We start from the raw sequence: 57,671 nt of genomic DNA on the forward strand, positions 1-57,671 counted from the left end.
TGGACCAGGTCCAGAATGCGCCGGGTATATTCAAGGAAATTCCAGCCCGCCGGGGACAGGCGCAGCCGGCTTTTCTCTCGGATGAACAGCTCGACGCCCAGGTCCTCTTCCAACTGCTTGATGCGTGTGGTCAGGTTCGAGGGCACCCGATGGATGTGCTGGGCCGCGGCGCTGATACTGCCCTGCTCTGCCACGGCCTTGAAGATTTCCAGTTGCACCAGGTCCACAGTCATTCTCCAAACGTGAATGTTTCGCTCATTATTATTCAGTTTTCATTAAAGCCATAGCCCACTAGTCTGGCCTCACTGATTAACAACAACGAGTGCCCCGCCATGAGCGAGATCAGCAGCCTGACCCACGCCATTTCCGTTGACCCCTTCAGCGGCGAACAGATCGGCAGCTACCCCTATGACACCGATGCTGCACTGGAAGCGGCATTGCAACGCGCCAAGCTTGGCTACCGGCAGTGGCGCCAGGTGTCGCTGGGTCAGCGCAGCGAATACCTGCTCGCCCTGGCCAGCGCCCTGGACGCCAAGGCCGAAGCCTTTGCCCAGATGATCAGCCACGAAATCGGCAAGCCGGTCAGCCAGGCTCGCGGTGAAGTGAGCAAGTGCGTGGGCCTGTGCCGCTGGTACGCTGAGCACGGCCCCGCCATGCTCGCCCCTGAGCCGACCCAGGTGGAAAAAGCCCGTATCGAATACCGCCCGCTGGGCCCGATCCTGGCGGTGATGCCATGGAACTTCCCGATCTGGCAGGTGCTGCGCGGCGCGGTACCGGCGATCCTGGCCGGCAACACCTACGTGCTCAAGCACGCCCCGAACGTGATGGGCAGCGCTTACCTGCTGGGTGAATTGTTCAAGGATGCCGGCGTGCCGGAAGGCGTGTTCGAGGTGCTCAACGTGACCCCTGAAGGGGTTACCCGCGCCATCAATGACCCACGCATCGCCGCGGTGACCCTCACCGGCAGCGTGCGCGCTGGCATGGCCATCGGGGCCCAGGCCGGTGCTGCATTGAAAAAATGCGTGCTCGAGCTGGGCGGTTCCGACCCGTTCATCGTACTGGCTGACGCCGACCTGGATGCCGCGGTCAAGGCCGCAGTGATTGGCCGGTACCAGAACACCGGGCAGGTCTGCGCCGCCGCCAAGCGCCTGATCGTCGAGCAAAGCATCGCCGAGGCGTTCACGCACAAGTTCGTCGAAGCCACGCGTCAGCTGAAAATCGGCAACCCGCTGGAGGACGACACCTACATCGGCCCTATGGCCCGCTACGACCTGCGTGACGAGCTCGATGGTCAGGTCCAGGCGACCCTCGCCGAAGGTGCCACCCTGCTGCTAGGCGGCAACAAGATCGAGGGCGTGGGTAACTTCTACGCACCTACCGTGTTCGCCAACGTGACCCCGCAGATGACCGCGTTCAAGCAGGAGCTGTTCGGGCCGGTGGCCGCGATCATCACCGCCCGGGATGCCGACCACGCCGTGGAACTGGCCAACGACAGCGAGTTTGGCCTGGCGTCGACCATCTACACCGCCGACTATGCCTTGGCCGAGCGCATGACGGCGGCGTTGGATACCGGTGGCGTGTTCATCAACGGCTACTGCGCTTCCGACCCCCGTGTGGCATTTGGTGGAGTGAAGAAGAGCGGTTTCGGCCGCGAGCTGTCGCACTTTGGGGTGCGCGAGTTCACCAACGCCCAGACCGTGTGGCTGGACCGTAACTGATGTACTGAAGGGGCTGCTGCGCTTGCCGGCCATGGGCCGCCCAGCGGCCCCGCTCAGCTCAATCGCGAACCTGGTCCTTGACCCAGTCCAGCATCCCCCCCGGCACGATCAACTCGTGCCGCGCCCGTGAACAGGCGGTATACAACCCCGCCAGCAGGCGCGCCCGCTCATTGCGATTGCCCGCCGCTGCAGGCGCAACCATCAGTTCTGGCGACACCATCACCCGGGCGAACTCCATGTTCTTCACATCGCGCACCCGGCCCAGGAACAGTTTCGGCGCCTTGTCCCAGCGATAGCGGCTCTTGGCCTTGGCGAAGTGCTCCGGGGTATAGCCCTTGCGCAGCATGTTGGCCACCGCCACGAATGCCTTGTCGTCGCCTTTGTCCTGCTCCAATGCCTGCCAGCTGGCGTACCGGAACAGCATAGGGTGGCGCGGCCGGGTTCCATGGCGATACAGCTCGATGCAGTCCTCGACGAACAGCTCGAAGTCCTTACGCGCACTTTTCAGCAACACGAACGGCACCCCCTGGTGAGTCAGGCGCTGGAACCAGCCAAACAAGCCCCACTCGTCATCGACGATCAATGCCGTCGGTTGCTGGGGCACGGTGACCGTGTCGAAGAAGCTGACCCGTGTGTAGTGCTCGGCGCTGCCGCTGAATGCTGCCTGGATGGCTGCGGGGTGGGCCTGGATCAGTGGGTTGAGCACGCTGTCCATGGCTGGCCCGGCGCGCAACGAATGGTCGATGTAGCGCTGGCGGATGAAGCTGCCATGGTGCGGGCTCAGGCCATCGAGGTTCTGCAACTCGTCGCCCAGCGCAATGACCGATTGCGGGCTGCGGTCGAGCACCGCGAGCATCGGTGCGGAGAGCTCGTGCGCCTCGTCGACGATGATATGGGTGTAGCGGTTGTCGATGGCCTCGGCGGTCAGCGACAACAGTTTGACCCGGTGGTAATCGCGTACCGGCAGTTGAACCTCACGCGATGAAGGGCGAATCAGCTCTTGCCAGTACAAGCGCGCCTTTTCCAGCAGCACCTCCTGGTCCAACGGTGAGGTACCGGGGCCGGCCCAGGGCAAATGATGCAGTTGCACCTGGCTGTCGCCGCTGCGACAGAAACTGCGCACGGCCTTGATGCACAGGGCGACCACATCGCGGGCCGCCAAGGGGCCAATGTCAGGAATGGCCAGCCATCGCACCACCTGCGCTTCCTGTGGGCGCCACGAAAGCTTGGTCCGGTACGGGTCACGCAGGCGCCAGCCGTTGCTGGTGAGGTCGCGGTTGAGGATTTCGTCGGCCAACTGGCCGAAGGTCATTGCGGTGTAGGCCGCAGCATCCTTGACCCGCGCCTGCAGCGCCCTGAGCTGGCCTTCGGTGAGGGCCAGCAGCAAGGTGCGATGGGGCTCGAGCAACCGCGCGAACTGGTGGATGAGGAATGTCTTGCCAGTGCCGGCGAAGCCCTGCACCGCCACCGATTCGTCGCCCCCGCAAAGAAACTCGCGCAGCAGGCGGTTCTGCTGGTCGCTGAGCATCAGGTCGCTGGCCAGGGACGGCAGGTAGACCGGGTGCAACGGGGTCACCCGCTGGCGGTAGCTGTCGGCGAACTGGAAGTTCCACTGGCCTTCGGCGTCCAGAAATTCATCCGTCGGGTAATCGACCTCGGCCGATGGCAAGCCCACGCCGTTCTCCCCGAGCATACCCAGCCCCATGGCGAATGCCTCGCGGTCGAAATGCTGCGCCACCTGGCCTTGGAAACGGCCTGGCGCGGCAGCGTCGACTTGGTTGGCGATGCGTACGATCTCGGCAAAGCGGCGCTCCTGCGCGTCAGCCGACACGCTGGCCGGTTGGCGCGGCAGGTTTTGCACGAACAACACGGCGGCGGCTTCGAGCACACTGGCGGTCTGGAAGAAATCAGTGGCCGTGCTCGCCAGGCGGTCGGCCTGGTCGCTGGGCAAAGGCAGGTAGAACATTGGAACCTCGGGTGGAAACTGCTGGGCACGATAGCAATTTTCCGCAGCGAATGCTGGATCCAGTGCTGTCAGTACCCGCGAAGCGGCCGGCCACGCTTGAGGGTCTCGCTCGGCAACTCCCGGAACAGCTGCCGGTAACTTTCAGAAAACCGCCCCAGATGCCAGAACGACCAGCGCATGGCCACTTCGGCGATGGTCACTTCCCCGCCACGCAACAGGTCACGCCGTGCACCATTGAGCCGGCGCAAGCGCAACCATTGCGCCGGCGGCATGCCGGTAAAAGCCTTGAAAGCCTCTTGCAACTGACGCAGGGAAACACCGGCAACCGCCGCCAGTTCCACCAGGTTGAGGGTTTCTTCCGGGCAGTCTGCCGCCCATTCGCTAACCCGCTGCATGATGCCCCGCTCCTCCCCGCGTCGCCCCAGGGCGCCGCCCTGCAGGCGCTGGCAGGCGTTGTCGAGAATGAACAGGCAGTCTTCCAGCAACTGCTCGGCCAACGCCTGCCCCGCCAGCGGGCAATCGGCCTGCCCCAGGCGCGTCAGGGTGGCGCTGAGCCAACTGCCGAACAGCGCGTTCTGCCCACTTCCCAGCGGCACCATGAACAGGCCTTCGAGGCGCTGCGTATCGAGGCCATGGCGGGCCAGAAAGGCCTGGTCGAACACCACCGCCACTTCCTGGTAATTCTCCGGCGTGATCCAGATATTGCGGCTTTGTTCGTTGAGCAGGTAGAGGCTGTTCTCGCTGCGATCGAAACAGAACGTCAATGCGCCGCTCGGCGCGCGGAAAAATTGCTCCACCCGGGTGTTCAGGCGCTCTTCGTAAACCTCGACGCCATCGAGCCCCAGGCAACGCAACTGGCCACTGAAATGGCCCGGCGACATCTGCCGGTACTGTTGCTGCCATCCGGGCGAGGCACGCACCTGCTCGGAGACATCGGTGGTGTGGAAAGCCTGAACCTGCAAGGCATTGGGCGTTGTCACGCTGGATCCTATTGCACTCTTTTGGTGCATTGATTGCCGAAGAAAGTGGATAGATCGCCCCAGGGGGCTGCGCCCAAGATAGTCTCCAGCGCGTCAACTGGGAAGCCACCGGCACCCGACGCGCACATGAAACCCAACCAAGAGGTCTGTATGAACGCCCCTTTCGATCAGCTCTCCGCCTGGCTGAAAGAACACCGGATCACCGAAGTCGAATGCGTGATCAGCGACCTGACCGGCATTGCCCGCGGCAAGATCGCCCCGACCGCCAAGTTCCTCCACGAGCGTGGCATGCGCTTGCCCGAGAGCGTGCTGCTGCAGACTGTCACCGGCGACTACGTCGACGATGACATCTACTACAGCCTGCTCGATGCCGCCGACATCGACATGGTCTGCCGCCCCGACCCCACGGCGGTGTACCAGATTCCCTGGGCCATCGAACCGACCGCCATCGTCATCCACGATACCTTCGACAAGCAGGGCAACCCGATCGAGCTGTCGCCACGCAACGTGCTGAAGAAGGTGCTCAAGCTGTACGCCGACAAAGGCTGGCAGCCAATCGTCGCGCCGGAGATGGAGTTCTACCTGACCCAGCGCTGCGAAGACCCGGACTTGCCGCTGCAAGTGCCGATGGGCCGCTCTGGCCGCGCCGAAAGCGGTCGCCAGTCGTTCTCGATCGACGCCGCCAACGAATTTGACCCGCTGTTCGAGGACGTTTACGACTGGTGCGAGATCCAGGGCCTGGACCTGGACACGCTGATCCATGAAGACGGCCCAGCGCAGATGGAGATCAACTTCCGCCATGGCGACGCGCTGGACCTGGCCGACCAGATCACCGTGTTCAAACGCACCATGCGCGAGGCGGCGCTCAAGCACAATGTGGCCGCCACCTTCATGGCCAAGCCCATCACCGATGAGCCGGGCAGTGCCATGCACCTGCATCAGAGTGTGGTCGACATTGCCACCGGCAAGCCCGTGTTCGCCAACGATGATGGCAGCATGAGCGCGCTGTTCCTGCACCATATCGGCGGCCTGCAGAAGTACATCCCCAAACTGCTGCCGATGTTCGCCCCCAACGTCAACTCGTTCCGCCGCTTCCTGCCGGACACCTCGGCACCGGTAAACGTCGAGTGGGGTGAAGAAAACCGCACCGCCGGCCTGCGCGTGCCGACCTCCAGCCCCGATGCGATGCGCGTGGAAAACCGCCTGCCAGGGGCCGATGCCAACCCTTACCTGGCCATCGCCGCGAGCCTGCTGTGCGGCTACCTGGGCATGGTCGAAAAGATCGAGCCGAGCGCACCGGTACAGGGCCGAGCCTACGAACGACGCAACCTGCGCCTGCCGATCACCATCGAAGACGCCCTGCAGCACATGGAAGACTGCGAAACCGTGCAGCGTTACCTGGGCAAGCAATTCGTTCAGGGGTATGTGGCAGTCAAGCGTGCCGAGCATGAAAACTTCAAGCGTGTGATCAGTTCGTGGGAACGCGAGTTCCTGTTGCTTAGCGTCTGATCGCCAGGGGGCGCCCTGCGCCCCTGTGCACCGAACCGAAAGAACAAGACCAACGAGGTGTCGACATGCGTCATCTGCAAGCCCTGATTCCTGCAGCATTCACCCTGCTGTTCGGTGCGGCCGCCCAGGCCCAGCCTACGGTCAGCGTCTACAACTGGACCGACTACATCGGTGACACGACACTGGCCGACTTCCAGGCCAGCAGTGGGATCAAGGTCATCTATGACGTGTTCGACTCCAACGAAACCCTGGAGGGCAAGCTGCTCGCCGGCCGCACGGGCTACGACGTGGTAGTGCCGTCCAACCACTTCCTTGCCCGCCAGGCCAAGGCCGGGGCGTTTCTACCGCTGGACCGCAGCAAGCTGCCCAACTGGAAGCACCTGGACCCTAAACTGCTCAAGCAGCTCGAGCAGAATGACCCAGGTAACACATATGCCGTGCCGTACCTGTGGGGCACCAACGGCATCGGCTACAACGTCGACAAGGTCAAAGCCGTGCTGGGCATTGACCACATCGATTCCTGGGCGGTCCTGTTCGAGCCTGAGAACCTGAAAAAACTCAAGCAGTGCGGCGTGGCGTTCATGGATTCGCCCGACGAGCTGTTCCCGGCCATGCTCAACTACCTGGGCCTGGACCCGCGCAGCGAAAAGCCGGCCGATTACGCCAAGGCCGAAGCACGCCTGCTGGAGTTGCGCCCTTACATCACTTACTTCCATTCCTCCAAGTACGTGTCGGACCTGGCCAACGGCGACATCTGCGTGGCCTTCGGCTATTCCGGCGACGTGTTCCAGGCCGCCAACCGCGCGGTGGAGGCCAAGAACGGCGTGAAGGTGGCCTACAGCATTCCCAAGGAAGGCAGCAACCTGTGGTTCGACCTGCTGGCCATCCCGAAGGACGCCAACAATCCTGAGCAGGCCCTGGCCTTCATCAACTATCTGCTGGACCCCAAGGTGATTGCCAAGGTCAGTACCACCGTGGGTTACGCCAACGCCAACCCAGACGCCAAGGCGTACATGGATAAAGCACTGGTCGACAACCCAGAGATCTACCCACCCCAGGAGGTGCTGGACAAGCTGTACATTTCCAGCACGCCGAGCCCGGCGATCATGCGCGTCATGACCCGCTCCTGGAGCAAGATCAAGTCCAACCGCTGAGCCGAGACCGCGCCATGCCCTTCGATACCCAACACACCGCATCGTATTACGCTGCCACCGCGCGTCATACGACGCCCTACCCCAGCCTCGACGGCGAACTGACGGCCGATGTCTGTGTGGTCGGTGGCGGCCTGACCGGGGTCAATACTGCGCTTGAGCTGGCTGAGCGCGGCCTGTCGGTGATCCTGCTCGAAGGCCGTCGCATCGGCTGGGGCGCCAGCGGACGTAACGGCGGCCAACTGATCCGCGGCATCGGCCATGACGTCAGCGGCTTTGCCCGCTATGTCGGGCAGGACGGGGTGCGCTACCTCAAGCACGCTGGGATCGATTCGGTGGCACTGGTGGCCAGGCGCATCGAGCAATACGGCATTGCCTGCGACCTGCGCTGGGGGTTTTGCGAGCTGGCCAACACCCCAGCCCAGTTCGCCGCCTTCAAGGATGAACAGCGCGAGTTGGCCGAACTGGGTTACCCACACGAAACACGCCTGGTGGCCCCGGAGCAGTTGCACCAGATCGTTGCCAGCGACCAGTATGCGGGCGGGCTTGTGGACATGGGCTCTGGCCACCTGCACCCGCTCGACCTGGTCCAGGGGGAAGCGCGTGCCTCCCACGGTCTTGGCGTGCGCATCTTCGAGCAGAGCCCGGTGCTGCGCATCGAGCACGGCGCCACAGTGACCCTGCACACCGCACGCGGCAAGGTACGCGCGCAAAGCCTGGTACTGGGCTGCAACGCCCACCTCGATGAACTGGAACCACGGCTGAGCGGCAAGGTGCTGCCCGCAGGCAGCTACGTGGTGGCTACCGAGCCACTGCCCGAGGCTGTCGCCCAGGCACTGATCCCACAGAACATGGCGATGTGCGACCAGAAGGTCGGCCTGGATTACTACCGCCTTACCGCCGATCGCCGCTTGCTGTTCGGCGGTGCTTGTCACTATTCAGGGCGGGACCCCAAGGACATCAGTGCCTACATGCGCCCCAAAGTAGTGAAGGTGTTCCCGCAGCTGGCCGATGTGCGTATCGACTACCAGTGGGGCGGTATGATCGGCATCACCGCCAACCGCTTCCCTCAGGTCGGGCGGTTGAGCCAGCACCCGAACGTCTACTACGCCCAGGGTTATTCCGGGCATGGCCTGAACGTGACGCACTGGACGGCCAAGCTGCTGGCCGAGAGCATTGCGCTGGGCCACAGCCAGGGGCTGGATGTGTTCAGTGCAGTACCTCACCTGACGTTCCCGGGCGGCAAGGCGCTGCGTTCGCCCCTGCTGGCGTTGGGGATGTTGTGGTACCGATTGCGGGAGGTACTGGGCTAAGCCGGCCCACCTTAGGCGAGCCGTCGGCGGGCAACCGTGCGGCGGCAATCTTACTACCAACTTTAAATAACCATTGTAAGCTGTTGATTTATAACATTTATTTAGATGTTTTCTCGAAACAGCATTAAGTTGCCTTTCACTGCCTTCAACCTCTTACTGGCACGCATCTTCAGAAATTTCACGGCATAGCCCCCCAACTGCTGCGCACCTGCTAGCGTTGTTCTGGCCCCCTCCTGATGGATGCCCCTAACATGAAATCACTGCCTCGCATCACCCTGCTGTGCGCTGCATTGCTCGCAGTGGCGGCCTGTTCCAGCAACCGGGTAGACCCGAAAGACTATTCCGGCTTTCTCAAGGACTACAGCCGACTGCAGCCGGCCGAAAGCCCCTCCGGCGCGCCGGTGATGCGCTGGATCGACCCGAAGGTCGACCCCAACCAATACACCCAGATCTTCATCGAGCCCAGCCAGTTCTACCCCAAGCCGCAACCGACGCCGGTCATTTCGGCGCAGACCCTGCAGGAGATCACCCGCTACTTCAATGAAGCCCTGCGCCGCGAGATGGGCAGTGTACTCACCCTGGCCAAGGCCCCTGGCCCGGGCACCATCGTGGTGCGGCCTGCCATCACCGCTGTATCCACCAGCAATGAAGGGCTGAAACCTTACGAGGTGATCCCAATCGCGCTGATTTCGGCAGGCGTGAACACCGCCATGGGCGGGCGCGACCAGGAAGTGGACGTGGGTGTGGAAGCCGCCTTCCTCGATGGCGCCAGCCAGAAAGTGCTGGCGCAGGTCGTGCGCAAGGGCACCGGCAAAGCGCTGGAGAATGACACCCAGAAGCTGACGCTCAACGACGTCAAGCCCGTACTCGACGGCTGGGCCAAGGACATGCGCGCCAGCTTCGTGGCACTGAAGCAGAAAAACCGCTGAGCCTGTTCGGCGGCTGGCAGGTCAGCATTCAACGAATGCGACAGCCAGGCCGCCGCGCGAGGTTTCCTTGTAATTGGCGTGCATGTCGGCGCCGGTATCGCGCATCGTGCGGATCACCCGGTCGAGCGAAATGAAGTGCTCGCCATCCCCCCGCAAGGCCATCTGTACAGCGTTGATCGCCTTGACCGCAGCGATCGCGTTGCGCTCGATGCAGGGCACCTGAACCAAGCCACCCACCGGGTCGCAGGTCAGTCCCAGGTTGTGCTCCAGCGCGATCTCGGCGGCATTTTCCAGCTGTGGCGGTGTGGCACCGAGCACCTGGGCAAGGCCGGCGGCGGCCATGGCGCACGCAGAACCCACCTCCCCCTGGCAACCGACCTCGGCGCCGGAAATGGACGCGTTCTTTTTGCACAGGATGCCGACAGCCGCAGCGGCAAGCAGAAAGTCCACCACATCGTCGTCACAGGGGCTGGGGTTGAACTTCATGTAGTAGTGCAACACCGCCGGAATAATACCCGCCGCGCCGTTGGTCGGTGCGGTGACCATGCGCCCGCCGGCTGCGTTCTCTTCGTTGACGGCCAGGGCGAACAGGTTCACCCACTCCATGGCGCTCAGGGTCGAGCCGATCACGTTAGGTTTGCCCAGCGCCTGTAGGCTGCGGTGCAAACGAGCGGCACGGCGCTTGACGCCAAGCCCGCCGGGCAGCGTGCCCTCATTACGCAGGCCCTGGTCAACGCACTCGCCCATGGCCGTCCAGATGCGCAACAGCCCTTGGCGCACGTCGGCCTCAGGGCGCCAGGCGCACTCGTTGGCCAGCATCAACTGGGCAACGCTTAGCCGGTGGGCCTTGCACAACGCCAGCAGCTCGGCGGCGCTGGAAAATTCGAAAGGCTGGCGTACCTCGTCCGCGGCTGGCCGGGGAGCATCGACCTCGGTCTGCTCGACGATGAAACCGCCTCCGATCGAATAGTACGTCTGGCTGAACAGCAGCCCGCCCTGCCCGTTGTACGCAACGAGGGTCATGGCATTGGGGTGATACGGTAGGCTTTCGTCCAGCAGCAGCAGGTCGCGACCGTACTCGAAGGCCAGCGGCTGGCTGCCATCGAGCATCAGGCATTGCTCCTCCAACACCTGGCGGATGCGCGGCTCGATGGTGGCCGGGTCGATACGGTCTGGCCACTGGCCCATCAAGCCCAGCAGACAGGCGCGGTCGGTGGCATGCCCTACCCCGGTGGCCGACAGCGAGCCGTACAGGCGCACTTCGATGCGGCTTACCTGTGCCAGCAGGCCACGGTCGCGCAACGCCTGGGCGAAGGTCGCCGCCGCGCGCATCGGGCCCACGGTGTGGGAACTGGACGGGCCGATGCCAATTTTGAAAAGGTCGAAAACACTGATAGCCATACTAATGCCTGACCGCACCGGCTTCGTGCGCCGCTGTACGGTTGTCTGGGGAAATTGAGCGATAGTGCGAATTTGCGCGATACTGCCCCGTTCCACGGAGGTTGACCAACGAAACCTCCTAAGCAAGGCTTTAGCGAAACTAAACGATGCGACGACAACTCAACGGCCAGATGTTTTTCTGGCTGCATGTCTTTTCCTGCGCGGCACGGCATTTGTCGTTTACCCGCTGCGCTGAAGAGCTGCACATCACCCCGGGCGCTGTCAGCCAGCAGATGCGCCAACTTGAGGAGCGCCTGGGCTATCGGTTGTTCCTGCGCCGGGCCCGCGGGGTGGAGCTCAGTGCCGAAGGCCAGCGCCTGGCACAGACGGTGAGCGACGCCTATGGCAGCATCGAGGCGGAACTGCTACGCCTGGATGCCGGTGAGATCCGTGGCACCTTGCGCCTGCGTTCGATCCCGTCGTTCCTGGCCAAGTGGCTGACTCCACGGCTGCCCCGCTTTCAGCAACGCTACCCGGACATCGAGCTACGCCTGGTGGCCGAGGACAGCGCACAAGCCTTGCACCCGGGCGACTTTGACCTGGCCATCGACCTGAACGATGGCAGCTACCCCGGCATGCTTTCGACGCCCTTGCTGGACGAACAGATATTTCCGGTCTGCTCTCCTTCGCTGCTGCGCGGCCGCCCGCCGCTACATGGCCCGGCAGACCTGGTGCACTACCCGCTGCTGCACGACATCACCGCCTGGCGGGGCAGTTCGGAATACGCCGAGTGGGAGTTCTACCTCGAAGGCATCGGTGCCGGCGGGCTGGATGTGCGCCGTGGCCATACCTTCAACCGCAACCACCTGACCATCGAGGCGGCGATCGCTGGCATCGGCGTGGCCATTGCGCGGCGCACGCTGCTCAATGACGAACTGGAACGCGGCGCATTGATCGTGCCCTTTGGCAACCCGATCGCCAACCACAAACGGTACATGGTGCATTACCCGCCGGGTGGGCTGAGCCAGCCCGGGGCGCGGGCGGTGCACGACTGGTTGGTGGAAGAAGCACGAGGCTTCAGGGGGTTGCATGCGTTGGGGGCCAGCGATCAATAAGCCTGCTTGCCGGTAAACGCATTGAGTGTGCGCACCAGGATCACGAAATCGAGCCACAGCGACCAGTTGTTGATGTACTCGATGTCCGAGTCGACGCGCTGGATCATCTGTTCGATGTCCTTGGTTTCGCCCCTGAACCCACGCACTTGTGCAAGGCCGGTCATGCCCGGCTTGATGTTGTGGCGGGCGAAGTAGTCGACGATATCCTGCGAGTACAGCGTGTCATGTTGCAGCGCATGGGGGCGCGGCCCCACCAGGGACATCTCACCGGTCAGTACATTGAACAGTTGCGGCAGTTCATCCAGGCTGGTGCGGCGGATGAAAGCGCCCACCCGGGTCAACCGAGGGTCATTCTTCTGTGCCTGTTTGACCACACCGTCATCCGGCTGATGCACATGCATGCTCCTGAACTTCCAGATACGGAAGGATTCACCCGTCCAGCCGGTCCGCTCCTGGCGGAAGAACACCGGCCCCGGGCTGTCGAGCTTGATGGCCAAGGCAATGGCCAGCAACACGGGTGATGCACACAGCACGATAACCGCAGCGAGCACACGGTCCTCGAGGTTCTTGAGGAACAGGCTCATGCCAGTGAGCGGCGTTTCCGACAACGTCAGCACCGGTATCCCGGCAATCTCGCGCACACTGTGGTTGATCAGGCGCAGTGAAAAGATATCAGGCACCCAATTCACTGCAATGCACTTGTCAAGCAACTTCAGGTAGACATCATTAATCACTTCCGAACCGCCCAGCGGGGTAACCAGATAGACCGTCCTGATCGCATGCTGGGCAATAATTTCATCCAACTTTGAAATATGCCCCAATACCGAAAGGCGCTGTTTTATTTCAGCGCTCTCTTTATGTTGCTCAGCAACTTCGTCAATCAGCACACACCCGACAACCCGTTCGCCGAACCACGGGTTATTACTGATCTTTTGATAAAGAAAGTTTGCAAGATCCCCGGCGCCGATAATCAGCGCATTGTCCAGGCGGGCATGGGCAGTGAAACGTTTTTGCACCTCGCGCACGGCATAGTGCAGAAACAGTTGAACGACATAACCAATGACGAACAACTGCCCCACCACCATCCGCGAATAGCTCTCGCTCTGCTTGGTGAGGAACGCCAGCACCACCAGAAAACAAAAGGTTGCCGACCAGGCCTTGAACAGCCTGAACGCTTTGATGGACAGCCCTACGTTAGTTCGGTAGATGGCGTAATGGTCGTAAATGACGGCCAATGCACCAATCAGCAACAGCAGCATGATGACGTAATCGGACGTGATATAACCGATTTGGTCGTAAATCAAATACCACGCCACCCCGGTCACTGCAATACCGTCAAGGCCCGCCTGAATGGCGTTACTCACGCTGCTTCTGCGCTGGAGCAAAGAACGACTGCTTCTGGGTTCGAACACCATTCTCAGACCTCGTGACAGTAAGCGCAGCACGTACATTTCACGTAATCAGAACAATAACAACACCCACTCTTTACATAGACCGAACGGGGCTTTGCCGTTACCTGCGTGAACACAGTTGATATCACTGTAGCAGTACTCTGCCTGCTGCGCGGCCCAATTCACCTGTGCCTTCGGTTTTGGCTGTTTCCCCGCCTTTTATCTTCGCCGCCAGGGGCAGGCCTTGGGCTGAACATCCCTGTACGCAGCAGGAACATCGGGTTACCGACCACATAGCGCATGAACAGCCGCCTCGGCTCCTTCACCAGGCGAAATACCCACTCGCCCCCCAGACGGCGCAACCAACCCGGTGCGCGGGCAACCTTGCCACCGAGAAAATCCAGGATTGCCCCGCCACAGACAATCAGGCACGGCACGCCACTGGCGGCCAACCTGGCAGCGACAGCTTCTTGCTTGGGCATGCCCATGCCCAGCACGATCAGTTCCGGCTGCAGCGCCTGCGCCAGGGCCAGGTAAGTGTCAACCTCGGCAAAACCATCGTGCAGCGACACCGGTTTTACGCCCCACAGCGCCTCGCTGCGCGCAGCCGCGGCGGACAACGCAGGTTCCTGTGTGCCCCAGAAGGCGACGCGCCGACCCTTGTAGCGCGCCAGCAATCTGGGAATAAAGTCTGTACCGTTCATGTTGAGCCCTGGTGCCAAACCGATGCGCCGGTACAAAATTGCCATGCCCGAACCATCGCGCAAGAGGACGTCGGCAGCCGCCAGCGTTCGGCAGAACTCGCCATCGCCTGCCACAAGGTTGAGGGCATGGGCATTGACGAAACCCAGCACGGTTGCACGCTCTGGCGTTGACAAGGCTGCCAGCAACCGCTGTTCATCGGCCGGGTCATTGACCACCTGCACGTTGTCCAGCACGGTGTTCCAGCGTGTTTGCCACAGCTGCTCGCCCATCAGTCATCGTCCCGCTTGGCCCGCACCCATTCGACCTGGCGCTTGATCAGGAACCCCACATACAAGGGGATCTTCTTGGCCGCGTACAGCGGCGCGTAGAGCAATACCGAAAACGGGATAACCTCCCTTGAGAACCGCCCCCATGCCAGCAGTATTGCGCTCCCGAGCAGGGCCAGCGCACAGGTGGCGATCAGCGCCGGCAACAGGATGCCGAACACTGCCCAGGCCAACCACGACAGCGTGAAGATGGCCATCAGGGCCAACGTCAACAAAGCCAGCGGTGGCACCAGCAGGTCCAGGGCCATAGCCAGCAACAGCCCGTTACCCTGACTGACTGAGGTTGCGATCAGTTTCGGCCCTTCGCTCAGTAGCACACCCAGGTGCCCATGCTCCCAACGCGTTCGCTGGCTGCTCAGGCCCTCCTGGCTCAGCGGGAACTGGCTGGTCACCTCGGCAAGCGGGCAAAACAGCGGCGGTTTCCCGTTACGGCAGAAATCCAGGCCCAGCTTGAGGTCCTCGACCAAATGACCGCTGGCCAGGTTGGCGGTGGCCAGCTCCTGCCAACGGAACGCCATGCCGGTACCCATCAGTTGACAAGGCAGGCCTGCACGCGCCCAGCCCCGGGGTCGCACCAGGTTCTTGACCCGCCAGGCGAACTCGGCCACCTGTACCTTGAGCCCGGCGCCGGGCGGTGCACGCATCAGGTCCAGCGCTTGTGCCGGGCGTGCCGTGGCCATGCAGGCCTGTGCCAGGTGCGCCAGGGAGCCGGCGCTCACCTGGCAGTCGGCGTCGATGATGACCACCACGTCAGGCGGGGCATTGGCCAGGTGCCTCACGCCATAATCCAAGGCATAGCCTTTGCCGCGCAGGTGCTCGTGCTGGCGCTCAAGTACCGCTGCCCCCGCGGAGCGTGCCAGCGCCGCCGTGTCATCCGTGCAGTTGTCCGCCACCACCAGCACTTGGTCGCCGTCCGCCAATTGAGCGCCAATGCTTTGCAGCGTCGGGACAATCCCGGCAGCCTCGTTATGCGCGGGCACCAGCACTGCCACGCGTGGCCTGGCAGCCGTGACCGCCGTGCAGGCGCGTGCGGGCAGGCAGGCCAGCAGTACCTGAACGAACAGCACCAGTACCGGCAGCAGGATAAGGACTGCCAGCGTGCCCAATAGCCATGCGATCAGGGTGATCATGCCGGCACCTTGAAATACTGGGCCAGCTTGGCCGCTTCGGTATCGATGTCATGGCGCTCCAGCACCCGCTGGCGCGCCGCCTCGCCCATGCGCTGCAGCACCTCGGCCGGCTGTTCCAGGCACTCGCCCATGGCCGCAGCCAGCTCATCCACTGCGCCGGCAGGGAACAGCCAGCCGTTTTCCCCGGGGCGCACCAGCTCGGGAATGCCCGCTACATAGGTGGTAAGGACCGGCCTGCGCAAGGCCATGGCTTCCATGATCACTACCGGCAGCCCTTCGGCAAAACTGGGCAAAACCAGGGCACGTGCTGCAAGGAGTTCTTCGCGTACCTGGGCGCTGCTGATCCAGCCGGTGATGCGTACCTGCGCCTGCAGCCCATGTTGGGCAATCAGCGCTTCGATCTGGCCGCGCATTTCGCCATCGCCCGCCAGCACCAGTTCGAACGCTACCGCCTGGGCGGCCAATCGGCGGGCCGCTTCGATCAACAGCAACTGGCCTTTCTGTTCGCACAGGCGCCCGACGCAAACCAGCCGCGGCGCCGTGGCCGGGTTATCGATCGCATCCTCATGAAAGCCCCGTTCAAGCCCGCAATGCACCACTTTCACCTTGGGCCAGTGCTCGTGCGCCACCCAGCGATACAGCTGGCTGCGCCCATAGGAGCTGACTGCAGCGACGAAGGCCGCGCGCCGGACCTTCTCTCCCAGGTGCAGGAACTGTGGTTTGTCGAACTCTTCCGGCCCGTGCACGGTGAAGCTATAGGCCGGCCCGCCGAGGGCACTGGCGAGCATCACCACCTCGGTAGAATTGGTGCCGAAATGCGCGTGTACGTGTTCGGCGCCGGATGCCTGTAGCCATTGCAAAACGCGGCAGGCCTCGGCCAGGTAGACCATGTGGTAAGGCAGCGAGCGGTCGGCGCGCCAACCCAGGCGCAAGGCCAGCCCCAGGCCCGCACAAAAACGCCGTGGCTGGGCCCTTAGTACCTGCCACAGGGGTTTCAGCAGCGCCGCCACGCCGCCCTGCAACACATAGTGGGTCTTCTCACGCTCAGCGATGTCTTCGCCGTCCTGCAACGCGCCGTCCCAGCCGCGCAAGGCGATGCGTTGGACCACCAGCCCCTGGCGCTCCAGCGCGAGGATTTCGCGACGGATGAAGCTGTGGCTGACTTTCGGGTACTGATTGATGAAATAGGCAATGTGCATAGAAATCCAAATCAATGCTGGCGAAAGTGAGGGCCACCTGTGCCCAGTGGCTATGTCAGGCTGTTGAGGGCTGACGGTGGCGTGCCGGCCGGCGAACTGAGGCTCAGTACCTCGTCATAGACCCCCAGCAGGTCCAGGGCCTGGTCGCTGCACAAGGTGATGCTGTGCTTGAAGGTGTTGCGATGCTGCCGGTAGCGCTCAGGGTGCTCGAGGATCTCGGCCAACGCGGCGCGCAGGTACTTTTCGTTGGCGCTCAGGGGGATGAGCGTGCCATTCACGCCGTCGACGATGTCCTCCACCGTACCGCCTGCATGGGTGCTGATCACCCAGACATCCCGCACCAGCGCTTCGCGCACGGCCAGGCCAAAGGTTTCCTTGGACTGGGTGGGGAACAGCAGCACATCGATGCCGGAGAAAAACTCATCCATGTTCGCCTGGGTGTAGCCAGGCACGATGCTGACCGGGCCGGGAATCTTGATGCTGTGCCGGTTGAACGAGCGAAAGCCCAGGTGCAGCAGGTTGTCGACGACCTTCAGCTCGTAATCCGAACGCGGCAGCGAAGCGAATGCCCGGGCGATGACGTCGATGCCCTTGATGGTCGCGTTGCCACCGACGAAGCCAAACCGGATGGTCTTGCCTGGGTGCCGCTGGTAGCCAGCCGCAGGCGGCAGGATGCCATTGCGGTTGACGCGGATCCTGGCGGCATCGAAGCCATTGGCGATGTACAGGTTGCGGCAGAACGCACTGGGCGCCAGCAGCAAGTTGGCTTTCTCCAGCGTGCTGGCCAGCAGCTGCTGGCGGTACACGTTCAAGGCCGGGTCGTCCACGCACTGGGCGCAGATCTCGGCATGCACCGTGGTTTGCCCGCAGTAGTGGCCGTGGTTGTTGATCATGAACTGGCGTCCGCAGATCCACCAGGCATCATGCAGCGTCACCACGAACGGTATACCCGCCTGCTGGCAGCGGTCTGCCAACTGCACCCCCAGACCTTGGATCGAATGCAGGTGGACAAGGTCTGGCGCGACGCATGCCAGTACGGCATCGAACACTTCACTGGTGGCTGGGTTGTCGAAGTCTTCCCGGGCCGTGCGCGTATCCGGCAAGCCCATGCCCAGCACCGCCGCTGCGTGCGCCTCATACCTGAACAGGCTGTAGGGTTCGGCGTCGGAGGACGGCAACGAGGTGAAAATGAACTGCTGGAAAGGCGAAGCAGCCACCATCAGCCGCGCCATCTGCTCGGCGACCACCGTGGCGCCGCCGAAGCTTCTGGGGGCAAAGAAGATATTGGCCGACAGTACCCGACGTGTGCGGTCAGCGCTCAGCGCCGGGAAAATCTGGCTGAGCTGCTCGCGCTCCTGGCTTTCCACGCCCGGCGTGCTTTCCACGACGGTGACGTGCCGGGTACCCGCATCGCTCATGGCCATGGCCAGGGTCGGCGTCGAGGCGATGGCGCGGTCACAGCACAGCAACGCCCGCTGGTACAGGGCCACGGCCGCCATCAGGCTGTGAATGACCTCGGCGCTCAATTCGCCCACGTCATTGCGCTGGCAGTATTGCTGCGGGTCGAAGATCTGTTCGTCGCAATCCCAGTAGGAGGTGACCTTGAGACGCTTGGCCTCTTCGATCAACTGCAGCACCGGATCAAAGGCCGGGACCCGGTGGAAGATGACCGCCGCGCAGGTCTGCAAGGCATTCAGGCAGGCGCTGTGGTCGTGCCAGTCCACCGCCTGGCACCTGTAGCCCTGCCCGCGCAGCATGTGCCGCAGGCGGGCCGGCCGGCCCTGCAATGTCAGGCCGGCACCCACCTCGCTGATCAGTACCACTTCCCGCGGGAACAGCTCGCTGGCCGGAACGCTGGGGTCGGCCAGGGGCAGGCTTTTGCGCTTGCTGTCGGCCGGCTTCCAGAGCAGGCTCGGCCCCTGCCTGAGGAACTCCCGGCAGGCCTTTTTCAACGTGGGATAGAGCCCGGCCTTGCGCAGGTAGGCGATAAAGCGCTGGTCCGCCCGTGGTTCACGGGTGAGCTGGCGGATGAATGCACTCGCCCTGGCACGCCAGCCCTTGCTGCTTGAAGGGCCACAGTCCTGCGGCAGCACCAGGGCACTGCCCAGGCGCTGGCGGTGCAGCTTCAACAGCTTGGCCGCGTCGCTGCCGGGTACCGCCGCGTCGACCTGGGCGAACAGGTCATCCAGCAGGGCATGGCGCCGGCGGTACATGGCCCGTTTCTTGGGGGCGATATCCTCGGCCGCACGCCTTGCGGGGGCCAGGGGGATGAGGAAGAAGTCCTCCGTTTGCGACGGTTGCGCCCCATTTTCCAGCCAGATGACGTCGTAGTTGGCCGCCAGGTCCTGAGCCTTGTCGGCGCCAAAGTACGGGTGGCGGTGGTGCCGGTAGGGGTCGGCGACCGCCAACACCTGCGTTGCCCCTACCGTTCTGGCCAGGCACTTGATGGCCTCGATCAGCAGGCTGCGCGGGCGCAGGCCTTCAAAATCCTTGGTCAGGTCCCGGTAGATGTTCAGCGACGTCTCGCTGTCGATGCCTTTGTGTATCCCCTGAACCGCACCGATGAACAGGCTCAGCCCCTCGGCGCTGCGGCACAGGCTGAACGCCAAGGAGGCGACCCGCAGCTCGCCCTGGAACAGGTTCAGCACCAGCTCCCCTTCGCGCTTGAACCAGATCGGCCGGTCCAGCACCAGGGTGCACTGCGGGGAATACGCCGAAAGATCGCCCAGAACCCGCGACTGCTCGCGGCCCAGCAGCAACAACGAAGGAAACTGCTGCGTCACCACCTCGTAGTGCGACGCCACCACGCTCAGGCGCTGCGGTGCCTCCCACTGCTTGCTGACGTAGGGCCATTGCACCACGCCAATGCAGTCGACCCCGAGTGCGGCAAAACCGTCGCGACCCAGCGAACGCTCCATGCGCTGCAGGAAGACCTCCAGCGCCGAGCGGTGCCGGGCCATCAGCAGCAGCAGCTTGAACTTGTTGTTCAACGCTCGCGGCGAGTAGCCGGGTTGCAAAGTGAGCAGACTTTTCACTAACGACCTGAAGATCATCGACATCTCACTTGTATTCGATCAATAGCGTCTTGCTGGCAGTGAACCTGTCCAGCAGAAACTTGACCTGGCCAACCATCTCAGGAAATTTGGCAAGCACGAGGAAAATGCCTTGCACGCAATTCACCCGCCTCGACCTGCCGGCGCGGCGGGCCAGCCTCACGGCCTGCAGCGGGTAGATCAACAGCAACAGCAACCCCCAGGCACCGAACAGTACACACCCAAGCAGGGTGGCCAAGGGAATGCTCAGGCCCCACAACCAGGCACGACGCGACTCGCGCTGCCAATGCCGCTCGGGCGGGGCGCCGTGCAAGTACGCCCCTTCGGCGAAGGCGTACCCGCCCCGTACTGTCCGTCGCCACCACTGGCTGAAACGAGTCATGGCAGCGTCGTGCAAGGTCATCTCGGCATCTAACCGCCAAATCTTCCAGCCCTGGGCACGCAAGCGGACGCACAGCTCGGGCTCTTCTCCGGCAATCAGCCCCGGGCGAAAGCCAGTCACCGCCACGAATGCCTCGACACGCATCAGCGCATCGCCCCCACACGCCTTGGCTTCGCCGACCGGCGTGTCCCATTCCAGGTCGCACAGCAAGTTGTAGACCGACCGTTCGGGGAAGCGCTCGCGCCGCCGACCACACACCACCGCCACCTCCGGGTGGGTATCGAGAAACGCCTGGGCACTGGCCAGCCAGCCAGCCACCACTTCGCAATCGCCATCAACGAACTGCACATGGCGCATGCTGGGCAACAACTGTTGCAAGCGGGTAAAGCCTTCGTTGCGTGCCCGCGCCGCGGTGAAGGGTTGCGTCATGTCCAGCGCCAGCACGTCGACGCCATGGCTCAGCGCACGCGGCACGGAACCGTCGGTAGACCCCGAATCGACGTACACCACCTGGTCAGCCTGCCCCGCCAGCGATGCCAGGCAGCGCTCCAGGCGCAGGCCTTCGTTCCGCCCGATGATCACCACTCCGATACCTGTCACCATGCGCCTCACTCACCCACCCTGAACGCCCTATGCCCACTCCCCGGCCGTGTTGCCCGGGTCATGTGTACTCGGCTGTTTCGCTGTGTTTGCGCACCTTGATGGTGGCCGGCACGCCGACCGCCAGCGAGTTGTCCGGCACATCGATCAGGACCACGGCGTTGGAGCCGATCACCACGTTGTCGCCGATGCGAATGTTGCCCAGCACCTTGGCCCCGGCCCCGATATCGACGTTGTTGCCAATCACTGGCGCCGTGGGTTCGCTGACATTCTTCAACCCCACCACGACCCCGTTGCGGATGCGGCAGTCATCACCGAAGCGGGCATAACCGCTGATGACGATGCCGCCAAAATGGTCGATGACGAAATTGCGCCCCACCTGCACCTCGCAGGGCAACTCGACCCCGGTGATGATCTGCACGAACTTGAACAATACCTTGTAGACCAGCGAGAACAGCTTGCGCAGCAACGCCGGGCGCACGCCATAGCGCCAACGGCCAAAGCGATACACCAGCATCACCCAGAAGCCCTGGGCGCCCCAATCTCCACCGTGTGCACGCAGGTCCGCGCGAATATTCTCGAACATGGCTTTTCCTACCGTGTGGGCTGGCTTGCGAACCGGGTCTTGAACAGCAACGACCAGGTGGCTCGGGTATGCTGCCAGCAGGCCTTGATGGCTGCCCGGCCACGGCCTTTGAGCAACGCCTTGAACGCCAGCAGCAGGTCGCCCAGGCTGACCAGCAGCATGTGCAACGCAAGCCCTCCGGCGCCATGGTGCTTGCGAAAATAGAGCAGCTCGCTTTCGATCTGGTAGGCCGAGATCTGGCGGCTGGCAGCCTCCAGTTCGGCCACCGACTTGGAGCTTTCGCCACCAATGTGCACAACGGTGGTGTAGGGATAGAACACCACCTTCCAGCCGGCCTCCTTGACCCGCTTGCAGTGGTCGACCTCCTCGTAATAAAGGAAGTAACGCGAGTCGAACAACCCCACCTGGTCGAGCACTTCACGGCGAACCAGGTAGAAACACCCCGGCAGCCAGTCGCATTCACGTACTGAACCGTGGTCCCAAGCCATTTCATCGACCATCTGCAAGCCCGGGAACAGGCGGCCCAGCCCGGTCCGCGCAACGAATATGTTCAGCGGCGTCGGGAAATATCGACAGCAGGGCTGCAGGTCGCCATCGCGCCCTTCCAGGCGCACGCCAAGCACGCCGCAGTCAGGGTGGGCGTCCATGTAGGCGATGGTTTTCTCCAGGGTGTCGCTGGCTACGAAAGCGTCGGTATTAAGTAGCAAGGCGTATTTGCCCTGCAGATGGGCCAGCAATTGATTGTTGGCGCGGCCAAAACCGACGTTCTGCTTGTTACTCAACAGCAGTGCTTCGGGGCACACGTTGGCCAGGCATTCCAGCGAGTTGTCGGCAGAGGCATTGTCCACCACCAGGTAGCTCGCCAGCCGCTCGCTGCCAGCCCGACGCAGCGCATCGAACATGGGCTGCAGCAGTGACCCGGTGTTGAAATTGACCACCATCACATCGACCGGCTTTCTATCCATTGTTGCCGTCCCCAAAGAAGTACTGCCGCCTCACCGCCGCCAAGGTAGGTTCCAGCGCCGGGTCGAATGCGCCCTTGCGCTGCTTGACGAGGTCTATCCAGGGGTAACTGTTGCAACGCTCTTCAACCCGCCTGATCAACTCTTCGGTGGTACAGATGACCTTGGCCGGGTTGCCCCCTACCACCATGCCCGGGGGCACGTCCTTGGTGACCACAGCGCCAGCAGCCACCACCGAGTCAGGCCCGATGGTCACCCGCGGCATGACGATCGAGCCGTGGCCAACGAAACAGTTGTCACGTATATCAATGTAGCCCACAGAGTCCAGCTGCTTGCCGTAGCAGACCTCGATCAGAGCCACCACACCGTCATGGCCGATCAGCGTGCAGTCGGACAACCCCACGTTGCTGCCGATGCGTACCAGCGTCGGGTCGGTGACGCAGCACCCACAGTTGATGTGCACGTTGTTCCCGATGGAATGAAACTTGCCCCACCGCGCCAGGTAGGTGCCCCATTGCAGGGGCGTGGGGTTGCACAGTTTCCTGTACAGCGAGCTGCCTCGCCCGGTGGCGTTGACATAGTGGTGCAAGGCGCTCCGTAGCCATCCAAACATGCTGTTTGCCTCGTAAGTAAACCCTTCCTGGACTGTCCCTGAGGCGAACTCGGTCTCGTTCTTCTTGGTGCTGACCGCATCGCACTCAACCCTTGTTTTTTGGCGCCATCACTGCAGGATCAAGCTGTGCACACTCCTTGGCGGCTCATGTGACCGCACCACGGGTTGTCTTCATTTTCTCGTCGAGGTGGTCGGCCAGCCGCAGCGCGAACTGCAGCAGCGGCATTGTCGGGTTGGACGCACCGCTGGTGGCAAAGATGCTGCTGCCCGCCACGTACAGGTTGGTGGTGCCGAACACCTTGCAGTTGGTGTCGACCACGCCAAACTCCGGCGAAGCCGCCATGCGGGTGGTCCCCATATGGTGGGCATGGGGCTGTATTTTCAGGGGCAAGGCGGTGTCGTAAACGAAGTCGTTCAACTTGACGAAGCCAAGCCCCATGTCGGCAAACTGCTTGGCCAACTCGCTGCCGATGCACTTGATGGTGTGGCGGTCGTTGGCACTCAAGGCCCAATTGACGTTGACCTTGCTCACCCCCAGCGCGTCCTTTTCGCCCAGCAGCGAAATATGGCTCTGCACGTTCGGGAACTGCTCGATCATGGTGCTGATGACACCATCGCCGGGGCAACTGAACTTGGCCACGAACTCGATCTTGCTCGCCACGCCCATTTCACAGGCCAGGTTTTCCAGGAAGTGCTTGACCTCGGCGGTTCTGCCGTAGGTCCTGACATCGCTGAGCACGGCGGTGGTGACATTGCCTTTACCGGCGCGGTACTCGGCGACGAACGCATCGGTGGTGTAGTACTGGTGCTGACCGGTGTCCTGCCCGTCCTGCAGGATGAAGTTGCCCATGTCGATGTTCAGGTGCTCCATGAAGCAGCGCCCGGTCAGGCCGTCCGCGCTCACCACGCCTGCTGCCAGTAACGATTTGCTGTTGAGCAACTGCCGAGCATTCTCGATCGCCCCGGTAGCGAGGATGAAATGGGTGGCCTGCAGCGGTTGCCGGTGCAGGTCGTAGTCGGATACCTGCACCGCCGTGAGGCTGCCGGAGGCCTTGTCGAATTCAAGGTCCACGCAGTTGCAGTTGAGAAACACATCGAGCCCTGGCGTCTCGTTGAGCGCGGTTGCGTACTTTTGCGCAAAGCGCGTCGGCGGGCTCAGCAGGAAACGGTCGGCGTCGAAGTCACCGCCCTCCAACGCCGCATTGAGCGCATGAAATTCCGCGCCCTGGGGCAAGTCGACGATGTCCATGGCCGCCGGCAGGTAGCGTTCGATCTCGGCATAGGGGATGGGCCAGCCCGGCAAGTCGCCCGGTGGCGTGACCGCGAAGTCTGAGGCGGTGAAGGGCCGGCAGCGGCCTGCCCAATGGTTGGAGGTACCGCCGAGAAACCGCAAGCGCGTTTCCTCGGCATACAGCTCAAGGCCCGACGAGGTGCACTTGTACAATGCTTGCGAGCGCGGCGAATAGGCCTGGTCGCCGCCTTCGAGCAGCGCGACGCTCCAGCCGGCCGTCGCCAGACGCAAGGCCAGTGTGATACCTGCCGGCCCTGCACCCACGATGCAGAAGTCATAGCGCTCGCGCAGCACTTTCTGCGCCTGGTAGTCCTGGATCATGCCTGCTCGTTCCGGAAGTACTGGGAGGGCAGCACCCAGCCGTTGATCAGCACATGACCGACTGGCTCGGCGGGCTTGCGAGCAACCTCTGGCAGGGCGCCAAACACCGCTCCCCCGACCCCCAGCAAGGCGCAATTACGGAGAAAGCCCCTACGGCCCAAAAGCGGAGTACAAAACTTAAGCTTCCCCATGATCTCAAGACCTGTGCCATTGTTTTCTCAAGAATCCTAGTCACTTATCCGCGATGCGCTACCCTGCCCACCGCTGTGGCACTGCATTTGTGGAGGTGGCTTCAAAGCCAGTGGAAAAACCGCGTCACCAGTTCGCCGCAGATTGCCCCAACAACGACCATTGGGAGTACGACAAGCTCGCGCTTGATGTTCAGAATGCCTAGCTTGCGATTGACATAGACAATCAGTACCAGGGTAGGCAAGGCATGCAGGGCCACCCCCCAGATTGCGTAACGCGGCCCGCCGATGGCCAGCAGCACCGGCAACAGCACCCACAGCGAAACCAGCCGAATGATGTTGTCCATGGCCTGGTATTTGGTGTAGCCCAAGGCGATCCAGATCTGGTGCGTCAGGGTGTAGCGCAAGGTGATAAACGACAGCGAAAGGATCGCCAGCATCGTGCCTGCCTGGGCATAGCGGGCGTCGTACATCCAGCTGATCAGCAGTGGGCTTGCGGTCAGGAACACGCCACAGACGAACAACATGACCAGGTCGACCAGCAGCTTGAAACGGTCGTACAGCGTCTTCAACCGTGCAGGGTCGCCGTCCCGGGTGGCTTCGCTGAACGCTGGCAACGCCACTGCGCCGAACAGCTTCATCAGCCCGGTCTGGATCGAGCCGAGGATCAGCACGGCAATCGAATACACGCCCAGCTCCGCCACCGTCATGCTGGCCCCAAACCAGATACGGTCGCCATACATGGCCAGCACCCCGACGATCGATGACAACAGGATCCATCGGCCGAAATTGACCAGCTCCGTCAGGGCGGTGCGGTCCCACTGCAAACGGTTGCCCGGCCCTTGCAGGGCGGTGTGGCCCAGCACCGTGCCGGCCAGTGCGGCAATCACCCCAGCGGCCACCAGGGACCAGATCGAGCGGGTAAACCAGCCGATGACCAGCATGACCACCAATCCGACGAACTGCGATGCCAACTCCACCAGTACCACGCGTTTCTGTTGGAAAGTACGCACCGCCACATCTATCTTGGTCGACTGGAAACCCCAGATGATTGCCTGCAGCCCGGTGACCGCCAGTACCAGCGGCAGCTCCGGTGCGGCGTAGGTGGAACCAGCCGGCCACAGATTGGCCAGTTGGCTGAACCAAGCGCCCAGGGCCAGCAGCAGCGTCAGCGCGAACAACAGGAAGCCGCGCAGAATCTGTACGGTCCAGGCGGTATTGAGAAACAACGGGTCGTCGCCCCTCGGGCTCTGAATGATGTTCTGCCGCAAACCGACATCGGACAGCAAGTGAAGGAGCACGGAGACGGTGGTGGCAATGACCATCACCCCGAACATTTCGGGTAACAACAAACGCGCCATGATCAGGTTGCCGCCCAGGCGCATCACCTGTGAGGCCAGCAGCGACACCAGGTTCCAAGCCCCGGCGCCCAGCGCACGCCTGCGAAGACTACCGGCTGCTGACACATCAATCGACGGCATGACTTCAATCTCTGACTGAATGGCTAGAAGTCACTATAGTTTCATTTAGCCATGACGCTAGCCGTCGTCCACCGAGGGATAGGTGCCTGAGCCCATGCCAGAACAATTCCGTGCACTGATCGTCATCCTGTTTGTCGCAACCGTCGTGTTCTTTCTTGCACGGCGCCCCGCCACAGACCTTATCCCTGACCGAGACTTCAAGCGGCGCCGCAACCTGTGGTTCCTGATTACCCTGCTGGCGTTCTTCTCGTTCAGCTTCTGGGTCTACACGGCGGCAGCCGTGATCACGCTGTTCCTGGCCAGGCGCCGCGAGCACAACGCCATGGCCCTGTTCTTCATGCTGCTGTTCGCCATCCCCCCCGCCTCGGTGGAGATTCCCGGCTTTGGCGTGATCAATTACCTGATCGAGCTGAACCATATACGCATCCTGACGGTGTGCATTCTGCTGCCCACGGCGCTGGCCTTGAGCAAACAGAGCGAAACCGTACGCTTTGGCCGCACCTTGCCCGACAAACTGCTGGCCGCGAGCCTGGTACTGATGACCCTGCTGTACCTGCGCGACACCACGGTCACCGACACCCTGCGCCAGGCGGTCTCGCTGTATATCGATGTGTTCCTGCCGTATTACGTTGCCAGCCGCGGGCTGAAGACCCTCGACGATTTCAAGGATGCCCTGCTCGCCTTCGTCCTGGCCGCCTTCCTGCTGGCGATCATTGCCGTAGCGGAATTCGCCCGTCACTGGCTGCTGTACAACGGGCTGATCAGCGCCATGGGCGTGAAATGGAGCATGTCCAGCTACCTCAGCCGTGGCGGCTCCTTGCGCGCCAGTGCCACTACCGGCCAGGCCATTGCCCTGGCCTATGTCATCAGCGTGGCCATTGGCATGTTCCTGTTCGTGCAAGGCTACGTGCGCAACCGCCTGCAACGCTACATGGGCGCCTTGCTGCTGGCCGCAGGGCTGGTCGTACCGCTGTCTCGCGGGCCCTGGATTGGCGCCGGCGTGATCGTTGCCGTGTTCATCGCTACCGGCAAAGGCGCAGTCAAGCGCCTGACCCTGCTCGCCTGCGCCGGCCTGCTGGCGTTGCCGCTGCTGGCGGTATTGCCCGGCGGCGAAAAAGTGCTCGACCTGCTGCCATTCGTCGGCAACCTGGAAAAAGAGAACATCACCTATCGCCAACGGCTGCTCGACAACTCGTGGATCACCATCCAGCGCAACCCCTTGTTCGGTTCGTTCGATTTCCGCAGCACCCCGGAAATGCAATCGATGATCCAGGGTGAAGGCATCATCGACATCGTCAACAGCTACATCAGCCTGGCGCTGCGCTTCGGGCTGGTTGGGCTGGCCCTGTTCGTCGCCTTCTTTGCCAGTGTGCTGTGGAGCATCTTCAAGGCCTTGCGCACCTTCCCCGACAAGGAGGACGAACACCGACGGCTGGGACGAACGCTGTTGGCGACGCTGATCGGCATCCTGGTGATCATCTTCACGGTCAGCAGCATCACCGTGATCCCCGTGGTGTACTGGTCGGTAGGCGGGCTAGGCATGGCCTATGTGCAGATGGTGCGCAGGCTCAGGGCCAGCGAGAGCGCAGCACTTGCCACCCCCGGCCTTCTGACCCGGTAATGCCCATGACCTTTTCCCTTTTGCGCCCGCTGCTTCGGGGCTGTGCCTGCATCGGCCTGCTGCTACCGCTGGCCGGCTGGGCTTCGGACTGGACCGTCACGGTCGATGAGCAAAGCGGCTTGCCCACGCTGACCCGCGGCGGCGGTCCTGCCATGGTCGCCAGGTTCGACTTCTGGGGCGCCGACTGGAGCTGGACAGGCTTTGGCACGGCGTTCAAGGTCAACGGCCCGTACAACTACAGCCTTACCGGCAAGAACCCGCAACTGGATTTTGACCTGGCGGCGGACATCAGCAAGCCCCAGGCGCAGACCTTGGCCTGGGACTTCACCTTGAACGCCCACAGCCTGAAAAGCGGCGTGATGGGCGGAGGCATGGTGTTCCGCTTCGACCCTGCGTTGTTTGCAGGTGACATGGGTGAACCGGTACTGCTGCCAGGTAATCGGGGCTGGTCCTGGGGTAAAGCTGAACGGCGCATCGAGCTGCGTTTCGAGCCCGCGCTGGCGAACGTGTATTTCGAACGAGGCGACCCATCCGAGGTACGCGCCTTTTTCTACACCAACCCCATCACGCCTGGTCGACAGCAGATCAAGGCGGTGTTGAACATGACCGGCGACATCGCGCCCGGCCCTACGCCGACCGAACGCTTCGGCCTGGCCGACCCCAACCAGTGGCCAGACGACCAGCTCGACTGGCGCACTGCACCGGTGGACCTGTCGTTTCTCAATGCGCCAGAAAAACCGGCCGGCAAACGCGGTTTCGTCAAGGCTGCAGGCGAGCAGCTGCAGTTCGCCGACAACACGCCAGTGCGTTTCTGGGGTACCAACCTGTCGGCCTACGCGCTGTTCAACACCCCCGACGACGAGATCAAGCGCCAGGCAAGGCGCCTCTCTGAACTGGGCTTCAACCTGGTGCGCCTGCATCACCATGACTCGCCCTGGGTAAGCCCGAACATCTTTGGCGACGTCAAAACCCTGCGCAATACCCAGCAACTGAGTGAAGCCTCGCTGCGCAAGCTCGACTGGTGGATCAAATGCCTCAAGGATGAAGGGGTGTATGTCTGGCTCGACCTGCATGTGGAGCGCATCGTCACCCGCGATGACGGCATCTATGCCTTCGACGAGCTGGCCAAAGGTGAGCAGTATGCCGGTATCAAGGGCTATGCCTATGTGAACACCACCCTGCAGCAGGCGATGAAGCGTTTTGCCGAGCAGTACCTCACCCACGTGAACGCCTACACGGGGCTTGCATACAAGGATGAGCCGGCAATCGCCGCCGTGTTGCTTACCAACGAAAACGACATCACCCAGCACTTTGGCAATGCCCTGCTGCCGGACAAAGGTGTGCCCAAGCACAACCGGCTGTTCATGGACCAGGCCAAAGCCTTCGCAGCGCGCACCGGCCTGCCCGCAGACAAGACCTGGCGCGCCTGGGAGCCAGGCCCGGGCAAGCTGTTCCTCAACGAGCTGGAACACCGTTTCAATGTCGACATGATCGAGCACCTGCGCACCCTGGGGGTTCAAGTCCCGATCGTGACCACCAGCACCTGGGGCGGCAATGGCCTGGCTGCGTTACCCGCGTTGACCGCAGGCAACGTGATCGACGCCCACAGCTATGGCGGCATCGGCCAACTGGAAAAGAATCCGCTGACCAGCGACGGCATGATCAACTGGCTTGGCGCGGCCCAGGTGCTGGGGATGCCGATGACCGTCACCGAGTGGAACGCCGAACCCTTCCCCCTGCCCGACCGCCACTCGCTGCCGCTGTATGTGGCCGGTACCGCTGCCCACCAGGGTTGGGACGCGATCATGCAGTACGCCTATAGCCAGCAGGCCTTCATTGAAGGCTGGCGCAGGGCCGACAACTGGAATGCCTACAACGACCCGGCAATGATGGCCACCCTCCCCGCCGCAGCCTTGCTCTACCGCCGCGAGGATGTGCGCCCGGCGCAGACCCATTATGTGTTTGCGCCTGGCCCTGAAACGTTGTTCAACCGCGCCATCACCCCGGGCAACTCGGTGCTGTTGCGCACGGCAATGGAAAAGGGCCGGTTGCAGATTGCCCTGCCGCAAACACCGGCGTTGCCCTGGTTGCAGCCCGCTGCCCTCCCCGGCGATGCCCAGGTGCTGCACGACCCGGACCAGTCACTGCTGGCGGCTGATGCCACGTCGTCGACCAGCGACACCGGTGAGCTCAGGCGCAACTGGCAGCAAGGCCTGTACACCATCGACACGCCACTGACCCAGGCCGCCACCGGCTGGCTGGGCGGGCAATCGCTGAGCCTTGCCGATATAAACGTACAGCTTAAAACCGCCTACGCCAGCGTCGTGGTGCAAAGCCTCGAGGCCAAGCCGATCAACCAGTCGCGCAGCCTGTTGATTTCACTGGGCAGCCGCGCTGTGCCCAGGCCGGATGACATGACCCCCTTCCACGTCGAGCCCCTCGAAGGGCGCTTGAGCATCAAGGCACCCGCTGGCCTGCACCTGTATGCCCGAAGCGCCGACGGGCAGGCGAAGAAACTGGCATCGACCTACAAGGATGGCCACTACCTCATCACCTTCGACGCACAGCACATGGCCAATTGGCTGTTCTTGAAATAGCCATCTAGAGTCAAAGCCAAGGCACCCATGCTCCACGCCGGCCAAGGCCACTTAAGCCACGGGATTACTGATTTCCAGGCATTCGACGCTGCTTCTGTTCCAGGAGGATTGGATGAAGTACTTGGTTGTCGGCGGTGCAGGTTACATCGGCTCACACATGGTCAAGCACCTGATGGCGGCCGGGCATGACGTGGTAGTGGCCGACACCGTGGCCACGGGGCCGAACATCGAATGGGTCGAACTGGATATTGCCGATGCCCAAGGGCTGGATGCGCTGTTCGCCGACTACACCTTCGATGCGGTCTTTCATTTCGCCTCGTTCATCCAGGTCGGTGAATCGGTCAGCGACCCCGCCAAGTATTACCAGAACAATGTCGCAGCGACCCTGACCCTGCTTGAGGCGATGGTGCGCGCAGGTATCGAGTGCCTGATCTTCTCCTCCAGCGCCGCCGTCTATGGTGACCCGCAATACGTGCCAATCGATGAACAGCACCCCAAGGCGCCCATCAACCCCTATGGGCGCAGCAAGTGGATGGTGGAGCAGATGCTGCAGGACTTCGACCGTGCCTACGGGTTGAGGTCGGTGAGCTTGCGCTACTTCAACGCGGCGGGCGCCGACCCTGAGGGGGCTCTGGGTGAATGCCATGAGCCGGAAACCCACCTGATCCCGCTGATCCTGCAGGCGGCGTCTGGGCGGCGGGAAGCGATCACAGTATTTGGCCATGATTACGATACGCCGGACGGCACCTGCATTCGCGACTATGTGCATGTGGCGGACCTTGCGTCCGCGCACGCCCTGGCCGTGGATTATCTGCTGGCCGGAGGCGTCAGCACCGCGTTCAACCTCGGTAACGGGCTCGGCTTTTCGGTGCAGGAGGTCATCGATACCGCTCGGGTAGTCACAGGGCGGCCCATCGATGTGGTCGACGCACCACGCCGCGAGGGCGACCCCGCACGGTTGGTGGCCGATGCAGAACGGGCCAAGGCTGTGCTGGGCTGGCGGCCTCGGCATGCGTCGCTGGAGCAAATTGTGTTGCACGCCTGGCAATGGGAACGCCAGTACCCTTGGCAATGAGCGCGGCAAAGGCAGGCGTTGCCAGCCTGCCCTTGCACGAAGCCTCAGCGGCTCAATAATAGGTGCGCGGCTGCTCGTCGGCCTTGTTCAACACCGCGCCGATCAGGTTCGCCGTTGCCAGATGGTACAGGCAGTCCTCGATATCCTTCTTGCTGTTCATTCCGTTGGCGACCACCAGCAGCACGCAGTCGAACTTCGGCAGCACGGTGATCGCATCATCGGAGCTCAACAGTGGCGGTAGGTCGAAAATGCAGATGCGCGAGTCATAACGGTCGCGCAGCTCGGTGATCAGGTCGTCGACCTTGGGCGAGGACAGCATTTCAGTGGACATCGGAATCGGCTCACGCGTAGGCAGTACCACAAAACGCGGCAGCGTTGGGTTAACCAGCACTTCCTCGAGCCAGGCCTTGCCACTAAGCAGTTCGTTGAGCGCCTTTTCCATCGGCAGGCCCAGGCTGCTGCCAACCCGTGGCCGGCGCAAGTCGAAGTCCACCAGCAATGCCGTCTTGGTGGTGTGGTGGGCAATGCTCATGGCCAGGTTGACCGCCAGCACCGTCTTCCCCGCTTCGGGGGTCGGCGAGGTGATCGCCAGGGTGCGCCAGCCATTTTCTTCCATGGTCTGCAGCACCTGGGTGCGCAGCAGGTCAATGGCCCCGCTCAAGTTGGAGTTCTTGTTGTACGAGACGATCCGGTTACGCTCCAGGTGCTCCGCACGCAGCGGCACCACCTTGGTCTGCACGTAATCGAACTGCCCCAACGGTTCAGGCTTTTCCGCCACCAGCGGCGCCTTTGGCGTTTCAATGGGCGTGGGGGATACCTGATGAATGTTCTTTCCAATAGCCGGCGTAATTCTGTCCATCGCTGCATTCCCTATTCAAACCGAGCCATAGCTTTAAACAACAGGACGTCCAACGGCATGTAGAACAGATGGACGACCAGCATCAGCATTGCAACCAGCACCAACCCGGCGATGATCAGCAGCAGGCGCCACTTCCTGCGCTTAGCCAGGTCCGCCTGGGTGGGGATGTACGGCACAGCGACCAGCACACGCTTGCCCAGCACGTTCTCCAGGGCGCCAACACCGCGAACGCGCTGGTTGAGCATCTCCAGCAACATCACCAGGCCACCGCCTACGGCGGGAGCGAGCACCAGGCCAAGGGCGACGATCTTCTTGCGGTTGGGTTTGACCGGCTTTTCCGGCATCAGCGGTGGCTCCAAAAGCACGAAGCGCTCGGCCTTGTTCTCCTGTTCCAGGCTTTCGGTAATCTTCGCGCCCATTTCCTTGTTGCGGATTTCTTCGTACTTCTTGCGCGCGTTGTCGTGGTCACGCATCAGGGTGATCAGGCCACGCTCGACCTGCGGGGCTTGCAGGATGTCCGCCTCGTAACTTTCAATTTTTGCCGTCAGCTGACGTTTCTGATCAGCCAGGGAGGCGATGCGTGACTGCGCCGCTGCCATCTTGGTGCGCACCCTGGCGGCATCCAGGTTCAACGTTGCGGCAGCGGCAATACCCTTGTCGCCGGAGGCCTGCAGCAGCTCGATCTTGCGCTTGACTGCCTGCACATCGGGGTGCGCTTCCTTGTACCGGGTCAACAGGCGGGCATACTCGGCCTTGAGGCTGGCCAGGTCCTGCGGTTGGTCCACCGCGGCCGACCGGCTACCGGCCGCCGGGGTGGCCACGCCGGCATTGGCAGCCGACAGTTCCAGCTCGAGGTAACGCAGTTCCTCCTGAGCGGACTTATAGTCGCGGTCCACTTCGCGGAACTCCAGCTCTGCGCGCGACAGCATGCTCATGCGCAACTGCTGGTTCTCCGGCAAGGCATTGGCGTGAGCCTGCTTGAAATCGGCGAGCTGGTTTTCCAGGTCGGCCAGTTCGGCGCCCAGCTTGTTCGCTTCCTGGCTCAGGAATTCGGTGGTCTCGGTAGCCCGCTCGGTGCGCTGCTTGATGTTTTCATTGAGAAACAGCGTGACCAGTTCGTCAGCGACTTCCTTGGCAACCTCCGGGCGCTTGTCCTCATACGACACGGTAAAGGCCACCGTGGCCTCACCCCGCCCCTTGATGAAGGTGCTGAGCGTGGCGACCACGATCGCATTGCGCATCTGGTCGATCTTGTCGGTCTCGCTGAACTGCCTGCCCTTGTCGGCGAACAGGCTGTACTTGTCGATGATGCGCAGCAGGTTCTCGCGGGTCATGACGCGCTGGCGAATGACCTCGATGCGCTCGTCGGCGAAGCTGTTGTTGCCCGCCGACACCAGATCCGGGGATATCTGCTGCGACTCCACCAGGATGGTGCCGGTAGACTGATAGATGGGCGGCACACTGATTGCGACACCCACGGTCGCCGCCAGAATGACTACGATGCTCACCCCCAGCAACAAGGCACGGTCCTTGATGATGGCGATGTAATCTTTGAGGGAAAGCTCGTACTCGGACTTCATAGTGGCCACCCATGCAAGAGTCAGATGTCGGGGTATCTGTACGTCAGCGTCAGTCCAACAATTGTCGCTTCAGCATCTGGCAGGCCATTTTGCTGACGCTCCTTGTACATCAACGAGAAACGCAGGTCCCAGGCCCGCGAAAATTCCTGGCTGGCCCAGACACTGTAGGTCTGTAAGGTGTTGGGCGTTTGCCCTTTACTGTCCTGCCAGGACGCGTCGGCACCTATGCGGCGGGTTTCGGTGAGCAGGTAGCTCCAGGTGCCCCGCACCATGTCCAGTTGGGCAAAGCCGCCTTCGGCGTTGGCTACGGTGCTGCGCTCGGCGCTCAGGCTCGCCTCGTTGCGCGCCCCACGGTAGAACAGCGACAGCCCGCCTTCACCGCGCCGCCCACCGCCAGAGCCAGAGGTTTCGTTGACCCCTACGTGCATGGCCCCTTCCAGTTGTTCCGAGAACTGGTGCCTGATGCCGATGCTGGGGACATAGCTGTTGGTGGCAACCGCGGTGGTCGTATCCTGGGGTACATAACGCCGGGCCTCGAAACCGCTGATGATGTCGGTGCGCTCGTTCCAGGCGTAAGTCCATGACAGGTAGTTGGAATATTCGTCGTAGCCGGTCAGCGTATTGATGTCGTAGCGGGCATGGTTGTACCGGGCTTCGTTGGCCAAGGTACTGCGCTCGGTAACGGCGCTGCTCCAGTTGGCGGTCAGCGACGACATCTTCTGCGTGCCATCGGTGGTGACCACACCGGTATCCAGCACAGCGCCCGAGAGTGTCGAGCTCTCGTTGTACTGCGCCAGCAGGCCAAAACCACCCGTCTCGGTTTCGCGCTGCCAGCCCAGGCTCAGATTAGGGTCCTCACGGTCGTCGACCACCGACCGGTCGGATGACCGCAACAGGTGCATGCCCAGGCCCAGGCGCAGTTGGTCGCGGTCGAACTGGCCGATCAGGTTGTAGTCGGGCGCAATGATGGTACGCGTCACACCTTTCTCCTTGGACGTAAGGAGCAATGGGTTGCTGTCGTACTCGACAGTCGTGGGGACCACGACTGAAGACTGCCAATTGGCGGCGTAAGCCACCCCCGCCAACGGCATCATCATGATCGCCGTTGCAACACGCTTTGGTCGAAAAGTAGGCACTAGTTATTCTTAATTATTAGAAGAGTCATGGGACGACCAGCGTATCGCCAGCCTGGAGTTGGAAGTTGGTGGACATGTCTCGCCCAGAAACCAGATCCTTGTAGCGTACCGGCAGTACCTTTTGCGAAGGGCCGCTCCCGCGGATCACCTTGATGGCGCTTTCGTCAGCGAATTTGTCCATTCCGCCCGACATGCTCAGCGCCTGAAGTACTGCCGTAGGGCCTGCCATTGGCACCGGGCCCGGCTTTATGACTTTGCCCTGGACATACACCAGATTGCCGGCCGTACCCGTCACCACGACGCTGACGTTAGGTTCGGCGAGATAGGGTTGCAGCCCGGCGGTTACCTTTTTTGCCACCGCCGTGACATCGAGGCCTGCCACATCAATGCGGCCAGCCAACGGGAATGTGATACTGCCATCGGGGAGTACGACGGTTTCCTGGCGTAATGTGTCTTCCTGCCAGACGGAAATAAGCACCTTGTCGCCGGGGCTGAGCAGGTAGGTCGAGTTTCTGTCGTCAGCTACGCTGGCGCCGGACCACACGACCAGTACGCAGAAGATGGAAAGCAGCAAACGCGCCATGAGGGATCCCTCCGGCCAGACGGCCCGGGTTAAGAGCACTGATTGAGAACCGCACTAAACCTCTCGCTCCACATCGCAGCCTGTAACCCGCTGCGCTGGCCCCCGAATCCTGGGGGCTATTTACCGTGATGCCGCGCCGCCAGCCATGGCTGGTGTATGTCGTCCAAGCCGATGGCTACTGGAATATAGCAATGGCTGGAGAATTGACAAGCTGCCGCCAGCGGAAAAACCATGAAGCCCATTTACTCGCGTCAACTTCCCGGCATCACGTTAAAACTCAGGAACTTCCAACAACACATTCAGGTGCAGTCAGATTTTCTTTCGGTTGGCCACCGCGACAAAACCGATGACCGCAAACGCAAATAACCAGGCCGCCGTTGCCAGAGGAACAATGTTCGTTTGACTCATATAAGAGTCAGCCGCCCGCGCTGCACCACTCAATAACACCAACAGAAAAATGGATTTGATGAACAGTGTCGAGCGCATGATCCCCTCCTGCAAAGAGGACAAGTTGTTATTGGTTTGGTGTAGAAGACTGTCTCGCTGTTGATTGGAGCTTATGGGCACAATGACATTACGTCAACGATCCGACACCATAATAAATCTCAATGGGCCAACCCTGTATTCGTCAATATACTGCCATACAGAATATGCAGCCGTTTTGGCATGGCTCACAAAAACGTCAAGCCACTGATAACGCTGATAAAAGCCTTGTGCTGTACTGCCACTTGGCGCGCACTGCAACGGCTGCCATGGCAACCGTCAGCGGGGGCCGAGTGTTTCACCAGCGAGAAATAGTGCGAATCATTGCGCTTACCGAACGTGCTTATGACGGAAAAAGATCAAGGGTGCGTTCGACTTCAGCAATATCCACAGTGAAACCATCCCCCTGCGGGCTACCCACGACAAAACCAAAATACTGATGGTCTCGATCGGTCAGGTACTTGTAGTAGCTGACAAAGCGATTGGGGGGCTGCAGTGTGAGCAGCGCACACCCGGGTTGCAAGACGTTCACGCCGTGGACCAGTTGACTGCCTTCCACGCCGATGACCACCCTCGCGCCTGCGCAGGCTGCCACGATGGCAGGTACGTCCAGCTTCATCGGGTTTATGACACGGAAACCGCGGTGCTTGCGCAGGTGTTCGGCAATCTCCAGTTCATTGCGCAGCAAGCGTAGGTCACCGTCGCTGCCCCGGAGAATGAAGACCCCTGGGTGCGGTGCTGGGTCCACATGCGCCAGCAGCCTGTCCCCCATGGCCCGGTAGCGCCTATGCCTGCTGTGGTTGTTACTGACATCGTCGAACAGCACCAGCTCGTGGAAGAAAGCGCTGCGCAAACGCAACGGTTGCATCCCCAACCACTGCTCATAAGCTGGGCCCTGGGTGAACAGCGGGTACCGTTTTGACGGAGCGGTCGTCACAGGCACCCCCTCATCGCACGCCAATGCGTAGGTCGGGCAGTCCTCCATCAGCCAGGTGCCGAACCAGGTATTGCCGTTTTGCGTGCAATAGGCAGCGCCTCGTGTGATTTCGTGCTCGATGACGACACGTGGAAAGGTACTGGGCTTGAGCGACAGCCAGTGGCTGGCATTACCTTTGTACAGCGCGCCATCGATCAGCCAGACCTGCTTGAGCAGATAACCCCGAGTAGGGCCTTGTTGCAAGGTTATACCCCCTTCCATGGTGCGTGCTGGATGCACGTACGGGAAGAAACGCTTGGCCTCCCAACCGGTTACCCGCTCCAGTTGGTTGGGAAGATAGATTGCCGGGGGCGACACCGTGGTTTCACCTGGGGCGATATCCCATGCGCTATGCGCAAGGCTCTTTATATCGATGTCGTCTTTGCGCGTTAGACGCTTTCTTGCGATGTGCCGGTAGGCCGCAAGCGTCCAGTTATAACCGCCAGGAACCGGTGATGTATCCGCTTTCAAGGTATCGCTTTGCATGGAGCAGCCCCCATAGGTAATAACGGGTCGATGACCAGACGCGTCCGCGGTTGACTTCAGCTGGATGCCACCCGCTCCATCAACGGCGGCGACTTGAAGTTGGCGTAGCGGGCGCGCAATGTTTCAAGGAACGAATCTCCCGCACTTTTGGCGCCATACAAGTAGATTTTGTGCAGCCCGCCGAACACCATTTCGTGATAACGGCTGGCCACCTCTTCATCGGTGGTGCCGTCCGGCAAACCCAGGTGCAGCGTCAATTTATTGCCTTCCATGGCAAATAGCGGCGTGTCCCACAAAAATTGCGCGGTCCCGTTTCTGGGTAGGCGCACGAACAGATAGGCGTGATTACCCAGTGAGTCCACATCACCGCCCCGGCGCCGCTTCCATTTGAGCAGGCCATCATCAGGGCGCGCCAGGCACAGACCGATGTCGTAATAGTCGTAACCGTGTTGCAGTGCCCACTCCAGCGCCATGAAGGTGGTGATCGAGTTCACTTCACGCAACTTTTTGGCGTCGGAAAACACCGCTTCGCAGTAGCCGAAGCGCAAGGTACTCCAGTAGCGCTTGCCACCCCGGGTGATTTCACAGCCCAAATGGCAGGCCACCACCTCATCGTTGAGCGTGATCAGGTCGAGCCGGCCAACGCCCTTGGCCAGCCTGAACACCTCTTCTGTCGCAAACTGCGCCGCATGAATGCCCTGCCGCGCGGTAGCGTAGGGCCTTAGCAGGTCCCTGTCAGCCATGGCGATTTCGTCATCGGCAACGGTCTGGCGCATCTGGTAGAGCGGTCGGTTCTTGCGGATGCTGCGGCGCAGCTCGCTGTCGTAGCGACCGGTGATATCGTCCAGAGAGCGCCCCAGTGGCACCACAGCGCTCAGGTAATGAGGCACCGATAACGCCCCGCTGGTAGGCACTTCGCTGACCACCACCACATGCTTCGATACGCCAGCCGTTGGCGTTTCCTCAGCGCGTTCGGCTGCCTCCCGTTGGCCTTTGCCACCGATAAGCAACTTGGCCATTTCACGCTGCTGCTTTCTGCCAATGTAAAGAATCTCGTAGGGGCTTTCTTGGCGGAGCCTGAACCGGGCCACCTCCCAACGCCAGACACAGGCACGCCCAAGCATGTCGCGTACCTGGCTTGAAACGTTTCGGATCTCATACCGCAGAGAGGGCGAAATGAGTTTACGGGCTACTGCCGTCAGGTGCGCTTTCATGTCTTCTACGACGTCCTTTGAATATTCAACTGGATTTATCGGAAGCGTTTCTTGTTATTGCTCAAGACATTCACTTAACGCACTGATAAATCGACAACATGTGCCAAGTTAGCGCCAACATTAAGTAACAATTTAAGATGCCAGTTCGTGCATTGGCAAGCGGCATTTTGCTAGCACTTCGCGCCATTTCATGGCGTCAATTTTTAATGCGCCTTGTATTCAGCGATTGATTATTGCAATGGCTATTGTCTGCTGCGCAAAGGGAGGCCCGGGGCGCTTCGCACACCTCTTTTTGGCAGGCGCCAACTTCAAGGCGCACCGGTTGCGGCGCTTCGAGTGCTGTTCCAGAACGTTGAAACGGCTCAGGTTGTGCCCTGGCGGCCGCGCTCACCGCGGCTGGCCAGCCAGCGCGCCAGATCTGCCGCAGGCATAGGCCGGGCGAGCAGGTAGCCCTGCCCTTGGTCGCACCCTGCGTTGCGCAAGAAGTCGTACTGTTCCTGGGTTTCGATCCCTTCTGCAGTAATCCTGAACCCCAGCGCATGACCCAGGTCGATGATCGCCCGGCCACCGCTACGGCATCGTCGTCGTTGGGCAGGTCCTTGATGAAAGCACGGTCAATCTTCAAATGATCGATCGGCAGCGCTCGCAGGTAGGCCAGAGACGAATAGCCGGTACCGAAGTCGTCCACCGCAGTGGTCACTCCCATCGCTTGCAACTGGGCCAATACCGCACAGGCCTGTTGCTGACTTTCCATCAGCAGGCTTTCGGTGATCTCCACTTCCAGCAGACTTGGCGGCAGGTTATGGCGTTCCAACGCCAGGGCCAGGCTGGTCACATAGTCGCTGCGTTCGATTTGCAGCGCCGCAACGTTGATCGCCATTGGCCCAGGCACACAGTCTGCGTCACGCCAGGCGGCCATTTGGGCGCACGCCAGCTGCAGCACGCGCTCACCCAGCGGGATGATCAACCCCGTGCGCTCGGCCAGCGGGATAAACTCAGCCGGCGAGACCAGACCGTGGGCAGGGTCGCGCCAACGCAGCAATGCCTCGACCCCCTCCAGCGCACCGCTGAACAGGTCGACCTTGGGTTGGTACCACAGCTCGAACTCATTGGCCTGCAGGGCCCGGCGCAGGTTGCGCTCAAGCTCCAGGCGCTGCTGCAGGCGTGCTGTCATGTCGGCGTGATACGGCCGCCAGGCGTTGCGTCCGCTTTCCTTGGCCGCATACATGGCCGTGTCGGCATGGCGCAGCAGGCTGCCTACATCGGCCCCGTGCTGCGGGCACCTGGCCAGGCCGATACTGCCGGTGACCAGGGCGGCGTTGCCGTTCAGGTCGAATGGTCGTTGCAGGCAACGCAACAGGTGACCCACCTGGTGGCTTACCTGCCCTTGAGTACCGCGCAGCATGAACACGAATTCATCACCACCCAGGCGGCACAACCGGTCCGGCGTATCCAGTTCCTGCAAGAAGCGCGCGGTGGCCTGCTGCAACAACAGGTCGCCCATGGCATGCCCAAGGCTGTCGTTGACCTGCTTGAAACCGTCGATATCGAGCATCAGCACCGCCAGGCCATCGGCCTGGACAATGGCTTCGGCCAGTTGTTGCTGGAACAGCACACGGTTCGGCAGGCCGGTAATGGTGTCGTAATGCGCCAGCCGCTCAAGCTGTGCCTTGGAGCGGCGCAACTCGAGGTTGCGGTGGTGCAACTGGCGCTGCTTGCGGTTGATCTGGGCAAGGAACAGGCTGGTCAGGCTGGTACAGGCCAGGGCCAACCAGAACAGCGGCGAGCCCAATGCACTGGCCGGCACATCGTCGTGCTGGCGCTGCACGTCCAGGTGCCCCAGCAGCACAGACAAGCCAATGCCGACCACGGCAAAACCGACCGGCATCAGCTGGTAGAACGACTGGCGCAGCGTGCCCATGGGCGGTGGCTGCTGATCGGGTTGGGGAGTAGGGGTCGGGGTCATAGGCCTGCGAATGCGCTCGATTGCTCCTGTATCGGCGCAGTGCGGGCAATATTGAGCCAGACTGGTATTTTTCTTTCGCCGGGTGCATCCTCGAGCTGAAGCGATTCACCCACCTAGACCTGTGAGGTGCAGTACCCATGGACCACCTGCTCGATTCGCTGTTCCCTGCCGCCAGGGACATCCCCGAAGCCTGGCACCTGGGCGAGCCCCTGGAGCAACGCGACTACCTGGTCAACGGTGCGCTCAGGCGCTGGGACGGTCCGCTGGCCACGGTGCGTAGCCCGGTGTGGCTGAAGGAAAGCGAAGGCGAGCGCCAGGTCATCCTGGGCAGCGCGCCACTGCTCGACGCCGCCACCGCCTTGACCGCGCTGGACGCCGCCGTACAGGCCTACGACAAAGGCCGCGGCGCCTGGCCGAACATGCGCGTGGCCGAGCGCATCCAACATGTCGAAGCGTTCCTGGCACGCATGCGCGAACAGCGCACAGCGGTGGTCAAGCTCCTGATGTGGGAGATCGGCAAGAACCTCAAGGATTCAGAAAAGGAATTCGACCGCACCTGCGACTACATCGTCGACACCATCAATGCACTCAAGGACCTGGACCGCCGCTCCAGCCGCTTCGAGCTCGAGCAAGGCACCCTTGGCCAGATCCGCCGAGCGCCGCTGGGCGTGGCCCTGTGCATGGGGCCCTACAACTACCCGCTCAATGAAACCTTCACCACCCTCATCCCCGCCTTGATCATGGGCAACACCGTGGTGTTCAAACCGGCCAAGTTCGGTGTGCTGCTGATTCGGCCGCTGCTCGAAGCGTTCCGCGACAGCTTCCCGCCAGGCGTGATCAACGTCATCTATGGCCGCGGCCGCGAAACGGTCAGCGCGCTGATGGCCAGCGGCAAGGTCGATGTGTTCGCCTTCATCGGCACGCACAAAGCCGCCAGCGACCTGAAAAAACTTCACCCGCGCCCGCACCGCCTGCGCGCCGCGCTGGGGTTGGACGCCAAGAACCCCGGCATCGTGCTGCCCCAGGTGGACCTTGACAACGCGGTGGACGAAGCCGTCACCGGCGCGCTGTCCTTCAACGGCCAACGCTGCACCGCGTTGAAGATCCTGTTCGTGCACGAGGACGTGGTCGAGGCCTTCCTCGACAAGTTCCAGCGCAAACTGGTCGCGCTCAAGCCTGGCATGCCGTGGGAACCGGGCGTGGCCCTGACCCCGCTGCCTGAGCCCGGCAAGGTCGATTACCTCGACGGCCTGGTCGCCGACGCAACGGCCAAGGGCGCGCGGGTGCTCAACCCAGGGGGCGGGCACAGCCGTGGCTCGTTCTTCTGCCCCGCCCTGCTCTACCCGGTGAACAGCGAAATGCGCGTGTACCACGAGGAACAGTTCGGCCCCGTGGTGCCGGTTGTGCCCTACCGCGATCTGCAGACGGTGATCGACTATGTGCTCGACTCCGACTATGGCCAGCAGTTGAGCCTGTTCGGCAATGACCCGCAAACCATTGGCAACCTGGTCGACATCTTCGCCAACCAGGTCGGCCGTATCAACCTCAATGCCCAGTGCCAGCGCGGCCCCGACACCTACCCGTTCAACGGCCGCAAGAACAGCGCCGAAGGCACCCTGTCGGTGCATGACGCCCTGCGCGTGTTCTCGATACGGACGTTGGTGGCCACCAAGTTCCAGGACGCCAACAAGACCCTCATCAGCGAGATCATCCGCAATCGGCAGTCCAGTTTCCTGACCACCGATTACATCTTCTGATGGCGGCGTGGTTATAGACAATCGATCTAGCCCTGCAGTCGATTTTCCGTCACCACGAACGACTCTATGCAACAGGGGCCGCTAAGTGCCCCTTTGCATCCCACAGAGGAGACTTGAACATGGCTGTCAAACCTATCCCCGAAGGCCAGCACAGCATCACGCCCTACCTGGGTATCAAGGACGCCGCCAAGGCGATCGAGTTCTACAAGAAAGCCTTTGGCGCCATCGAGATGTTCCGCCTCGACGGCCCAGACGGCCGCGTTGGCCACGCTGAACTGAAAATGGGCGACTCATCGCTGATGCTGGCCGACCCCTGCGACATGGAAGGTGGGCTGACCGCCAGCCAGTCACTCAACGGTGTGGCCATCGGGCTGCACCTGTATGTCGAGGATTGCGACCAGGTCTACGCCCAGGCGCTAGCCGCCGGCGCTACCCCGTTGCACGAAGTGAAGGACCAGTTCTATGGTGACCGCAGTGGCACCCTGAAGGACCCGTTCGGCAACCTGTGGTTCGTCGCTACCCACAAGGAAGACCTCAGCGTTGAGGAAATCCGCGCCCGCGCCGCAAAACTGTTTGCCGGTGGCTGAACGCCAGGTTGAAAGCGGCGCGACTTTGCCTGAAGCTTGAGGCTCGTAGCTTGGAGCTGCTTCATGCGAATCATCGACAAAACCGCCGCACAGGTCCGTAGCCTGACCCCGGCCGAGGAGCAACTGCTGGCCGGTTTTGCCAGCGGCACCCTCGCCGGTCCCCGCCTGTTGCAGGCCAACCAGCTGCTGATGAAGGTGCGCAGCGCCAACCAGTGGCTGGCGTGCGACTGCCGCAAGGATGCCCTGCCGGTGCTCAATGTCACTCTCAATGGCAGCACCGGCACACTGTTTCTCAAGAACAACCCCGGCACCGCCGAGCATGCCCCCGGTTGCCCGTTCACCAAGGACGAGCGCGAGGCCGGCGAGCGCGAAGAGCCGCCTGCCGCACCCGCTGCATGGCTGGCACCAGACACGCCCCTGCGCCTGATCGGTGACTTTCCCAAGGCCCTGGACACCCAAGGCGGTACGGGAGACGGTGGTGAGCGCCGCGACCAGCAGCGCCTGCTGTCGCTGCTGCTCACATGGATCGAGACCAGCGGCCTGAACCTCTATGCCACGCACCTGAAAAAGGACCTGACCAGCCAATTTGCCGAGCTGCGCAGTGTCGCCAGCCGTTACCCGCTGCTCGAGCGCGTGCCCGCCAGCAACTACCTGGAAACGCGGCTGGACATGAAGCACATGATGATGCTCAAGGCCCGCCTGCGCGAGGCCAAGGTGTTCGGCAATCACCGCCGCCACGGCCTGCTGCTGGACTGTGTCGAGCAGGTCAAGGGGCGCAAGGTGTTCAACAATCGCAGCGAGGAAGGTTTCGACTTCCAGGGTCACCATCTGTACTGGGCTGGCAACCGGGCCAACGGGCCATTGCTGGTCTTGGCCTTGTACTCGCCTACCACCGCCGGCAGCCATTTCTACGAACTGATTCACGTGGCCAGCGTGCCGGTGCTGTCCCGCGCTCACCTGTTCCCGGTATACCGCGACGAAGAGCGGGAGCCGCTCAAGGCATTGGTCTCGTTGATCGACTGGATGGCCAGCAAAGGCGTGAAGGTACAGATGCGCAGGCCAGTGATCGGCGGCCAGGTAATGGATGAGCTGGTGCTGACCTCGGATCAGGACCGGGTGCTGTCGGTGTCGCTGCTTGAGCAACCGATCGGCCCGGAACCGGACGCAGAGAATTTCAAGCGTTATGCCGACTTCAAGAGCTTGGAAACCTTCCGCAAGTTCGTGGCAGGTTTCTTCATGCGCGAGCGCTGAACACCCGGTTCGCACAACCGCGGCCCGACAACGCCAACCGACAGGCGTTATCCCAGGGCCGCGCCCGAGCACAGTAGCAATCACCCAAGAAACAGCGTGTACGCCGGATTATCGGTTTCATCCCAATACCGGTAGCCCATCTCGTCCAGCGCCTGCGGCAACCCTGCCTGTTCATCCCCCGGCACTTCTAGCGCAGCGAACACCCGCGCCTCAGCCGCGCCATGGTTACGGTAATGGAAAAGGCTGATGTTCCAGCGCTTGCCCAGTCGTTCCAGGAAGCCCAGCAACGCCCCTGGCCGCTCCGGGAATTCAAAGCGCAACACCCGCTCATCAGCCCCCGGCGCGGCATGCCCGCCCACAGTGTGCCGCACATGCAGCTTGGCCAGTTCGTTGTCGGTCAGGTCGAGCACGCTGTAACCCTGCGCCTGCAGGTTGGCCAGCAATTGCTGGCGGGGGTCATGCAACGGGTGGGTCTGCACACCGACGAACAACCGTGCCTCCTTGCCCGGGTAATAGCGGTAGTTGAACTCGGTGATCTGCCGCTTGCCCAGCGCCTGGCAGAAGGCCCGGAAGCTGCCGGGGTGCTCGGGGATGGTGACGGCGATGATTGCCTCGCGCTGCTCCCCCAACTCGGCGCGCTCAGCCACGTGACGCAGCCGGTCAAAATTGACGTTGGCACCAGAGTCGATGGCCACCAGGGTCTGCCCCTGCACACCTTCGCGCTTCACGTACTTCTTGATCCCGGCCACGGCCAGGGCGCCGGAGGGTTCGGTGATCGAACGGGTATCGTCGTAGATATCCTTGATCGCTGCGCACAGCTCATCACTGCTGACGGTCAGCACTTCGTCGACAAAGTGCCGGCACAGCTCGAAACAATGGGCGCCGACCTGAGCCACTGCCACACCGTCGGCGAAGGTGCCGACCTGCGGCAGCACCACGCGCTCACCGGCAGCCATCGCGGCTTGCAGGCAGTTGGAATCTTCCGGCTCCACACCAATCACCTTGACCTGCGGGCGCAGGTACTTCACATAGGCGGCGATGCCTGCCACCAGCCCGCCGCCACCGACCGGCACGAAGATGGCGTCGAGCGCACCCGGTTGCTGGCGCAGGATCTCCATGGCGACAGTGCCCTGCCCTGCGATCACATCCGGGTCATCGAATGGGGGCACGAAGGTGGCGCCCTCACTGTCGGCCACCGTCAGTGCATGGGCCAGGGCATGCGGAAAGCTTTCGCCATGCAGCACCACATGGCCACCGCGTGACCGCACGCCTTCGACCTTGAGCGAGGGCGTGGTGGTGGGCATGACGATGGTTGCCTTCATACCCAGGTGCGAGGCCGCCAGCGCAACACCCTGGGCGTGATTGCCGGCCGACGCCGTGATGACCCCGCGCGCGCGCTGGGCTGTGGTCAGCCGCGACAGGCGGGTGTAGGCACCGCGGATCTTGAACGAGAACGTCGGCTGCAGGTCCTCCCGCTTGAGCAGCACTTGGTTACCGAGGTTGGCCGACAGCGCCGGGGCCGCCTGCAGAGGCGTCTCGATGGCCAGGTCGTACACCGGCGCGGCGAGAATGCGGCGCACCTGCTCCGACAGCAGTTGCTGGGGGCTTAGCGGTGTACAGGGACTGACGTTGAGGCTGGTCATCGAAGGCAACTCCTTGGCTTTTTTACGTTGCCCAGGAGTCAGAGAGAAGAAACCCGCCTCCAGGGCGGGTTTGGTGCACGTACGCGCTAGCCCGCCAAGCTGATAATGGCGGTAATAATAATGGCGTTCACGTGCGGGAATGTGTTCATGGATAGGAACTTATCCCGCCAGGCGCCGCCAAGTCAACACTTGGCTTGCTGCGCCGAAAGCGGCACGTCGAACACCTTGTCAAAGCCCCACTGGAACACGAAGGCGTAGACGAAGAAAAACACGAACAACGCCAGGTTGGTGAGCAACGCCGCCCAGAGGCTGACATCCAACCAGTACGCCACCAGCGGCAGCAGGATCAGCACCAGCCCGCCTTCGAAGCCCAGGGCATGCAGCAACCGCCGCAACAAGGTTCGTTCCCGCTTGTGCTGGCGGGCTTCCCACCGTTCGAACAGCCAGTTGTAGGCCATGTTCCAGCTCATGGCGATGCCCGACATGAGGACCGACAGCACGGTGGACTGGGCCATGCCGGCACCGAACGCCAACTCCAGCGCCGGTGCCACGCAGGCCACAGCGATGGCCTCGTAGAGAATGGCCTGGACAACCTTGCGTGCCTTGCCTTGCATGTTCAGCTCCTGTCGAAAAGGGCTACCACGTTACTAGATGCAGTTCACAAGAAAAAGCCGGAAATCCGCCGTGCATTGGACAACCCTGGGCGTGGCTGCTTGTCTCTATTAATTGCACGCGGCGACACGTCGTACTTCGTCCAGAGGATCGAACGAGGAGAGGCCGATGGCTAACACTGTCATGATGGTATTCGGAACCCGCCCAGAGGCAATCAAGATGGCCCCGCTGGCCAGGGTTCTGCGTGAATTTCCTGATATCGAACTGCATATCTGCTCCACAGGGCAGCACCGCGAGATGCTCGAACAGGTGCTCACCGCGTTTGGCCTTAGCGTCGACCAGGACCTCAAGGTCATGACCCAGAACCAGACCCTCAATGGCCTGGCCCGCGACCTGCTGGACAAGATCGACAAGGCCTACGACCAGGTCCAGCCCGATATCGTGCTGGTCCACGGCGACACCACCACCAGTTTCATCGCCGGCCTGGCCGCCTTTCACCGGCATATTCCCATTGGCCACGTCGAGGCCGGGCTGCGTACTGGCAATCTTCAGCAACCTTGGCCCGAGGAGGCCAACCGGCGCCTGACCGGGGTGATCGCCGACTTGCATTTCGCGCCTACGACCAAATCCCGGGACAACCTGCTCCGCGAAGGCGTGCCCCTGGAACAGGTCGAAGTGACCGGCAATACCGTGATCGATGCGTTGCTGTGGATGCGTGAACACCTGACCCGCAGCCAGTGGCAGCCGGCCGCCGACTCGCCCCTGCATGCACTGCCTGATGGCCAGCGCCTGGTGCTGATCACCGGCCACCGTCGAGAAAACTTCGGTGCCGGTTTCGAGCGGATCTGCCTGGCCCTGGCCGAGTTGGCCCTGCGTTACCCGCACGTGCAGTTCGTCTACCCCGTACACCTCAATCCGCAAGTACAGAAAGCCGTTTACGGCCTGCTTTCCGGGCGCGACAACATCCACCTGATCGCACCCCAGGACTACCAGCACTTTGTCTGGCTGATGAACCGCGCCCACCTCATCCTCACCGACTCCGGTGGTATCCAGGAAGAAGCCCCGGCCCTGGGCAAGCCCGTGCTGGTGCTGCGCAAGGTCACCGAACGTCCGTCGGTACTCGAAGGTGGCACGGTGAAGCTGGTCGGCACCCTGACCGAACGGATCGTCAAGGAAACCAGTCAACTGCTCGACGACCCCGAGGCCTATGCCCGCATGGCGCGTGTCTTCACGCCGTTCGGTGACGGCCACGCCAGTGAGATCATCGCCGAGCGCCTGAGCCGCTGGTTCGCAGAAACCGACACCCAACGAGACGACGCATGAGCCTGGCTTTCATCGACTTTCTCACCTATGTCCTGTTCGGCCTCAAGATCCTCGCCATCATCCTCGCCACACTGATGTTCCTGCTGGGGCTCGACGACCTGTTCATCGACCTGTGCTACTGGGGTCGCAAGCTGATTCGGCGCTTTCGCATTTACGATAAATACGAAAAAGCCGATGAAAAACGCCTGTTCGACGTACCGGAAAAGCCCTTGGCGATCATGGTGCCGGCCTGGAACGAGGTCGGCGTAGTCGGCGAAATGGCGCGCCTGGCAGCCTCGACCATCGACTACGAGAACTACCAGATTTTCGTCGGCACCTACCCCAACGATCCTCAGACCCAAGCTGATGTGGATGCGGTCTGCCTGCACTACCCCAACGTGCACAAGGTGATCTGCGCCCGCCCTGGCCCGACCAGCAAGGCCGACTGCCTGAACAACATCATCGACGCCATCCTGCGCTTTCAGGACGACGCACGTATCGAGTTCGCCGGCTTCATCTTGCATGACGCGGAAGACGTGATCTCGCCCATGGAGCTGCGGTTGTTCAATTACCTGTTGCCGGCCAAGGACATGATCCAGATACCGGTATACCCCTATGCCCCGGAGTGGAAGGGCTTCACCGCCGGCCACTATGTCGACGAATTCGCCGAAAACCATGGCAAGGACGTGATCGTCCGCGAGGCACTGACCGGCCAGGTGCCCAGCGCCGGCGTCGGCACCTGCTTCAGCCGCCGCGCCATCAGCGCCCTGCTCGAGGACGGCGACGGCATCGCCTTCGACGTGCAGAGCCTGACCGAAGACTACGACATCGGCTTTCGCCTGAAACAAAAAGGCATGAAGTGCATCTTCGCCCGGTACTCCATCAGCGACCCGGCACTGGCGCTTGAACAGCAATGGCGCCTGGGCATGAGCCGTGAATTCTCCCAGGTGATCTGCGTGCGCGAGCATTTCCCTCGCGACTGGCAGCATGCCATTCGGCAGAAATCGCGGTGGATCGTCGGCATCGTCTTCCAGGGCACCAGCAACCTCGGCTGGAGCCGTACAGGGGCACTCAACTACTTCCTCTGGCGAGACCGCCGCGGGCTGTTCGCCTACCTGCTCAGCTTCCTGGTCAACCTGTTGCTGCTGGTGCTGCTGGCCATGTGGCTGGTGACGGTGATCGCCCCTGAGTCCTGGCGTTTCATGTCAATCCTCAGCGACAGCTGGCTGCTCACCACGCTGCTGTGGCTCAACGGGCTGCTGCTGATCAACCGCCTGTTCCAGCGCGGCTGGTTCGTCACCCGCTACTACGGCATCGGCGAAGGGCTGCTGTCGGCGCCGCGGATGATGTGGAGCAACTTCGTCAATTTCTTCGCCAACCTGCGTGCGTTGCGCCAGGTCATGGAGATGGGCGACTCGCGCCGGGTGGCGTGGGACAAGACCACCCACGAATTCCCTGCCCTCGCCGCCCCCGCCCGCACGCCCCTCGGGCAACGCCTGGTGGAAAAAGGCTACATCACCGAACAGCAGCTCGAGCAGGCCATCACCAGCCCTGTTCGCCGACGCCTGGGCCGCGAACTGCTGCTGCGTGGCTGGCTGACCAGCGAACAGCTGGTGCAGACCCTGGCCGAACAGCTCGACCTGCCATGGGCACCGCTCAACCCATTCAAGCTCGACCCGCAGTTGATCGCCCAGTTACCACGCCGGCTGGCCACCCACTATGGCGTGCTGCCAGTGGCCGAGGACGGCGACGCCCTGGTGCTGGCCAGCGAGAGCCCGGTCAGCCAGGTGTCGCTGGGGGTGATCAGCCGACAGCTCAAGCGCCCGGTGCGCTGTCGTTTGGCGCCACAAGGGCGGGTAACCTTGGGCTTGCGCTATCACTACCCAAGCCCCTGGCAGCAAGAGGAAACCCGGCAGATGCTCGCGGTGCTCGAACGGCACCAGGACAACGCCCAGCTGATCGAACAGGTCAGCACCCACCAGGTCATGCTCGGCACCCTGCTGCAGGTGCGCGGCATGGTTCCGGTGACCTTGTTCAACCAGGCCTTGATCGACTTCGACCCCGAGCAGCAAAGCCTCGGAGCGCATCTGGTCGCCCGGGGCATCATTACTGAACAGGTGTTGCAAGAAGCCCTCGCCGAACAGGCCAGCGAACAGCAGGCCGCCTTTGACCTGACCCGGGAGGTGGCATGAAGCCACGGCTTACCCTGACCTTCGCTGGCCTGCTGCTGTGCACCACCGCCCTGCCCACCCTGGCCGCACCGATGACGGACTTCCAGCGTTTCACCAGTTTCCCGTTCATGGAGCGCGGTTACCGTGAAGCGAAAAAGGACAATTGGGCCGAGGTCGAGCGCCTGACCCGCCATGTACTGGGGCGTGTACCCAACAACAACGAGGCCCGCGCCCTGTTGGTGCAGGCATTGGCCCACCAGCGCCGTTACAAGGAAGCCGAAGCCCTGGCCGAGCAGCTCGGTGATGGCCCCGAATACGCCAACGCACTGCTTGAACTGCGCCTGACCTGGATCGAGCAGGACCCGCCGCCCCCCAGCCAGGTAGAGGCCTGGCTGGACGCTGCCCAGGGCGTGCAACGGGTACGCCTGTGGCAGGCCTACAGCTTGAGCCTGGCCAAGTTTGGCGGTGCCGGCAAAGCGCTGGACTGGCTCAACCATCTGCCGCCGCGTGACGATGGCCCGGTATTGCGCCTGGCACGGGCCAACTTCGCCGAACAACTGCGCAACTGGAAAGAGACCATCGACCAGTTGCAACCACTTGCCGCCCAGGGCCAGTTACCGGCCCAAGACTGGCAGCGCCTGGCCAATGCCTACGTGCAGCAGGTCGATGAAAAGGGCCTGAGCCAATTGCTGCAAAGCGCCCCCTCCGCCGAGGTGGCCAACCAGATGCGGCTGGCCATGGCCAACCGTGCCATCGCCATGGGCCATAACCAGCAGGCGCAGCGGTGGCTGCAAACCCTGCCCGCCGCGCAGTTGCAGCAACCCGAGCTGCGCCAGCAGTTGTGGGAACTGGCCCGTGAAGGCGGCGATGCCCCATTGGTTCGGCGCCTGAGCAACGAACTGCAACGCCCCTGCCTTGAGACGGTCGATTGGCTGTCGCGCCATGACCCGGATGTCGCCCGGGAACAATTCAAGGGCTGCCCCGCCAACACCGACCCACGCGCCTACGCGATACTCAAGCAGCGCCTGTACGGGGACCCCGTGCAACCGCCACAGCCGCGCACGGCCGCCGAATGGGAAAAACGCTACCGTCAGCACGGTGACCTGGCCGCGCTCGAACAGGCCACGTTCCTGTTGGTGCAACACGATCAACGCGAGCGCGCCCGGTCATTGCTGGAACAGGCGTACGATCGCCGCCAGGGGCGCCTGACGCCGTCACTGCTGCAACGCCTGGGGAATATCTACGCACGCAACGAAAGCCCGTTGGACAGCAGGCGGATACTCAGCCTTGTTCCCAGGGTCAATGCCAACACCCGTGCCCAGTTGCTTGGCCGCCTGGCCGAAGCCGGCCAGTGCGATGCCGTACGCCAGGCGATACCGGCAAACCCCGGCGAAGCCGGGCAGTTTCGCGCCCTGGGCCGCTGCGCCATGCCCGAGCAACCCGGTGAAGCCGTGGTCTACTACCAGGCCGCCGAACGCCTGGGCGACCCAGGCAACCGGTTACCGCTGGCCTACGCGCTGGAGGCTGCCGGCGACGCTGAGGCCGCCCTGCCGATCTGGCGCAGCCTGCCAGCCAGCGCCTGGACTGACAATGCCCGCTTGACGGCCGCCGCTGGCGCGCTGAACGCCGGCGACCCACAGGCTGCCCGCCGTTACTGGGACGCCGCCGCGCACCGCAGCGCCGACGATTGGGCCCTGGGGGCCGCGATCGCCCAACGCCAGGGTGACCTGCCCGCGGCCCTGGGTTTTCAGCGTCAGGCCCTGGCGCACAGCCCGCGTGCCGACCATTATTATGCCGCCGCCAGCACTGCCCAGTTGGCCGGCGACAGCGCACAAAGCACCGCTTGGCTGGCCGAGGCAGTGCGCCTTGCGCCCGACCAGCCGCGCTACCGCGCCGACTACGGGATGCGCCTGGCCGGCTCGCCCGACAAGGCCCAGCGCCGCCAGGCGATCCCTTACCTGGAGCGCGCCACCCAGGATTTCCCCGAAGACTACCGCCTGGGCGAAACCCTCGCCTTGCGGTATGACGAGGCCGAAAACAGCGCTGCGGCCCGCCGCGAACTGCGGCGGGTGATCGATGTGGAAGAGCACCTGGTGGACGGCGACGATGAATACGGCAGCCTCGAGGCGCGCAAGTACCGCCAGCGCCGGGCCCACGAGAGCCTGTCGCGGCGCGACACCATCACGCTGGCCAGCACCTGGTCGCCCGCTGGCACCTCGACCAACGACAAGTTCCTCGACAACGGCCAGCGCAGCGGCAGCCGCCGCCGCACGCAGTCGCAAAACGTGCAGTTGGCCATGTGGGACCATGCCTTGGGTGAAGAGCCCAGCCGCAACGGCAGCACCCTGTCGGTCTATGGGCGGGTGCTGTTCGGCGGCCAGAGCCGTACTGACTACGCGCAAAGCATGGGCACCGGCGTTGGCCTGCGCTACAAGCCCTTTGGCCAGGCCAACCTCAACCTGTACGCCGAGCTCTACCATCAACGCCAGATCGATGCCGAGCACTACAGCGGCCTGAGCCTTGGGGAGCTGCTAAGCCCGGCCAAGGTCGGCGGCAACTGGGGAGACTTGCGGCACAACGCCGAGTCGAGCAACGACCTGCTACTGCGCGCAACGGCCTCCTTCCTCGACCAGGGGGCATGGCGCAACGACTGGCGGATCGACGAGGACGACTGGAACGAGCGCTTCCTCTACCTCGACGCTGCGTGGTGGACCCGCGCCGGTGACCACGCTTGGCTGTCACGCTACCAACAAGGCCACACCTGGAAGCTGCCCGGCAGCTCAGCACAGACGGTGATGCCCTATGGCTTGCTCGAGTTCGCGAGCCAGGACCCGAGCAACGACTGGCGCCAGGATGCCCGTGCCGGTGTCGGCGTGCGCTGGCAATGGTGGTTCGACGACGACCGGTACAACGCCTACCGCGGCTCGCTGAAAGTACGCGCCGAGTACCAGCAATCGCTGGGTGGCAACCTCTACCAGCGCGCCAATGGTGTGCTGGTTGGCGCGGAGATGACCTTCTGATGCGTACCTTTCTGGCTATCTGCATGGTTGCGCTGTGCCTGCCGGCCCTGGCCGAGCAGCGCGTGTTCTACCAACCGTTGAACCGCGACGCTGGCGTCACCCCTGCCCAGTGGCAGCAACTGTGGCAGGCTACGGCGGCCCAGGGCGGCACCACCTTGATCGTGCAGTGGAGCGCCTACGGTGACAGCGATTTCGGCGGTGCCCAGGGTTGGTTGGCCAACAGCCTGCGCGAAGCGCGCGCCCAAGGCCTTGAACTGGTGCTAGGGCTGTACATGGACCCCGCCTACTACCAGCGCCTCCAGGCGCTCGACGCGGACGGTTTGAGCAGCTACTGGAAAGCCCAGCTGGGTCGCTCGTTGAGCCACTACCAACAGCTGCGTGAAACTTGGCAACTGCCCGTGGCGGGTTGGTACCTGCCGATGGAGCTGGACGATCTGCACTTTCGTGACGCCTCCCGCCGCGACGCGTTGTACCGCCAGTTGCAGGCATTCAACCGGCAGTTGGACAAACCCCTGCACATCAGTGCCTTCAGCGCAGGCACGCTGGCACCGGGCGTCAATGGCGCGTGGCTGGATCAGCTTGCCGGGCTGGGTTTGACGGTCTGGTGGCAGGACGGAGCCGGTACCGGGCGGCTGCCGCCCTTGGTGCGCCAGGCCTATGAGCACGCCTTGCCGTGCCGGGTAGGCGTGGTGCGCGAGGCGTTTCGCCAGGTCAGTGCACCGGGCCAGTCCTTTCACGCCGAGCCGGCGGCGCCGCAGCTTGCGGGCGGATGCCATGCCGAGGCGGTGTTTGACGTGCGCTATCGACCGTGGGCCCAAGGCGTGCTGCCGCAGCAGTGAGCCTGTTCGTACCGACTCTTTCGCTGGCTTGCCAGCAACAGCGCCAGTGTTGACAATGCAGTCCTCACAGGAGCCCCCGGATGTTCAAGACCATCGAGGAGTACGTCCGCCAGCAGGTCGCACCCGCGGCCCTGCGTGCCGAATTTCGTCAACACGAATTCGATAACTCCCGGCGCTTTTGCCAGCTGATTTTCTGTATCAGCGTCGCCGTCTGGCTCGTCTTCGATATCATCGTCAGCTACCTGGGCGGCCAGGGCTTCACCTGGTTATCGGGGGTGTTCATGGCCCTGATGGGCACCCTCACCGTCGTCCTGGGCTTCACCCGCAACAGCCACCACTTCGACGTGCTCAACCTGCTGTTCATTGCCGTCATCACCCTGGCCATAAGGCTGGTCATTGACGGCATCCCGATCGCCCTGCGTCCCGTATGGCTGGTGCTGGGGACCTCCACCGTGCTCTACAGCGTCTCGGTGCTACCTGTACGACGCTGGTCGTTTTTCTGCGCCATGGTCGTCACGTGGGCTGTGCTCAACCCCTTTTACGGCACCAACATCGACCTGGACGACCTGGAAGCTGCCATGTTGCTGAGTTATGCCGTGTTTCTCAGCGGCCTGGTGATCTACAGCTACCTGCGCCTGCGCCAGGCCAAGCTGCATAACTTCTACATGTCCAAGGTGCTGCTCGAACAGGCTTATGTCGACGTGCTGACCGACATCCCCAACCGCCGCTCGTTCATGGCCAAGGCCGAGCGCCAGCTGCGGCAATCGCCCGCCGGGCAGTACCTGGCGATGATCGACATCGACAACTTCAAGCAGGTCAACGACCGGTTTGGCCATGACATCGGCGACGAAGTGCTCAAGCGCGTGGCCGCGCATATCAAGGCGTCGATGGGGACGTACGAGTTCGCCCGGCTGGGCGGCGAGGAGTTCGTGATCTTCTTCCAGGGGTTGGACCAGGACGCGGCCGAGCGGCAGGTCAGCGCCTTGTGCGAACGGGTGCGTGACGACCAGGGCCCGCACCCGGTAACGATCAGTATCGGGCTGGCACGGGTGGACAACGGCGATAGCCTGACCACGGCACTGGTGCGTGCTGACCAGGCACTGTACGAGGCCAAGCACAGCGGCAAGGATCGCTTCGTGCTGTGGACGGCCAGGCTGGCTGAAAGCAGCTAGCAGGCAACGCCCGCCTAGCCACCGGCAGGCAAGCGGATCCTGAACTGCGCGCCCCCCAAGGCCGACTGCGCCACGGTCAGTGTGCCGCCCTGCCCCTCGATCGCCCTGCGGCTGATGGCCAGGCCTAGGCCGAAACCGCCGGTATTGCGGTCACGGCTGCGGTCTAAGCGGTAGAACGGCTGGAAGATACGCTCGCGCTCCTCCACCGGAATGCCGATTCCGTCATCCTCGACCGTCAACAGGCAGGCACCGTCCGGCTCAAGACGCAAGCGCAGTAGCAGGCTCTCATCGCAATAACGCATGGCGTTGCGCACCAGGTTCTGCACCGCCCGCGCCGTCAGCCGCGGGTCAAGCACGAAGCGTGGCAGCTTGCCCACGGCGCGCACCTCCCACGCGATGCCGCGGGCGTCCAGCTCTTCGGCAAAGCCACCCAGCACGCTGTCCACCAGCTCCAGCAACGACACCTCGACCCGCTCACGGGCCTGGTCGGCGTTGTACAGCCGGCTGTACGACAGCAGCTCAAGCACCAGATCGTCCAGCTCCCGAACATGCCCGACCAACTCCAGCAAGCGCTTGCGGCTGGCCGCCGGTACTTCGTCGAACAGCAGCACCAGGCCGAAATCCAGCCGGGTAAGCGGGGTACGCAGTTCATGGGACACTGCATTGAGCAGTTCGCGCTGCTTATTGACGTGGCGCTCCAGGTCGCTGGCCATGGTGTCGAACACACCAGCCAGCTCACCGATGTTCGAATGCGGCGAGATATGGGTGCGCTCGGCCATCTGCCCCTGGCCCAGGCGCCTGGCGGTTTCCTTGAGCCGCTCCAGGTCACGCCAGTGCGGCCATACCCACAACAGCAGGCAGCCCAGCATCGCGGCACCGATCAGCACGGTCACCCCCCAGGACAGCACATTGATATCCAGTGGGTCCGGTGGCGAATGCAGGCTCACCAGCCAGTCCTTGTCCAGCGGCGCCAGCACGGTTTCGTAATAGCCCCAGTCGCCGATGCGCACCGTGTACAGGCCATGCTCCAGGCGCGCCTGTTCATCCACGTTCAACCCGGCCTGGTCCTTGCGCAACAGGCTGACCTGCAACGGCGCGAACACCCGCGCCAGGTCCTGCTCCACGGCGGGCCACTGCTCGCGCGGGGCCTGGCGGAACTGGCGCACGATCAGCGATTGCACACCCTTGGCCTGGTCGAGGTTGTAGGCCACGAAGCGGTCATGGAACAACCCGACGATGGCGTCCGGGATCAACAGCAGAGCACCGGCATAGGCGACGATGATCACCAGGTACAGGCGCACCAGAATCTTCAGCATGTGCCCTCAGCACTCCCACTCGACGCGGCTCAGCAGGTAGCCTTTGCCCCACACCGTCTTGATCTTGCGCGCTTCGCCGGCGCTGTCATCGAACTTGCGGCGCAGCTTGGAAATGGCCACGTCCACCGAGCGGTCGGTGCCGTTGAACTCGATCCCCCGCAACTGCTGCAGGATGCGGTCGCGGCTGAGCACGACACCGGCATTGCGGGCCAGCACCACCAGCAGGTTGTACTCACCGCTCGACAGTTCCACTTCTTCGCCCCGCCAGCTGACCACGCGCTCGGCCAGGTCGATGCGCAAACCGCCGATCTGGATCTGCTCGCTGTCCAGGTGCGGCTCGTTGACGCTGCTGCGACGTAACAAGGTGCGCACGCGCGCCAGCAGAACGCGTGGCTCGCAGGGTTTGGTCACGTAGTCGTCGGCGCCCAGTTCCAGGCCCAGGACCTGGTCATGGCTATCGTCGCGGGCCGTCAGCATCAGGATCGGCAGGCAATGTGACTGCTGGCGCAGCAGGCGGCACACCTGCAGGCCGTCGTTGCCGGGCAGCATCAGGTCGAGGATCACCAGGTCGGGTTTTTCCAGGCGCACGGCGTCGAGCACATGGTCGCCGCGGGCGATCACCCGCACATGGAAGTCGTTGCGTTGCAGGTAACTGGCGATCAGTTCGGACAGGGCACTGTCGTCTTCGACCAGGAGAATATTCGGCATAGGGACTTGGGATGGCGATTAGGGAAGGCTTGACTGGCAGTCAGAATATAGAATCCGCCATGGCGACAGGGTCATTCTTCACACTTTTTCACACACACTTTACAGGTATTAACAGGCAGGCAGGCAGCGGCTGCTTTAGCATACGCCGGGTCATCATCGGAAGATCCGTATGCCTATTACCGTCCCCCATCGCCTGCGCCCCGTGGCGCTAACGGCGTTTCTGGCCCTGAGCGTGGCCGGCTGCAACGACACTGCCGAGCAGAGCGACCAGCAACCCAAGCCCCAGGTGCGGGTGGAAACGCTGCAACTCCAACCCCTGGCCATCAGCACCGAACTGAGCGGGCGCATTCTTGCCCCGCGCACTGCCGAAGTCCGGGCCCGGGTGGCCGGCGTGGTGCTCAAACGGGTGTACCGTGAGGGCAGCGACG

Annotated in this window: 45 protein-coding genes and 2 pseudogenes (2 of these 47 cut by a window edge); 18 read left to right on the forward strand and 29 right to left on the reverse strand. The window is 62.6% G+C overall.

Going from position 1 to position 57,671, the window contains the following annotated elements; genetic code table 11:
* Positions 1-227, reverse strand: the start of a protein-coding gene (locus APH34_RS12950; RefSeq protein ID WP_054901472.1) for a LysR family transcriptional regulator. It extends 640 nt beyond the left edge of the window; only the first 227 of its 867 coding nucleotides appear in the window; it begins with the start codon at positions 225-227; its stop codon lies off the left edge, out of view.
* Positions 228-332: 105 nt separating this feature from the next.
* On the opposite strand from APH34_RS12950, the gene APH34_RS12955 reads away from it, so the two are divergent.
* Positions 333-1,718, forward strand: a complete 1,386-nt coding sequence (locus APH34_RS12955) for an aldehyde dehydrogenase family protein (protein WP_054901416.1) — start codon at positions 333-335, stop codon at positions 1,716-1,718.
* 58 nt (positions 1,719-1,776) lie between these two features.
* Here APH34_RS12955 and APH34_RS12960 read toward each other — a convergent pair whose 3' ends face one another.
* On the reverse strand, positions 1,777-3,684 hold the full coding sequence (locus APH34_RS12960) for an AAA family ATPase (protein ID WP_054901417.1): 1,908 nt from the start codon (positions 3,682-3,684) through the stop codon (positions 1,777-1,779).
* A 68-nt stretch (positions 3,685-3,752) separates the two neighbouring features.
* A complete protein-coding gene (locus APH34_RS12965) occupies positions 3,753-4,664 on the reverse strand; it encodes a helix-turn-helix domain-containing protein (RefSeq protein WP_054901418.1) in 912 nt (303 codons plus the stop codon).
* A gap of 150 nt (positions 4,665-4,814) precedes the next feature.
* Between APH34_RS12965 and APH34_RS12970 the strand changes: the two genes are divergently transcribed.
* The 4 genes from APH34_RS12970 (at position 4,815) to APH34_RS12985 (ending at position 9,566) form a co-directional block, all read left to right on the forward strand.
* Positions 4,815-6,173: a glutamine synthetase family protein gene (locus APH34_RS12970; protein ID WP_054901419.1), complete on the forward strand. Its 1,359-nt coding sequence runs from the start codon at positions 4,815-4,817 to the stop codon at positions 6,171-6,173.
* Between the two features lie 65 nt (positions 6,174-6,238).
* Positions 6,239-7,327: a polyamine ABC transporter substrate-binding protein gene (locus APH34_RS12975; protein ID WP_054901420.1), complete on the forward strand. Its 1,089-nt coding sequence runs from the start codon at positions 6,239-6,241 to the stop codon at positions 7,325-7,327.
* A 14-nt stretch (positions 7,328-7,341) separates the two neighbouring features.
* Positions 7,342-8,637, forward strand: coding sequence for an FAD-binding oxidoreductase (locus tag APH34_RS12980; RefSeq protein WP_054901421.1), 1,296 nt, complete (start codon positions 7,342-7,344; stop codon positions 8,635-8,637).
* Positions 8,638-8,888: 251 nt separating this feature from the next.
* Positions 8,889-9,566 carry a DUF3313 domain-containing protein gene (locus tag APH34_RS12985; protein ID WP_054901422.1) on the forward strand — a complete coding sequence of 226 codons (678 nt, stop codon included), beginning with the start codon at positions 8,889-8,891 and terminating at the stop codon, positions 9,564-9,566.
* 21 nt (positions 9,567-9,587) lie between these two features.
* On the opposite strand, the gene APH34_RS12990 is transcribed toward APH34_RS12985, so the two are convergent.
* On the reverse strand, positions 9,588-10,967 hold the full coding sequence (locus tag APH34_RS12990; protein WP_054901423.1) for an L-serine ammonia-lyase: 1,380 nt from the start codon (positions 10,965-10,967) through the stop codon (positions 9,588-9,590).
* A gap of 146 nt (positions 10,968-11,113) precedes the next feature.
* Between APH34_RS12990 and APH34_RS12995 the strand changes: the two genes are divergently transcribed.
* The gene (locus APH34_RS12995) at positions 11,114-12,061 is read left to right on the forward strand and encodes a LysR substrate-binding domain-containing protein (RefSeq protein WP_054901424.1); all 948 of its coding nucleotides are present in this window, start codon (positions 11,114-11,116) and stop codon (positions 12,059-12,061) included.
* Here APH34_RS12995 and APH34_RS13000 read toward each other — a convergent pair.
* From APH34_RS13000 to APH34_RS13055, 13 genes and pseudogenes are all read right to left on the reverse strand, one after another.
* Positions 12,055-13,476 carry an undecaprenyl-phosphate glucose phosphotransferase gene (locus tag APH34_RS13000; protein ID WP_054901425.1) on the reverse strand — a complete coding sequence of 474 codons (1,422 nt, stop codon included), beginning with the start codon at positions 13,474-13,476 and terminating at the stop codon, positions 12,055-12,057. The genes APH34_RS12995 and APH34_RS13000 overlap by 7 nt on opposite strands.
* Positions 13,477-13,634: 158 nt before the next feature.
* A complete protein-coding gene (locus APH34_RS13005; RefSeq protein ID WP_054901426.1) occupies positions 13,635-14,426 on the reverse strand; it encodes a WecB/TagA/CpsF family glycosyltransferase in 792 nt (263 codons plus the stop codon).
* Positions 14,426-15,613, reverse strand: coding sequence for a glycosyltransferase family 2 protein (locus tag APH34_RS13010; protein WP_054901427.1), 1,188 nt, complete (start codon positions 15,611-15,613; stop codon positions 14,426-14,428). Before APH34_RS13010 ends, APH34_RS13005 begins: the two co-directional genes overlap by 1 nt.
* Entirely contained in the window at positions 15,610-16,812 is a 1,203-nt protein-coding gene (locus tag APH34_RS13015; protein ID WP_054901428.1) for a glycosyltransferase, read from the reverse strand. Before APH34_RS13015 ends, APH34_RS13010 begins: the two co-directional genes overlap by 4 nt.
* Positions 16,813-16,862: 50 nt before the next feature.
* Positions 16,863-18,569, reverse strand: coding sequence for a glycosyltransferase family 4 protein (locus APH34_RS30345; RefSeq protein ID WP_371263305.1), 1,707 nt, complete (start codon positions 18,567-18,569; stop codon positions 16,863-16,865).
* Positions 18,570-18,953: 384 nt separating this feature from the next.
* A pseudogene (locus APH34_RS30350) lies at positions 18,954-19,865 on the reverse strand (DUF535 family protein); the annotation flags it as partial.
* Between the two features lie 7 nt (positions 19,866-19,872).
* Positions 19,873-20,850, reverse strand: coding sequence for a glycosyltransferase (locus APH34_RS13025; RefSeq protein WP_054901429.1), 978 nt, complete (start codon positions 20,848-20,850; stop codon positions 19,873-19,875).
* Positions 20,851-20,908: 58 nt separating this feature from the next.
* Positions 20,909-21,433, reverse strand: coding sequence for a serine O-acetyltransferase (locus APH34_RS13030; protein ID WP_054901430.1), 525 nt, complete (start codon positions 21,431-21,433; stop codon positions 20,909-20,911).
* A gap of 8 nt (positions 21,434-21,441) precedes the next feature.
* A complete protein-coding gene (locus APH34_RS13035) occupies positions 21,442-22,398 on the reverse strand; it encodes a glycosyltransferase family 2 protein (RefSeq protein WP_054901431.1) in 957 nt (318 codons plus the stop codon).
* Positions 22,391-23,008 (reverse strand): acyltransferase, encoded by a 618-nt coding sequence (locus APH34_RS13040; protein ID WP_054901432.1) that lies wholly within the window; start codon positions 23,006-23,008, stop codon positions 22,391-22,393. Before APH34_RS13040 ends, APH34_RS13035 begins: the two co-directional genes overlap by 8 nt.
* 145 nt (positions 23,009-23,153) lie before the next feature.
* On the reverse strand, positions 23,154-24,620 hold the full coding sequence (locus APH34_RS13045; protein ID WP_054901433.1) for an FAD-dependent oxidoreductase: 1,467 nt from the start codon (positions 24,618-24,620) through the stop codon (positions 23,154-23,156).
* Complete coding sequence (locus APH34_RS13050; protein WP_054901434.1) at positions 24,617-24,811, reverse strand: twin-arginine translocation signal domain-containing protein; 195 nt, start codon at positions 24,809-24,811, stop codon at positions 24,617-24,619. Before APH34_RS13050 ends, APH34_RS13045 begins: the two co-directional genes overlap by 4 nt.
* A gap of 101 nt (positions 24,812-24,912) precedes the next feature.
* Positions 24,913-26,289, reverse strand: a complete 1,377-nt coding sequence (locus APH34_RS13055; protein WP_054901435.1) for an oligosaccharide flippase family protein — start codon at positions 26,287-26,289, stop codon at positions 24,913-24,915.
* A gap of 94 nt (positions 26,290-26,383) precedes the next feature.
* Here APH34_RS13055 and APH34_RS13060 point away from each other — a divergent pair, with 94 nt between their 5' ends.
* The 3 genes from APH34_RS13060 (at position 26,384) to galE (ending at position 31,582) form a co-directional block, all read left to right on the forward strand.
* Complete coding sequence (locus APH34_RS13060; RefSeq protein ID WP_054901436.1) at positions 26,384-27,910, forward strand: O-antigen ligase; 1,527 nt, start codon at positions 26,384-26,386, stop codon at positions 27,908-27,910.
* A gap of 5 nt (positions 27,911-27,915) precedes the next feature.
* Positions 27,916-30,507, forward strand: coding sequence for a glycosyl hydrolase family 5 (locus APH34_RS13065; protein ID WP_054901437.1), 2,592 nt, complete (start codon positions 27,916-27,918; stop codon positions 30,505-30,507).
* 112 nt (positions 30,508-30,619) lie between these two features.
* Positions 30,620-31,582, forward strand: coding sequence for a UDP-glucose 4-epimerase GalE (gene galE / locus APH34_RS13070; protein WP_054901438.1), 963 nt, complete (start codon positions 30,620-30,622; stop codon positions 31,580-31,582).
* 52 nt (positions 31,583-31,634) lie between these two features.
* Here galE and APH34_RS13075 read toward each other — a convergent pair whose 3' ends face one another.
* The 8 genes and pseudogenes from APH34_RS13075 to APH34_RS13105 all read right to left on the reverse strand — a co-directional run bounded on the left by APH34_RS13075 (position 31,635) and on the right by APH34_RS13105 (position 40,865).
* Complete coding sequence (locus APH34_RS13075; RefSeq protein WP_054901439.1) at positions 31,635-32,441, reverse strand: CpsD/CapB family tyrosine-protein kinase; 807 nt, start codon at positions 32,439-32,441, stop codon at positions 31,635-31,637.
* A gap of 11 nt (positions 32,442-32,452) precedes the next feature.
* On the reverse strand, positions 32,453-34,021 hold the full coding sequence (locus APH34_RS13080; protein WP_054901440.1) for a Wzz/FepE/Etk N-terminal domain-containing protein: 1,569 nt from the start codon (positions 34,019-34,021) through the stop codon (positions 32,453-32,455).
* 20 nt (positions 34,022-34,041) lie between these two features.
* A complete protein-coding gene (locus APH34_RS13085) occupies positions 34,042-35,118 on the reverse strand; it encodes a hypothetical protein (protein WP_156358083.1) in 1,077 nt (358 codons plus the stop codon).
* A gap of 64 nt (positions 35,119-35,182) precedes the next feature.
* Positions 35,183-35,740, reverse strand: a complete 558-nt coding sequence (locus APH34_RS13090) for a polysaccharide biosynthesis/export family protein (protein WP_054901442.1) — start codon at positions 35,738-35,740, stop codon at positions 35,183-35,185.
* Positions 35,741-36,049: 309 nt separating this feature from the next.
* A complete protein-coding gene (gene eppA / locus APH34_RS29540) occupies positions 36,050-36,226 on the reverse strand; it encodes an EPS-associated small membrane protein EppA (RefSeq protein WP_176516494.1) in 177 nt (58 codons plus the stop codon).
* A 340-nt stretch (positions 36,227-36,566) separates the two neighbouring features.
* A complete protein-coding gene (locus tag APH34_RS13095) occupies positions 36,567-37,685 on the reverse strand; it encodes a glycosyltransferase 61 family protein (RefSeq protein WP_054901443.1) in 1,119 nt (372 codons plus the stop codon).
* 56 nt (positions 37,686-37,741) lie between these two features.
* Positions 37,742-38,899 carry a hypothetical protein gene (locus APH34_RS13100; RefSeq protein ID WP_054901444.1) on the reverse strand — a complete coding sequence of 386 codons (1,158 nt, stop codon included), beginning with the start codon at positions 38,897-38,899 and terminating at the stop codon, positions 37,742-37,744.
* 362 nt (positions 38,900-39,261) lie between these two features.
* A pseudogene (locus APH34_RS13105) lies at positions 39,262-40,865 on the reverse strand (putative bifunctional diguanylate cyclase/phosphodiesterase).
* A gap of 137 nt (positions 40,866-41,002) precedes the next feature.
* Between APH34_RS13105 and APH34_RS13110 the strand changes: the two are divergent.
* The 3 genes from APH34_RS13110 (at position 41,003) to APH34_RS13120 (ending at position 44,460) form a co-directional block, all read left to right on the forward strand.
* The gene (locus tag APH34_RS13110; protein WP_054901445.1) at positions 41,003-42,622 is read left to right on the forward strand and encodes an NADP-dependent glyceraldehyde-3-phosphate dehydrogenase; all 1,620 of its coding nucleotides are present in this window, start codon (positions 41,003-41,005) and stop codon (positions 42,620-42,622) included.
* 119 nt (positions 42,623-42,741) lie between these two features.
* Complete coding sequence (locus tag APH34_RS13115) at positions 42,742-43,209, forward strand: VOC family protein (protein WP_054901446.1); 468 nt, start codon at positions 42,742-42,744, stop codon at positions 43,207-43,209.
* Positions 43,210-43,272: 63 nt separating this feature from the next.
* Positions 43,273-44,460 (forward strand): hypothetical protein, encoded by a 1,188-nt coding sequence (locus APH34_RS13120; RefSeq protein WP_054901447.1) that lies wholly within the window; start codon positions 43,273-43,275, stop codon positions 44,458-44,460.
* 80 nt (positions 44,461-44,540) lie between these two features.
* On the opposite strand, the gene ilvA is transcribed toward APH34_RS13120, so the two are convergent.
* Both ilvA and APH34_RS13130 read right to left on the reverse strand, forming a co-directional pair.
* Positions 44,541-46,103 carry a threonine ammonia-lyase, biosynthetic gene (gene ilvA / locus APH34_RS13125; RefSeq protein ID WP_054901448.1) on the reverse strand — a complete coding sequence of 521 codons (1,563 nt, stop codon included), beginning with the start codon at positions 46,101-46,103 and terminating at the stop codon, positions 44,541-44,543.
* A gap of 182 nt (positions 46,104-46,285) precedes the next feature.
* Positions 46,286-46,717 (reverse strand): PACE efflux transporter, encoded by a 432-nt coding sequence (locus APH34_RS13130; RefSeq protein WP_054901449.1) that lies wholly within the window; start codon positions 46,715-46,717, stop codon positions 46,286-46,288.
* 166 nt (positions 46,718-46,883) lie between these two features.
* Here APH34_RS13130 and wecB point away from each other — a divergent pair, with 166 nt between their 5' ends.
* From wecB to APH34_RS13155, 5 genes are all read left to right on the forward strand, one after another.
* Complete coding sequence (gene wecB, locus APH34_RS13135) at positions 46,884-48,038, forward strand: non-hydrolyzing UDP-N-acetylglucosamine 2-epimerase (protein ID WP_054901450.1); 1,155 nt, start codon at positions 46,884-46,886, stop codon at positions 48,036-48,038.
* Positions 48,035-50,209: a cyclic di-3',5'-guanylate-activated glycosyltransferase NrfB gene (gene nrfB, locus APH34_RS13140; RefSeq protein ID WP_054901451.1), complete on the forward strand. Its 2,175-nt coding sequence runs from the start codon at positions 48,035-48,037 to the stop codon at positions 50,207-50,209. The genes wecB and nrfB overlap by 4 nt, the downstream gene beginning before the upstream one ends.
* The gene (locus APH34_RS13145; RefSeq protein ID WP_054901452.1) at positions 50,206-53,208 is read left to right on the forward strand and encodes a phage receptor; all 3,003 of its coding nucleotides are present in this window, start codon (positions 50,206-50,208) and stop codon (positions 53,206-53,208) included. Before nrfB ends, APH34_RS13145 begins: the two co-directional genes overlap by 4 nt.
* Positions 53,208-54,047, forward strand: a complete 840-nt coding sequence (locus tag APH34_RS13150; protein ID WP_054901453.1) for a DUF4434 family protein — start codon at positions 53,208-53,210, stop codon at positions 54,045-54,047. The genes APH34_RS13145 and APH34_RS13150 overlap by 1 nt, the downstream gene beginning before the upstream one ends.
* 80 nt (positions 54,048-54,127) lie before the next feature.
* Entirely contained in the window at positions 54,128-55,219 is a 1,092-nt protein-coding gene (locus APH34_RS13155) for a GGDEF domain-containing protein (protein WP_054901454.1), read from the forward strand.
* Positions 55,220-55,233: 14 nt separating this feature from the next.
* On the opposite strand, the gene APH34_RS13160 is transcribed toward APH34_RS13155, so the two are convergent.
* On the reverse strand, positions 55,234-56,535 hold the full coding sequence (locus APH34_RS13160) for an ATP-binding protein (RefSeq protein ID WP_054901455.1): 1,302 nt from the start codon (positions 56,533-56,535) through the stop codon (positions 55,234-55,236).
* A gap of 6 nt (positions 56,536-56,541) precedes the next feature.
* A complete protein-coding gene (locus APH34_RS13165) occupies positions 56,542-57,243 on the reverse strand; it encodes a response regulator transcription factor (protein ID WP_054901456.1) in 702 nt (233 codons plus the stop codon).
* Positions 57,244-57,412: 169 nt separating this feature from the next.
* Here APH34_RS13165 and APH34_RS13170 point away from each other — a divergent pair, with 169 nt between their 5' ends.
* Positions 57,413-57,671, forward strand: partial view of an efflux RND transporter periplasmic adaptor subunit gene (locus APH34_RS13170; RefSeq protein WP_054901457.1) — the 5' end (the start) only. It continues 917 nt past the right edge of the window; 259 of the gene's 1,176 nt are visible here — the first part of the coding sequence; it begins with the start codon at positions 57,413-57,415; its stop codon lies off the right edge, out of view.

It is taken from the genome of Pseudomonas sp. NBRC 111131 (assembly GCF_001320525.1).
Lineage (GTDB): Bacteria > Pseudomonadota > Gammaproteobacteria > Pseudomonadales > Pseudomonadaceae > Aquipseudomonas > Aquipseudomonas ceruminis.

Excerpts from the sequence above, each read along its gene's own strand:
- APH34_RS13130 (WP_054901449.1), bottom strand. The coding sequence starts at position 46,717 with ATGCAAGGCAAGGCACGCAAGGTTGTCCAGGCCATTCTCTACGAGGCC.
- APH34_RS13065 (WP_054901437.1), top strand. The coding sequence starts at position 27,916 with ATGACCTTTTCCCTTTTGCGCCCGCTGCTTCGGGGCTGTGCCTGCATC.
- APH34_RS12970 (WP_054901419.1), top strand. The coding sequence starts at position 4,815 with ATGAACGCCCCTTTCGATCAGCTCTCCGCCTGGCTGAAAGAACACCGG.
- wecB (WP_054901450.1), top strand. The coding sequence starts at position 46,884 with ATGGCTAACACTGTCATGATGGTATTCGGAACCCGCCCAGAGGCAATC.
- APH34_RS13030 (WP_054901430.1), bottom strand. The coding sequence starts at position 21,433 with ATGTTCGAGAATATTCGCGCGGACCTGCGTGCACACGGTGGAGATTGG.
- APH34_RS13120 (WP_054901447.1), top strand. The coding sequence starts at position 43,273 with ATGCGAATCATCGACAAAACCGCCGCACAGGTCCGTAGCCTGACCCCG.
- APH34_RS13040 (WP_054901432.1), bottom strand. The coding sequence starts at position 23,008 with ATGTTTGGATGGCTACGGAGCGCCTTGCACCACTATGTCAACGCCACC.
- APH34_RS13160 (WP_054901455.1), bottom strand. The coding sequence starts at position 56,535 with ATGCTGAAGATTCTGGTGCGCCTGTACCTGGTGATCATCGTCGCCTAT.
- APH34_RS13055 (WP_054901435.1), bottom strand. The coding sequence starts at position 26,289 with ATGCCGTCGATTGATGTGTCAGCAGCCGGTAGTCTTCGCAGGCGTGCG.
- APH34_RS12985 (WP_054901422.1), top strand. The coding sequence starts at position 8,889 with ATGAAATCACTGCCTCGCATCACCCTGCTGTGCGCTGCATTGCTCGCA.
- APH34_RS13035 (WP_054901431.1), bottom strand. The coding sequence starts at position 22,398 with ATGGATAGAAAGCCGGTCGATGTGATGGTGGTCAATTTCAACACCGGG.
- APH34_RS13085 (WP_156358083.1), bottom strand. The coding sequence starts at position 35,118 with ATGATGATGCCGTTGGCGGGGGTGGCTTACGCCGCCAATTGGCAGTCT.
- APH34_RS13090 (WP_054901442.1), bottom strand. The coding sequence starts at position 35,740 with ATGGCGCGTTTGCTGCTTTCCATCTTCTGCGTACTGGTCGTGTGGTCC.
- APH34_RS12990 (WP_054901423.1), bottom strand. The coding sequence starts at position 10,967 with ATGGCTATCAGTGTTTTCGACCTTTTCAAAATTGGCATCGGCCCGTCC.
- APH34_RS13045 (WP_054901433.1), bottom strand. The coding sequence starts at position 24,620 with ATGATCCAGGACTACCAGGCGCAGAAAGTGCTGCGCGAGCGCTATGAC.
- APH34_RS13060 (WP_054901436.1), top strand. The coding sequence starts at position 26,384 with ATGCCAGAACAATTCCGTGCACTGATCGTCATCCTGTTTGTCGCAACC.
- APH34_RS13005 (WP_054901426.1), bottom strand. The coding sequence starts at position 14,426 with ATGGGCGAGCAGCTGTGGCAAACACGCTGGAACACCGTGCTGGACAAC.
- APH34_RS30345 (WP_371263305.1), bottom strand. The coding sequence starts at position 18,569 with ATGCTGCGCGGGCAGGGCTACAGGTGCCAGGCGGTGGACTGGCACGAC.
- APH34_RS13075 (WP_054901439.1), bottom strand. The coding sequence starts at position 32,441 with ATGGACAGAATTACGCCGGCTATTGGAAAGAACATTCATCAGGTATCC.
- APH34_RS12995 (WP_054901424.1), top strand. The coding sequence starts at position 11,114 with ATGCGACGACAACTCAACGGCCAGATGTTTTTCTGGCTGCATGTCTTT.
- APH34_RS13080 (WP_054901440.1), bottom strand. The coding sequence starts at position 34,021 with ATGAAGTCCGAGTACGAGCTTTCCCTCAAAGATTACATCGCCATCATC.
- APH34_RS12975 (WP_054901420.1), top strand. The coding sequence starts at position 6,239 with ATGCGTCATCTGCAAGCCCTGATTCCTGCAGCATTCACCCTGCTGTTC.
- APH34_RS13145 (WP_054901452.1), top strand. The coding sequence starts at position 50,206 with ATGAAGCCACGGCTTACCCTGACCTTCGCTGGCCTGCTGCTGTGCACC.
- APH34_RS12980 (WP_054901421.1), top strand. The coding sequence starts at position 7,342 with ATGCCCTTCGATACCCAACACACCGCATCGTATTACGCTGCCACCGCG.
- APH34_RS12960 (WP_054901417.1), bottom strand. The coding sequence starts at position 3,684 with ATGTTCTACCTGCCTTTGCCCAGCGACCAGGCCGACCGCCTGGCGAGC.
- APH34_RS13000 (WP_054901425.1), bottom strand. The coding sequence starts at position 13,476 with ATGGTGTTCGAACCCAGAAGCAGTCGTTCTTTGCTCCAGCGCAGAAGC.
- APH34_RS12955 (WP_054901416.1), top strand. The coding sequence starts at position 333 with ATGAGCGAGATCAGCAGCCTGACCCACGCCATTTCCGTTGACCCCTTC.
- APH34_RS13015 (WP_054901428.1), bottom strand. The coding sequence starts at position 16,812 with ATGCACATTGCCTATTTCATCAATCAGTACCCGAAAGTCAGCCACAGC.
- ilvA (WP_054901448.1), bottom strand. The coding sequence starts at position 46,103 with ATGACCAGCCTCAACGTCAGTCCCTGTACACCGCTAAGCCCCCAGCAA.
- APH34_RS13165 (WP_054901456.1), bottom strand. The coding sequence starts at position 57,243 with ATGCCGAATATTCTCCTGGTCGAAGACGACAGTGCCCTGTCCGAACTG.
- APH34_RS13155 (WP_054901454.1), top strand. The coding sequence starts at position 54,128 with ATGTTCAAGACCATCGAGGAGTACGTCCGCCAGCAGGTCGCACCCGCG.
- nrfB (WP_054901451.1), top strand. The coding sequence starts at position 48,035 with ATGAGCCTGGCTTTCATCGACTTTCTCACCTATGTCCTGTTCGGCCTC.
- APH34_RS13025 (WP_054901429.1), bottom strand. The coding sequence starts at position 20,850 with ATGGTGACAGGTATCGGAGTGGTGATCATCGGGCGGAACGAAGGCCTG.
- APH34_RS13115 (WP_054901446.1), top strand. The coding sequence starts at position 42,742 with ATGGCTGTCAAACCTATCCCCGAAGGCCAGCACAGCATCACGCCCTAC.
- APH34_RS13050 (WP_054901434.1), bottom strand. The coding sequence starts at position 24,811 with ATGGGGAAGCTTAAGTTTTGTACTCCGCTTTTGGGCCGTAGGGGCTTT.
- APH34_RS13010 (WP_054901427.1), bottom strand. The coding sequence starts at position 15,613 with ATGATCACCCTGATCGCATGGCTATTGGGCACGCTGGCAGTCCTTATC.
- galE (WP_054901438.1), top strand. The coding sequence starts at position 30,620 with ATGAAGTACTTGGTTGTCGGCGGTGCAGGTTACATCGGCTCACACATG.
- APH34_RS13150 (WP_054901453.1), top strand. The coding sequence starts at position 53,208 with ATGCGTACCTTTCTGGCTATCTGCATGGTTGCGCTGTGCCTGCCGGCC.
- eppA (WP_176516494.1), bottom strand. The coding sequence starts at position 36,226 with ATGCGCTCGACACTGTTCATCAAATCCATTTTTCTGTTGGTGTTATTG.
- APH34_RS13110 (WP_054901445.1), top strand. The coding sequence starts at position 41,003 with ATGGACCACCTGCTCGATTCGCTGTTCCCTGCCGCCAGGGACATCCCC.
- APH34_RS13095 (WP_054901443.1), bottom strand. The coding sequence starts at position 37,685 with ATGCAAAGCGATACCTTGAAAGCGGATACATCACCGGTTCCTGGCGGT.
- APH34_RS13100 (WP_054901444.1), bottom strand. The coding sequence starts at position 38,899 with ATGAAAGCGCACCTGACGGCAGTAGCCCGTAAACTCATTTCGCCCTCT.